Consider the following 55,278-nt stretch of genomic DNA (forward strand, 5'->3'; position numbering starts at 1 on the left):
TCGTGGATGACGGGCCCCTCCAGGGCCACCGCGAGGACGAGGTCCACGACGTCGTCCCGGGCGCTCTGGGTGGCCGCGTGGGCGAGCCCGTCGGGGATCCGGACCGCCTCGAAGCGGACCCCCAGCGGCAGCACGGCGACTCCCCGCTCCCGCCACTCTGCGTGCGCCACCTCCGGATCGGAGAGACACCGCGCGTACCAGTCGGCCGTTTTCCTGCAGGACACGGCGGCTCCCTACCGTCGTCAGCGAGTGGTGGGACGACGGTAGGGGCGGGCGCACGACGGCAGGGGCACGGATTGTGCCCCCTTGTTCTCAGGCCGTCAGCAGGCCTAGACGCTGGGCCAGTTCGGAGGCTCGGCGACGCCGGGCCGGAACCTTCGACTCGGCTTCCTCCAGGACGATCCGCTTCGCGTAGCCGTTGTACTGGACCGTCTCCGGTGCCGTCTCGTGGGCTTGCGCGACCGTCGCGAGGGCGACGTCGGGCTGGCCGTCGAGGTGGTAGCCACGGGCCTGCTCGATCCGATGGCGAGCCCGGCGCGGCCGGGACGGGATCGCCTCGGCCTCCGCGCGGGCCGCCTGCCGCGCGGACTCCCCACCCGCATGGAGCTCCACCGCGACGGTTACCGCGTGCGCGCCGATCACCGCCCGCGAGAAGCTCGTGACGGGGTGGAAGTAGCCGGCGGGCAAGGTCTCGGCCAGCCGGCGGGCCTCGTCCCAGTACCGCCAAGCCGTGCCGGTCTCGGCGCGGCGCGCGGCGGTCAGTCCCGCCTCGACCGTCAGCGCGCCGACCACCGCCCGGACGTCCTCTCCTGCGTCCGGCAGGAGCGGCTCCAGGTAGCGCAGAGCCTCCATCGTGATGGCGTCCGCCGCGTCCAGCCGGGCACTGTCGCGGTGGGCCTGCGTGGTCAGCCACGCGGCCAGCCCGATGGCGTGGGGGTCCTCGGAGTCCTGGGCGGCCATCATGCCGCGCTCGGCGACCCGCCACACGAGCGGGGCGTCCGGCTGGTAGGCGCAGAAGAACTGGGCCAGGAAGTATGTTTCCGCCAGTCGGGCCTGGGCCGCCTTGCGGTCCGCAAGCGTGGCGGCCTGCCGGACGGCGGCCTGAGCGTCCCGGATCAGTTCCGGCAACAGCGCACCCACCACCTCGCGATGGTTGGGGGCCGAATGCCGGGCCGACCAGGCGCGGGCCAGCCTGGCCGACAGGTGCGCGGCAGGCGGTGCGTCGCGGTCGGAGCCGAGGGGGAGCTCGTTGACGGCCTCTCGCACGGCGGCGAACCGCGCATGCCCAGGGCCGGCGAACAGGGCGGTGTGCATGGACTGGTCCCCCGTGAGTTCCGAAAGGTCCCGCACGCGCAGCACCTCGGCGATCCGCAGGATGAGTGACAGGGGAGGAGTCTTCAGCCGGCCCGTTTCGACGGCCTTGACCCACGATCCGGATCGGCCGGTGAGGCCGCCGAGTTGGTCGCGGGTGATGCCTCGGCGGGTGCGGAGGATCTGCATCCTCTGGCCGAAGGCCAGGGAATCTCTGTAGGGGTCCGGGGAAGCGTCAGGTGACATAAGGCCTTGCCCTCCTACCGTACGGCTCGACACCGACAGGGTATGAGGCGCGACCGATTCCATGTCATCGAGAAGGCACATCCCGCCTCCCGGACGGCTCCCGGATGATCTCGTGAGAGCCCAACGGCCCGGCCGCATGATGCGGTCGGGCCGTTGTCATGTGCGCTCTGACCAGCAGCGCAGGAAGATCTCTCGGGCGCCCAAGATCAGGCGGCCTTGGTCTCCCAGAAGATGCGGTCGATCTCGGCGATGAGCTCCAGCGCCTTCGCGCCGGTCGCCGGGTCGTTCGACGCCTTGGCGGCCGAGAGGGCCTTCAGGGTGTCGTTGACCAGGGTGTGGAGCTGGGGGTACTTCTCGAAGTGCGGGGGCTTGAAGTAGTCGCTCCACAGCACCGACACGTGGTGCTTCGCGAGCTCGGCGCGCTGCTCCTTGATGGTGATGGCGCGCGCGCGGAAGTCCGCGTCGTCGTTGGCCTGGTACTTCTCCTGGACGGCCTTGACGGACTCGGCCTCGATACGGGCCTGGGCCGGGTCGTACACGCCGCAGGGCAGGTCGCAGTGGGCGGAGACCTTCACCTTGGGGGCGAAGAAGCGGGAAAGCATTGGAGTGGGTCCTCCTCGTGATCGTCTTCTCAAGAGGGGAGATTACTCGCTGAGAATCCGGAAATCGCGGGCGCCCCCATGCGCTTAGGACAAAAGTCCAGGGTCGGTCGAGGCGTGGTGAGCGAACGTACGGACCCGTACGGCAGCATGCGGGGAGGGACGAGGAGGGCCGACATGGCGGAGAAGACGGCGGACGGCGGGCACCCGAAGGTGCGCATCGGGATCACCGAGGTGACGGGACCGTCGATGGTGCCGACGCTGCTGCACGGGGACCTGCTGCTGGTCCGTTACGGGGCGGTGGTCCGGCCGGGTGACGTGGCCGTGTTCCGGCATCCCTTCCAGCAGGACCTGCTGGTGGTCAAGCGGGCGGTGGAGCGCCGCCCGGGCGGCTGGTGGATGCTCGGCGACAACCCGTTCAACGAGACCGGCGACAGCACCGTCTACGGGGCGGTCCCCGGGGATCTGGTGCTGGCGACGGCCCTGCTGCGGCTGCGGCCGCGGCCGGCCGGTCAGCGCTCGCTGAGGGCGTGGCTGTCCTGGGCGGTGTCGGCGGTGCGGCCGCTGCGGGCGGACTCCTCGGCCTCCAGGCGCTTGCGGGCGCGGTAGGCGGCGACGTTGGCGCGGGTGGCGCAGCGGTCGGAGCAGTAGCGCCGGGAGCGGTTGGTGGAGGTGTCGAGGTAGGCGTTGCGGCAGGGCGGGGCCTGGCAGAGGCCGAGCCGGTCGGGTCCGTGTTCGGTGAGGTGGAAGGCCAGTCCGAAGGAGGCGATGGCCGCGTAGCCGGCGGAGGCGTTGGAGGGGTGGTCGGCGAGGTGGATGTGCCAGTCGGGGCGGCCGTCCTCACCGATCAGTTCGTGTCCGGAGACCTGCGGGCTGACGGGGAACTCCATGAGCAGGGAGTTCAGCAGGTCGACGGCGAGGACGTGGTCGCCGCTGTCGGCGGCCTCGAAGACGGAGCGCAGCCGGCCGCGGACGTTGCGGAAGCGGGTGACGTCGGTGTCGGTGACCCGGCGGGCCAGCTGCACGCTGGCCCCGAAGAGGGCGCGGACGTCGTCCACCGAGGTGAGCGAGTCCTTGCCGCGGGCCGGCTCCTCGGTGTTGACCAGGCGCACGGCATGATCCGAGTAATGGGCCAGTTCCACTTGTAGTCCTTACGGCTGCGGATTATTGTCTGCGGTAGCCGCGGTAACGGCTGATACGTCTTCGAGGGTATTACGTGTGGAGGGGTTCGGGATGACGGATGCGGTGACCGGCTCGATCGGTACGGACTGGCAGGCCTGGCAGGAGAGCTGGGACCGGCAGCAGGAGCTGTACATGCCCGACCGCGAGGAGCGGTTCCGGGTGATGCTGGACATGGTCGAAGCGCTGGTCGGCCCCACCCCCCGGGTGCTGGATCTCGCGTGCGGTACGGGAAGTATCACGGACCGGCTCCTCAAGAGGTTCCCGGAGGCCACCAGTACCGGACTCGACCTCGACCCGGCGCTGCTGACCATCGCCCGGGGCCACTTCGCCGGGGACGGCCGGGTCACCTTCGTCACCGCCGACCTGAAGGACCCCGACTGGCGCGCGGCCCTCCCGTACGACTCCTACGACGCGGTGCTCACCGCGACCGCCCTGCACTGGCTCCACAGCAAGGACCTGGCCGTCCTGTACGGGCAGATCGCGCCCCTGGTCCGCCCGGGCGGGGTGTTCATGAACGCCGACCACATGCCCGACCCCACCACCCCCCGCATCGACGCCGCCGACCGCGCCCAGCGGCACGCCGCCATGGACCGCACCCAGGCCTCCGGGGTGCCGGACTGGCGCCAGTGGTGGGCCCTGGCCGCCGCCGAGCCGGCGCTGGCCGAGCCGACGAAGGCCCGCTTCGAGATCTACGGCGAGCACGCCGACGGCGACACCCCCGACGAGGCCTGGCACGCCCGCACCCTGCGCGAGGCCGGCTTCGGCGAGGCCCGCACGGTCTGGCGCTCCCCCTCGGACGCGCTGGTCCTAGGCCTGAAGTAGGAAATCCGGCCGGACGTGCGGGAGGGGCGGTACGGGAACCCGTACCGCCCCTCCGCGCTCACGCTCCCGGTGCTACAGCACCTTGGACAGGAACGCCTTCGTCCGGTCGTGCTGGGGGTTGCCCAGGACGTCGCGCGGGTTGCCCGACTCGACGACCACACCGCCGTCCATGAAGACGAGGTTGTCGCCGACCTCGCGGGCGAAGCCCATCTCGTGCGTGACGACGATCATCGTCATGCCCGATTCGGCCAGGTCGCGCATGACGTCGAGGACGTCACCGACCAGCTCCGGGTCCAGCGCCGAGGTGGGCTCGTCGAAGAGCATCAGCTTCGGCTCCATGGCCAGCGCGCGGGCGATCGCCACGCGCTGCTGCTGGCCGCCGGAGAGCTGCGAGGGGTAGTTCCCGCCCTTGTCGCCGAGGCCGACGCGGTCGAGCAGCTTGACGGCGCGCGCCCGCGCCACCGCCTTGCTCTCGCCCTTGACCATGACCGGGGCTTCCATGACGTTCTCTATGGCCGTCATGTGCGGGAACAGGTTGAAGCGCTGGAAGACCATGCCGATGTCCCGGCGCTGGGCCGCGACCTCGCTGTCCTTCAGCTCGTAGAGCTTGTCGCCCTTCTGCTTGTAGCCCACCAGCTGGCCGTCGACCGAGAGCCGGCCGGCGTTGATGCGCTCCAGGTGGTTGATGCACCGCAGGAAGGTCGACTTGCCGGAGCCGGACGGGCCGACCAGGCAGAAGACCTCACGGGGGGCGACCTCCAGGTCGATCCCGCGGAGGATGTGGGCGGCGCCGTACGACTTGTGGACGCCTTCTGCCTTGACCATCGGCTGGGCGGTCACTTCGCCACCTCCGTACGGCGGAACATGTTCAGGTTTGCCTTGAGCCGCTCGAAGGGCGTCGGCGGCAGGCTGCGCAGCGAGCCGCGGGCGTAGCGGCGCTCCAGGTAGTACTGGCCGACGCTGAAGATGCTGGTCAGCGTCAGGTACCAGATGGACGCCACGAAGAGCATCTCCATGATGGCCCCGGCCGTGGTGCCGATGTTGGAGCTGGCCCGCAGGAGTTCGGGGTACTGCACCGCCGAGACCAGGGAGGAGGTCTTCAGCATGTTGATGAACTCGTTGCCCGTGGGCGGGATGATCACGCGCATCGCCTGCGGGAGCACCACGCGGCGCATGGTCTGCATCCGGGTCATGCCGAGCGCGTGCGAGGCCTCGCTCTGGCCCTCGTCGACGGACTGGATGCCGGAGCGGACGATCTCCGCCATGTAGGCGCCCTCGTTCAGGCCGAGGCCCAGCAGGGCGACCATGAACGGCGTCAGGACGTCGACGGTCTCGTTCTTGTAGATCGGCCCCAGGTTGATGTACTGGAAGATCAGCGACAGGTTGAACCACACCAGCAGCTGGACGTAGACCGGGGTACCGCGGAAGAACCAGATGTAGAGCCAGGACACGAAGCTCGTGACCGGGTTCTTCGACAGGCGCATCACCGCGAAGAGGATGCCGAGCACGAGGCCCAGCGCCATCGACGAGACGCTGATGATGACGGTGTTGCCGAGGCCGCTGAGGACCGAGGGATCGAACAGCTTGTCGCCGACCGTCGCCCAGATGATCTTGCCCTGGGAGAAGGCGTAGACGAGCCACGCGAGCAGTACGGCGACGACCACAGCGCTGATCCAGCGGCCGTAGTGCCGTACGGGGATTGCCTTGATGGCCTCGTAGGGGTTGGTGCCCGAGGCGCCGGGTCCGGCCGGCGGAGTCGCGGCCGAACCCTTGTCGATCTTGTCAGTCACAATGACTGCCCTTCAGTGGAGCGCTCGGTCTTACTTGCCCGCGTTGACGGTGGCGGACTGCACGGCGCTGTCCTTGACGTTCCACTTCTCCAGGACCTTGGCGTAGGAGCCGTCCTTGATGATGGCGTCGAGCGCTTCCTTCAGGGCGTCGCGCAGCTGGGTGTTCTCCTTGGAGACGGCGATGCCGAAGAGGCCGACGTCGGCCTGCTGGCCGCCGACCTCGAAGTCGTTGCCGCCGCCCGAGGTCTTCGCCGTGTAGGCGGTGACCGGGAAGTCGTTCAGGTCGGCCACGGCGCCGCCGGCCTTGACGCGGGTCTGCGCCTCGGCGTCGGTGTCGAAGGCCTCGATGGTGAGCTTCTTGTCACCGCACTTCTCGGCCTGCGCCTTGAAGGTGTCCTCGTACGTGGTGCCGCGCTGGACGGCGACCGTCTTGCCGCACAGGTCGTCGAGGGACTTGATGTTGTCCGGGTTGCCCTTCTTCACCAGCAGCGAGACGCCGGAGGAGAAGTAGTCGACGAAGTCGACGCCCTTGCCGATCTTGGCGCCCTTGTCGTCCAGGCCTTCCTGGCGCTTCTTGTTGTCGGTGATCGAGGACATCGCGATGTCCTGACGGCCGGTCTCCAGGGAGGTGATGAGGCCGTCGAAGGTGCCGGAGGTGAACTGGAACTTCACACCGAGCTGCTTGCCGAGCGCCTCGGCGATGTCGGGGTCGACACCGACGATCTTGCCGCCGTCGACGAACTCCATCGGCGCGTAGGCCGTGTCGGAGCCGACCTTGACGACCCCGGCGTCCTGGATCTTCTTCGGGAGCTTCGAGAACAGCGGGGCGCTGTTGTCGCTCTTGCCCGAGGGGGTCGAGGAGCCCCCGTCGGTCTGGTCGCCACACGCGGTGAGGATCAGGGCGCCGGCGACCGCGATCGCGCCGACCGCGGCGATCCGGGGCCGGGCGGCGGTCGTACGACGGGTGGTGCTTGCGGTCATGAGCTGGTTCCTCCGACAGGGGTGGAAAAGCATCCGAGAGAGGTCGGGCACGCACCATCGAGTGTCGCGACCTTGTGTGATTACGGCATCTTGCCATTCGGACTGACGCATTCAGGCTGCCCATCAGGTCAAAATCAGATAACGGGCGCCCCCGACTACCCAACAGGACTGCGGGCAAGGCCCCTCGGAGCCGCACAAAAGCCTGTGACCTGCCCTTTTCGGCTCACTATTTGCGGCGCGTCTCGCCAGCTGGACAGAGAGGTTTGGACTTTTAGCCAAAAACGGGACAAGCAGCCTATGGTCGAGCAGGAATCGACTCGTCTGGGTGAGCGTTCTTCCGGTAGAACAGATCCTTACACCCCTCATCCGGGGCTCAGGGCGCGCGTGCGGCGCGCCCGCGCGTACGAACCTCCCCTTCGCGGAGACGGGCCAACCGTCGATGCGGAGTACGGACGCGGTGCCCGCCCACCCCTTAACCAGGAGTGGCCACCCTCAATGAATCAAAGGACCTAAGGGGTCACACAAAGTGGCAGCGGAGATCGTCAACCCTCGCAGTGACAGTGCGACGGACAACAACCCCGATGCGGTGTTCGCGCTGCACCGGGGCGGCAAGATGGCCATCGTGGCCACGGTGCCGGTGAACGACAAGGACGACCTGTCCCTGGCGTACACCCCCGGCGTGGCGAAGGTGTGCACCGCCATCGCCGAGCAGCCCGAGCTCGTGAACGAGTACACCTGGAAGTCGAACGTGGTCGCCGTCGTCACCGACGGTACGGCCGTGCTCGGACTCGGTGACATCGGTCCCGAGGCCTCCCTCCCCGTGATGGAGGGCAAGGCGATTCTTTTCAAGCAGTTCGGCGGCGTGGACGCGGTTCCGATCGCGCTCGCGACCAAGGACACGGACGAGATCATCGAGACGGTGATCCGTCTCGCGCCGTCCTTCGGCGGGGTCAACCTGGAGGACATCTCCGCGCCCCGCTGCTTCGAGATCGAGCGCCGCCTCCAGGAGGCGCTGGACATCCCGATCTTCCACGACGACCAGCACGGCACCGCCATCGTGACGCTGGCCGCCCTGCGCAACGCCGCGAAGCTCACCGGCCGCACCCTGGCCGACCTGCGCGCCGTGATCTCGGGCGCCGGTGCCGCGGGCATCGCCATCGCCAAGATCCTCGTGGACGCGGGCATCGGCGACGTGTGCGTCACCGACCGCAAGGGCGTCGTCTCGGCGGACCGCTCCGACCTGACGGACGTCAAGGCGGAGATCGCGGGCCTGACCAACAAGACGGGCCAGACCGGCACGCTGGAGCAGGCCCTCGTGGGCGCGGACGTCTTCATCGGCGTCTCCGGCGGTACGGTTCCCGAGGCCGCGGTGGCGACGATGGCGAAGGACTGCTTCGTCTTCGCCATGGCCAACCCGAACCCGGAGGTCCACCCGGACGTCGCGCACAAGTACGCGGCGGTCGTGGCCACGGGCCGCTCGGACTTCCCGAACCAGATCAACAACGTGCTGGCGTTCCCGGGCATCTTCGCGGGTGCCCTGAAGGTCCGCGCGACCCGGATCACCGAGGGCATGAAGATCGCCGCCGCCGACGCCATCGCCGGCGTCGTGGGTGACGAGCTCGCCGCCGACTACGTGATCCCGTCGCCGTTCGACGAGCGCGTCGCCACGGCGGTCACCGCCGCGGTCGCCGCGGCCGCGAAGGCCGACGGCGTGGCCCGCCTGGCCTGACGGCTGCGCTGAGCTGTGCGGAGAGTGGCCCGGCAGGAGCAATCCGGCCGGGCCTCTTCGCGTCCGCGCCCCGATTCAGCCTCGCCGGCGATTGAGGCGCGGGGTCTGGGGCAGAGCCCCAGGAGCCCCGCGAGGGCCGGGCCGTTCACCCCCGGCCAGGGGTGGAAACCCTGCCTACCGAGCGGTAGCGTCGCGGCATGTTCGCTGCCTACGCCGCCCGAATCGACCGAGACCAGCCGCTGAACGGCCTAGTGCTGGGCGACCGCCCGGCGCCCGTGGCCCGCCCCGGCTGGGTGACCGTCAACGTCCGAGCCGCCTCCCTCAACCACCACGACCTGTGGTCGCTGCGCGGGGTGGGCCTCGGCGAGGACAAACTCCCCATGATCCTCGGCTGCGACGCCGCCGGGACCGACCAGGACGGCAACGAGGTCGTCCTGCACTCCGTGATCGGCCAGAGCGGCCACGGCGTCGGGCCCGACGAGCCCCGCTCGATCCTGACCGAGCGCTACCAGGGCACCTTCGCCGAGCAGGTGACCGTCCCCGCCTGGAACGTGCTGCGCAAGCCCGCCGAGCTGTCCTTCGAGGAGGCCGCCTGCCTGCCGACGGCCTGGCTCACCGCCTACCGGATGCTGTTCACCAACGCCGGGGTGCGCCCCGGGGACTCGGTGCTCGTACAGGGCGCGGGCGGCGGGGTCGCCACCGCCGCGATCGTCCTGGGCAAGGCGGCGGGCCTGCGGGTCTTCGCCACGAGCCGTGACGAGGCCAAGCGCAAGCGGGCCGTCGAGCTGGGCGCGCTGGAGGCGTACGAGCCGGGCGCGCGGCTGCCGCAGCGGGTGGACGCCGTCATCGAGACGGTGGGCGCGGCCACCTGGTCGCACTCGGTGAAGTCCCTGCGGCCGGGCGGGACCCTGGTCATCTCGGGGGCGACGAGCGGCGACCGGCCGGCGCACGCCGAGCTGACCCGGATCTTCTTCCTGGAGCTGAAGGTGGTCGGCTCCACCATGGGCTCGAAGGACGAGCTGGAGGCCCTCCTCGCCTTCTGCGCGGCCACCGGGGTCCGGCCCGTGATCGACGAGGTGCTGCCGCTGGACCGGGCGCGCGAGGGCTTCGAGAAGCTCCAGTCCGGAGACCTGTTCGGCAAGGTCGTCCTCACCGTCTGAGCACACCCGCTTGTCAATCCGGGTTGACACCCCTCCCGCGTCAACCTAGATTGACACGCATGACCGAAGCCACCGATCTCGCCGCACAGGCCGGAGACCAGGACCCTCGCGTGGGCCTGCGTTCCGTCGCCGCCCTCCGGCGGCTGCTGGAGCAGCTGGAGGCCGTACAGGTACGCAGTGCCCGCGCGCAGGGCTGGTCCTGGCAGGAGATCGCGGCCGAGCTGGGCGTCAGCCGGCAGGCCGTGCACAAGAAGTACGGGAGGCTCTGATGTTCGAACGCTTCACCCGCGAAGCCCGCGCCACGGTGACGGGCGCGGCTGCCGAGGCCCGGCGGACCGGCGCCACCACCGTCGCCGAGGAGCACCTGCTGCTCTCGCTGCTGGCCCTCGACGCCCTGGACCCCCTCGGCGTCGACCGGACGGCGGTGGCCGCGGACCTCGAGGCGACCCGCCGCCGGGGCGGGATGTCCCGGGCCGACGAGGAGGCCCTCGCCGGCCTCGGGATCGACCTCGGCGAGATCGTCGCGCGGGTCGAGGAGACCCACGGCGCGGGCGCCCTGTCCGCCCCGGAGCCCCGGCGCCGGACCCTGGGCGGCTCGCTGCGCTCGGCGCTCGGCCGGCCGGACCCGGACCCGGACCAGCGGCACGTCCCGTTCTCCCCGGGTGCGAAGAAGGTCCTGGAGCAGGCCCTGCGCATCTCGCTCGGCCGCAAGGACCGGAACATCTCCACCCTGCACCTGCTGCTGGCCCTGCTGTCCCGGCCGGGCACGGTCTCCGAGGTCCTCGCGGACCACGGGGTCACGTACGCGACGGCCGAGACGGGCCTCGCGGCCTGAGCTCCCCCGGGCTAGGCCCCCGGCCGCAGTCCCGCCTCGATGCGGGCGGCGGCCGCCGCCAGGTGGGCGCGGGCCTCGGCCAGCTGGGCCGGGGTCACGCCGTGGTCGCGGGCCGCGTCGCGGACGTCGTCCCGGAAGCGGTCGAGCAGCCGGTCCAGGTCCCGCGCCGGGTCGGCGGAGGGCGCCAGGTCCTCGGCCCATGCCGAGCCCGAGGGTCCCGGGGCGCTCGGCGCGTCGGCGGCGCCGGGAGCGGTGGCCGCGCCGCCCCCGCCCAGCCAGGCGCCGGCCAGGCTGCCGAGGACCCCGCCCGACTTGGTGAACTGCTCCTGGAGCTGGGCCGCGATGCGCTGGACCTCCTCGCGGGCCCGTTCCTGGGCCTCCTTGGCCTGGCGGCGGGCCTGCTGGGCCTCCTCGCGGGCCCGGCGGCTCTCGTCCTTCGCCCGGCGCGCCTGTTCCTTCCACTCCTGCCTGGCCTTGCGGAACTCCTCCTTGGTCGCCTTCCAGGCGTCCTCCTCGAAGGGGGTGGCCGTCGCGGAGGCCGCGGCCCGCATCTCGCGGCGCAGGTCCCCGGCCGCGCCCCGGACGTCGTCGCGGATCTCGGCGGCCAGCTCGGAGACCGAATCGCGGATCTCCAGCTCCAGGTCGGCCAGTTCACCGCCGCGGTCGGCCAGTTCGGACCGGCCCGCGTCGGTGATCGAGTACACCTTGCGCCCGCCTTCGGTGGCGTACGTGACGAGCCCCTCGGCCTCCAGCTTGGCGAGCCGGGGGTACACGGTGCCCGCGGAGGGCGCGTAGAGGCCCTGGAAACGCTCCTCCAGGAGGCGGATCACCTCGTAGCCGTGGCGCGGCGCCTCGTCCAGCAGCTTGAGGAGGTAGAGGCGGAGGCGGCCGTGGGCGAAGACGGGCGGCATGTCAGAGCACCTTCTTGTCGAGCTGGAGCGGGGCGGCGGCCGGGGCGTCGGCGTCGGCCTGGGGGCGGCGCAGGAGGGCGATGGCCCCGGAGACCGTGGTGGCCCGCAGGGTGCCGGCGCCGGTGCCGAGGGTGCCGGTGATCCGCTTGGCGCCCAGCTGGCCGGAGACGCGCAGGTCCTCGAAGCCGTTGGAGACGCTGCCGGTGGCGGTGTTGGCCTCGACCTTCGCGTCGGCGGGGTGCGGGAGGCGGATCGCGACCTGCCCGGAGACCGAGTTGAGGACGATGTCCACCGGCGCGGGCGCCTGCGGGTCGGGGGCGAGGTCGATGAGCATGTCCCCGCTGACCGAGTCGGCCCGTACGCTGCCGCCCGAGCCGTCGACGACCGTCAGACCGCCGGAGACGGAGTGGAAACCGAACTCACCGGTGACGGACTGGGCCTCGACGCTGCCGGAGACGGTGTGCGCCTTCGTCCGGCCGGAGAGCCCGACGAGGGTGGCGTCGCCCGAGACGCCGTTGACGTCGGTGCCGCCGGAGATGCCGGAGACGAAGGCGGTGGCGCCGACGGCGGCCAGCTGGACGCGGGTGGCGGCCGGGACGGTGAGGGTGACGCTCGCGCTGCGCTCCCAGGCCTTGCGGCCGCCCTCGGAGGCGCCGGACCAGGCCTTCCAGGGCTTGCCCTCGAACCACTTCTTGAAGCCCTGGGAGCCGTTCCAGGGCAGGTCCTCGTAGGACAGGGTGAGGACGCCGTCCTCCTGGACCACGTGCAGCGGGGGGCCGTCGACCTCGGCGACCTCCAGGCGGGCCGGGCCGTCCTCCGCCGCGACCACGTTGACGGTGCCGCCGACGATGCGGACGCGCAGGTCGGTCACCGGGTGCTCGAAGGTGAGCTTCTGCGGTGCGGCGACGGACCACGTCATCTGCTCTGCCATGGTGCTGCTCCTCCTCGTGGGCTGACGCACGCAACATATCGCGTCTTCTTCAGAACACGATATATCGCGGTCGGAGGAAGTCAAGCAGCTCCGCCGATATCCGAAAATCCTCCTTTTGGGGCGATTCACCTGGGCGCGTGGCTGACCCCGGGCGAGCCGGCCGACCGGCTCCGGGAGGCGGCCCGAGCGGCCCCGCGCGCGGAGACGGTGGAGTGGTCCGGGTGGCGCGACGCGGTACGGGCCGAGCCGGGCGTGGTGGAGGAGGGCCCGTTCGGCCCCTGGGTGCGCGGCCCGAAGGCCCGGCGGCCGGGGCCCTCCTGACGGCCGACGGCGCCCTGCCCCTGGCCTACGACCGGGCCCGCGCCCGGGGCCGGCCCGTCCGGGCCGTCGCGCGGCGGGGCCTCGGGAAGCGCTCTCAGGCCGCCAGGAGCGGGCTCGCGTGGTGGTGGAGCCAGGCCCGGTAGGGCGGGGTGCCCAGGGCGGCTTCGCGGTAGGCCGCGCGGAGGTCCTCGTAGACCTCCGCGTGCGCGCCCGGGCGGGTCGCCAGCAGGAGCCGGACGGCGAGGGGGTCGCCCGACAGCGGCCGGATCGCCATGTCCTCGCGGGGCCCGGAGGTGGGCTGGCAGGGGGCCACCGCCTCGCCGGAGACGATCAGCGAGGTGGCGGTGTGGTAGTCGGCGTGCAGGACGGGCGGGTCGAGTCCGGCGCCGGCGAAGACCCGCCGCAGGCCGTCCCACTCGCCGTCGACCGAGGGGTCCACCGTCCAGCGGTCCCCGGCCAGGTCCTGTAACTCCACGACCGGCGAACGCGCGGCCGGATGGTCGCGCGCCATGGAGACGAACTGCGGTTCGCGCTCCATCAGCACCCGCAGCTGCAGCCCCTCGGGCACCCGCAGCGGGCTGCCCTCCACCTCGTGCACGAAGGCCACGTCGAGCGCTCCGGCGGCCACCATCCGCAGCAGGGCGTTGGCCGACACGTCCACCACCAGCGAGGTCTCCGTCTCCGGGGCCCGCCGGTGCAGCCGCCGCAGCCAGCCCGGCAGGGCCCGGCTGGCGGTGGAGCCGATCCGCAGCCTCGGCCCGCGGGCGGCCGCGCGGGCCTCGGCGACCAGTGCCGCCATCTCGGCGAGCAGCGGCCGGGCCCGGCCGAGCACCGTACGCCCGAAGGGGGTCGGGCGGCAGCCGGTGCGTTCGCGCAGGAACAGCTCACCGTCCAGGGCCCGTTCGATGCGGCGCAGCTGGGTCGTCAGGGAGGGCTGGCTCACGCCGAGTTGCCGCGCCGCCTTGTGCAGGCTGCCGGCGTCGGCGATGGCGCACAGCGCGCGCAGGTGCCTCACCTCGAGCTCCATGCCCTGAGGGTAGGTCGGTTGCGGTGGACCGCACCAGTCGCCGATAGCCCCCCGAATCCCGCCATTCTCACGCTAGTTGACCAAGGTAAATCTCTCCGAAACCCACCGATAGGGCGGTGTTATCGGGCTCTGACATCATCCCCGCGGCCCGTCGGCTCCCGCAGACTCCGGTACCGGACGACCCATCCACCCCCCACCGCACCGGATGAGTAGGAGCCCCCCACATGAGCCCCTCCCGTAAGCCCGTACTCGCTGCCCTCGTCGGCCTGGGCATCGCCGCCGCCCTCGGCGGCGTGGTCCCCACGGCGAGCGCCGCCACCGCCCCGGCCTCCGGCCCGGCGAGCTACGCCGCGTACGAGGGTTCCCAGGAGAACCAGGCCGCCAACAAGGCCTTCTTCGAGGCCGTTCAGCGTTCGGTCGCCGAGCAGCGCGCGGCGAACCCCGCGATCCAGGTGGTCACCGTCACCTACAACACCCGCAACGCGCCCAGTTTCCGCAGCCAGATAGCCAGTTCCACGCAGATCTGGAACAGCTCGGTCTCCAACGTGAAGCTCCAGGAGGTGTCCTCCGGCGGGAACTTCTCCTACCGCGAGGGCAACGACTCGCGCGGCTCGTACGCGAGCACGGACGGCCACGGCCGGGGCTACATCTTCCTGGACTACCGGCAGAACCAGCAGTACAACTCCACCCGCGTGACGGCCCACGAGACGGGGCACGTGCTGGGTCTGCCGGACCACTACTCGGGCCCGTGCAGCGAGCTGATGTCGGGCGGCGGTCCGGGCACCTCGTGCACCAACGCCTACCCGAACAGCACCGAGCGTTCGCGCGTGAACCAGCTGTGGGCCAACGGGCTGGTCGCCTCCGGCCTCGGTTCCAAGAGCTAGCCTCCGTCACCCTTCGCCGGAGTCACCCTCCGGGGGATCCGTACCGCGGGCATTCCGGGTTCCGGCAGGGACCCGGATGCCACTCCGGGACGAAGATCCCGAGGGACTTGCGCCTGCGGAGGACTGTCTCCACGGGGCTCCCGCAGGCTGGGCACGTCCGCTGCTCGTGCCCGGCCTGCGGAGCTACCGTCTCGTGCGCGTGCTGTTCACCGGCCATACCTCCACGGTAGGCCGGTTTCGCGCATGTGGCGGGTCAGCGCGGGCCGGCGGTCAGCGCTTGACGTCGTAGGACGTGAATACCTGGCCGCCGCCGAGGACGGTGCAGCCCGTCAGCTCCAGCGGGCGCACCCCGAAGCCGGCGCGGGACATCGGCATGCCGGTCCCGACGACCACCGGGTAGGTCTTGACGATGTACTCGTCGATCTCGTCCACCAGCTGGGCCGCGAGGTCGGCGCCGCCGCAGAGCCAGATGCCGAGCCCCTCGCGCGCCTTGAGCGCCCGCACCTCGGCCGCGACGTCCCCGGAGATCAGCCGGACCTGGGGGTCGGGCGATTCGGCGAGGGAGCGCGAGACGACGTACTGCTCGCGCATGTGGCCGTAGGGGCTGGTCAGGCCCGCCTTGAGGCCGGGCTCGTAGGTGCCGCGGCCCATGAGGACCGTGTCGAAGCGCCGGGGCGGCGCGTCCTCGATGCCGAAGTGGGTGCGGCCCGGGCCGGACATCGTCTCCGGGTACTCGGCCTTCAGGTGCTCGATGAACTCGGCGTCGAGGTACTGGTAGATGAAGTCCGCGTCTCCGTCGGGGGCTCCGATGAACCCGTCGACGGTGGTCGCGATGAAGTACGTGAGCTTGCGCAAGCGAGTCTCTTCCGTCAGGCAGTGCCGCCGCTCCGGGGCACGTCGATGAAAGTACTTCACCTGAAGTACTTTGCCAAGCCCCTTCCGGCGATTTCCCCGGTCTTTCCCCTCAGCCGCGCGGCTTGCGCCACATCGGCCACATCAGGGGCCCGTCCGGCAGCCGCACCGGCACCCCGGTGAAGGCGAAGCCGAGGCGCTCGTAGAGCCGCTTGCTGCGCTCGCTGCTCGCCTCCAGGTACGCCGGTACGCCGTCCCGGTCGCAGCGCTCCAGCACCGGCCGGATCAGCTCCGTCCCCAGCCCCCGGCCCTGACTGCCCGGGGCGACGGCGATCATCAGCAGGTACTCGTGCTCCTCGGCCGTCGGGTGCAGCTCCCCGGTGAGCCGGCCGACCAGCTCGCACCGCTCGTTGTCCGGATCGGCCTCCGCGCGCATCCGCGCCGGGACCTCGTCCTCCCCCTCGGGCTCGCCGGCCGGGATCCGCAGCCACAGCGCGGCGGCCGAGCCGTCCGCCGTACGGTCGATCCGGCCCTCGGCCAGTGCCACGTCCACGAACACCCCGAGGAACCTGCCGTGCACGGCGGCGCGGTGCTCCGGATCGGGGAAGACCCAGCCGCTCACGGGGTCGTCGTGGAAGGCCTCGTCCAGCAGCTCCGCGACCTCGTCCCGCTCGGACCGCTCCGCCCGGCGTATCTCCAGCACCACGGGTCACACCCTTCACTCGGTCTCAACAGCCCGAAGTGATCCTAGAGTTGAGTGCTCCGCGCGGACAGCAGGTGTTGCGCCGACGGCGAAGGCCTGTTCCCGCACCTCCCGGTGCCGGAACAGGCCTTCGCCGCGTGACCGCCCTACGCGCTCACTTCGTGCGGCGGGTGACGAACTCCGCCAGGGCCAGCAGACCTCCCGCCGCCGCGAGGTCGGGGACGGCCCTGGACAGCTCCTGCACCGCCCGGCCCATCCGGTCGGCCGCGTGGGCCTGGGCCCAGTCGCGGCCGCCGGCCCGTTCCACCGCCCGGGCGGCCGCCGTCACGTCCTCCCCGGTCATGGGGCCCGCGTACAGGGCCGCCAGCTCCTCCCCCGCCCCGGTGCCCGAGGTGAGGGCGGCCACGACCGGGAGGGACTTCTTGCGGGCGATCAGGTCGGCCCCGGCGGGCTTGCCGGTGTGCCCCGGGTCCCCCCAGATGCCGATCAGGTCGTCGATCAGCTGGAAGGCCAGCCCGGCCTCCCGCCCGAAGGCGTCCATCGCGTCGACCTCCTCGGGTCCGGCGCCCGCGTACAGCGCGCCCAGGGCGCAGGCGCAGCCCAGGAGCGCGCCCGTCTTGGCCGTGGCCATGGTCAGGCACTCGTCCAGCGAGACCTGGGGCCGGTCCTCGAAGGCGCAGTCGGCCTGCTGTCCCGCGCACAGCTCGATCACGCAGGCCGCGAGCCGGGCGGAGGCGGCCGCCGAGGCCGGGTGCGGGTCCTCGGCGAGCAGCCGCAGCGCGAGCGCCATCATGGCGTCGCCCGTGATGACCGCGTCCGGTATCCCGAAGACGGTCCAGGCGGTGGGGCGGCCGCGCCGCCGGACGTCCTTGTCGATGACGTCGTCGTGCAGCAGCGTGAAGTTGTGCGCCAGCTCCACGGCCGCCGCCGCCCGCACGGCCTCCCGTACCGCTCCGTCGTTCCCGTGGCCCCCGGGGCCGCTCAGGGCCTGCGCCGAGGCGAGGACGAGCGCCGGCCGGATGGCCTTGCCCGCGCCGGCCCCGGCCGGGGTGCCGTCCTCGTGCTCCCAGCCGAAGTGGTACATCGCGACCCGGCGCATCCCGCCGGGCAGGCTCCCGACGGTCCGGCGCAGTTCCGGGTCGACCGTTTCCCTCGTCCGCTCCAGCAGGGCCGCCGCTTCCTGCCCCTCGCCCGTGGCGACGGCGTCGACCGCCATCAGCGCCAGCGGCCGATCTCGACGTTCTCCAGGACGCCGAGCGCGTCCGGCACCAGCACGGCGGCGGAGAAGTAGGCGGTGACCAGGTAGGAGATGATCGCCTGCTCGCTGATGCCCATGAAGCGCACCGACATGCTCGGCTCGATCTCGTCGGGGATCCCGGGCTGGTGGAGGCCGATGACGCCCTGCTCCTCCTCGCCCGTGCGCATGCACAGGATGGAGGTCGTCCGGGCGTCGCTGATCGGGATCTTGTTGGACGGGAAGATCGGCACCCCGCGCCAGGCCGGCACCCGGTGGCCGCCGATGTCGACCGACTCGGGGTACAGGCCGCGCTTGTTGCACTCGCGGCCGAAGGCGGCGATGGCCTTGGGGTGGGCGAGGAACAGCCGGGAGCCGCGCCGCATCGAGAGGAGGGCGTCGAAGTCGTCGGGGGTGGGCGCTCCGTCGTGGGGCTGGATGCGCTGGTCGTAGTCGGCGTTGTGGAGGAGGCCGAAGTCGCGGTTGTTGAGCATCTCGTGCTCCTGGCGCTCGCGCAGCGCCTCGACCGTGAGCCGCAACTGCTGCTCGGTCTGGTTCATCGGCTGGTTGTACAGGTCGGCGACGCGGGTGTGGACGCGCAGGACCGTTTGTGCAATGGAGAGTTCGTACTCGCGGGGGCTGGCCTCGTAGTCGACGAAGGTGCCGGGGAGGACGGCCTCGCCCCGGTGGCCGGCGGAGAGGTCGATGGCGGCCTCGCCGTAGGGGTTGGTGCGGTGTGCGGGCGCGGTCCGTACGTGGTCCACGTGCGCGCGCAGGGAGTCGGCCCGGTCGGCGAGGAGCTGGAAGTCCTGGCGGGACAGGACGAGGGCGGTGCCGGAGGTGGCGGCGCGGGCGGTGTACTCCCAGATGGCCTCCTCGTCGGTGAGCGAGTCCTCGCCGAAGAAGGCACCGTCGGCGACGGTGCGCAGGACCGCGTCGTCGCCGTAGGGGCCGGGTCCGATCTGGTCGATGCGGCCGTGGGCGAGCAGGAAGACCTGGTCGGAGGGGCTGCCGAAGGAGGTGAGCTCCTGGCCCGCCTCGAAGTCGACCTGCCGGCAGCGCGCGGCGAGTTCGGTGAGGACCTCCTCGTCCTCGTAGTCGCGCAGCAGGGGGAGCTCGCCGAGCTCCGCCGGGATGACCTGGACCTGGGTGCCGGTCTTGACGAACTCGACGATCCCGTTGCCGACGGAGTAGCTCAGACGCCGGTTGACGCGGTACGTGCCGCCCTGCACGGAGACCCACGGGAGCGTCTTCAGCAGCCAGCGGGAGGTGATCTCCTGCATCTGCGGCGCGGACTTGGTCGTGGTTGCCAAGTTCCGTGCGGCCGAAGTGCCGAGACTGCGCTGCGGTGCCTGGGCTTCGGATTCGGAACCTGCCTGGACCGACATGTCTTTCCCTTTCGATCACTCCATGGATCTGAGGGACGGAACACTTCCAGCACGCAACGTGGCGAAACCATTACTCAAAAGGGTGGGACTACTCCGCCGGGGCGCGGGCATCATCAATGGTTCAACTTCTTCACACGACCTCCCTCGGACCCCACCGGTTCCAGCCATCTCGCACGCCCCCTTTCGTTAACTTGCATCCTGCATGCCAGTTTTCTACGCTCAGGCCATGAGGCTGACCCGATTCACCGACCTGGCGCTGCGCGTACTGATGCGCCTGGCCGTGGAGGAGACGGAGCTCCCGACCACGCGCGACGTGGCCGCGAGCATGGAGGTTCCGTACACCCACACGGCCAAGGTGGTCGCCAGGCTGCAGCACCTCGGTCTGATCGAGGCCCGGCGCGGCCGCGGCGGGGGGCTCGCGCTCACCGCCGCCGGACGGGCCGCCTCGGTGGGCGGGGTGGTGCGCGAGCTGGAGGGCGCGGGTGATGTCGTGGACTGCGACGGGACCGTCCCGTGCCCGCTGCGGGGGGCGTGCGTGCTGCGCGGCGCGCTGCGCCGGGCGCAGGAGGCGTTCTTCGCCGCGCTGGACCCGCTCACGGTGAACGAGCTGGTGGCGGCCCCGACGGGCCCGCTACTGCTGGCCCTGTCGGACACCAGGGCGGCCCGGCCGGGACCGGACCCCCGGATGGCCGATTAGACCCGCCCCCGGGGTCGGCGCCGAGGGGCGCTCGAACAAACATCCACGCGCCCTTTAATGCGCATATGAAATTCCACTTACAGGAGGAGCTCCGCATGCTTTCCGAGAAGTCGACCGCGACCGTACGCGCCACCCTGCCCGCCGTCGGAGCCGCCGTCGGAGACATCGCGGAACTCTTCTACCAGAAGCTCTTCGCCGCCCACCCGGCCCTGCTCCGGGACCTGTTCAACCGCGGCAACCAGAGCTCCGGACTCCAGAAGCAGGCCCTCGCCGGCTCCATAGCGGCCTTCGCCACCCACCTCGTCCAGCACCCGGACACCCGCCCCGACGTGATGCTGAACCGCATCGCCCACAAACACGCCTCCCTCGGCGTCACCCGCGAGCAGTACCCGGTCGTCCACCAGCACCTCTTCGAGGCCATCGCCGAGGTCCTCGGCGACGCCGTCACCCCCGAGGTCGCCCAGGCCTGGGACGAGGTCTACTGGCTGATGGCGAACGCCCTCATCGCCATCGAGGAACGCCTCCACGCCGAACAGCGGGTCCTGGCCGGCGAGGTCTGGCGGGAGTGGACGGTAGCGGCCCGCACCGAGGAGACGGCGGACTGCGCCACCTTCCACCTCACCCCGGCCGACGGCCGCCGCGCCCCCGGCTTCAAGCCCGGCCAGTACGTCTCCGTCCAGGTCGAACTCCCCGACGGCGCCCGCCAGATCCGCCAGTACAGCCTCTCCACCTCCCCCGGCTCCCCGGTCCGCGCGATCACCGTCAAGCGGGTGCACGGCCCGGCCGCGGGCGGCCCCGACGGGGAGGTCTCCCACCACCTGCACACCCGGGTCCACCCCGGCGACACCCTGCGGGTCTCCGCCCCGTACGGGGACCTCACCCTCAAGGACTCCACCGCGCCCGTCCTGCTCGCCTCGGCCGGCATCGGCTGCACCCCGATGCTGTCGATGCTGGAACACCTGGCCGACACCGCGCACACCGCCCCGGTCACCGTCCTGCACGCCGACCGCACCCCCGCCGACCACCCCCTGCGCTCCGACCACCGCGCGCTGACCCACAAGCTGCCCGCCGCCACGGCCCGCTTCTGGTACGAGGAGTCCGCCGAACCGGGCGACGCCGCCGGCCGCATGGACCTGACGGACGTCCCCGTCGCCCCCGGGACCCGCGCCTACCTCTGCGGGCCGCTGCCCTTCATGCGGTCGGTGCGCGAACAGCTCCTCGGCAAGGGCGTGGCGGCGGCCGACATCCACTACGAGGTCTTCGGACCCGACATGTGGCTGGCTTCCGCCTGAGACCTGTCCGGAACCCGCCCTAGCGGCGGAAGGGTCACCTCCACTACACCGGAAAGTGACGGGACGCACACACAGGGTGTCCGTCACGCACCACAAGGAGGTGGCATGTCCTCACCCATGTCCGCGGACCGGTTCCTGACGGCCCTGCACGGCGCCGGCCTCACCGTCGTCGAGGTCGGCGCCTGGCGCACCCGCAACCGCAACCACAAGGGCCCCTGGGGCCCGGTGCACGGGGTGATGATCCACCACACCGTCACGCACGGAGCCGCGTACACCGTCGAACTCTGCCGCACCGGCGACAGCGCCCTGCCCGGCCCGCTCTGCCACGGGGTCATCACCAAGGACGGCCACGTCCACCTCGTCGGCTACGGCCGCACCAACCACGCGGGCGCCGGCGACTCCGACGTCCTCGCGGCGGTCATCGCCGAGAAGCGGCTCCCCCCGGACCACCACGCGAACGTGGACGGCAACCGCCACTTCTACGGCTTCGAGTGCGAGAACCTCGGCGACGGCGAGGACCCCTGGCCCGCCGTCCAGCTCGACGCCATCGCCCGCGCGGCCGCCGCCGTCTGCAAGGTCCACGGCTGGGGCGCCCGCTCCGTCCTCGGCCACCTCGAATGGCAACCCGGCAAGATCGACCCCAAGGGCTTCACAATGGACTCCCTACGGGAACGCGTAGCCGAACGGCTCAAGTAGCGCGCGGACCGACAATGGACGGGTGACCCACCCCGAGCTGCTCCCCCGCCCGCCGTCCCCCCTCGTCGAGGCACCCGACGAACGCTTCGCCGCGCACGGGGTACGGCTGCTCCTCAAGCGGGACGACCTCGTCCACCCGGAGCTGCCCGGCAACAAGTGGCGCAAGCTCGCCCCCAACCTCCGGGCCGCCCTGGACGCGGGCCACGACCGGCTCGTCACCTTCGGCGGGGCCTACTCCAACCACCTCCGGGCCACCGCCGCGGCCGGCCGGCTGCTCGGACTGCGCACCGTCGGCATCGTCCGCGGCGACGAACTCGCCGGCCGGCCCCTCAACGACTCCCTCGCCCGCTGCGCCGCCGACGGCATGCGGCTGCACTTCACGACCCGCGCGGAGTACCGCCGCAAGACCGAACCCGAAACCCTCGCCCGGCTCCTCGCGGCGGCCGACGCCACCGGCTCGTACGTCGTCCCCGAGGGCGGCAGCAACACCCTCGCCCTGCAGGGCTGCGCGGAACTGGGCCGCGAGCTGCGTGGCGCGGGGGACGTGGTCGCGGTGGCCTGCGGCACCGGCGGCACCCTCGCTGGCCTCGCGGCGGGCCTGGCCCCGGGGCAGCGGGCGCTGGGCGTCCCCGTCCTCGCGGGCGGCTTCCTGTCCTCGGAGATACGTTCCCTCCAGTCCCGGGCCTTCGGCGGGCCGGCGGGCGACTGGACCCTGGCCGAGGGCTTCGACCACGGGGGCTACGCGCGGGTGCCCGGGCCGCTGGACGACTTCGCCGCGGACTTCGAGTCCCGCCACGGATTCCCCGTGGAGCGGATCTACGTGGCGAAGCTCCTCTGGGCCCTGACCGCCCTGACGACGTCCGGCACCTTCCCCGAGGGCACCACCCTCACGGCCGTCATCACCGCCCACCCCTGACCTGGCCGGTCGGTACCGGACATCCCCGCTGCGCGGAGCCCTTGCCCTGGCCGGGCGGTACCGGTCCGTCCCGCTGCGCGGAGCTGTCCCCTACCCACCCTTCCACCGTTCCCTGGGGCTCCGCCCCAGACCCCGCGCCTCAAACGCCGGCGAGGCTGAATTCGACCCGAGGGGTCGGGGACGGGGTGGGGTGTCGTCCGGGATGTAAAACGTGATTTGTTGGCGCGCGGTACCACCACACCAACGCAGCTGCGGAACGGGCGCCATAAATCATGCCCATCCCGGACGGCACCCCACCCCGTCCCCGACCCCGCCCTACGGCAACCCCGTCCACGCCGGATGCCCCGCATCGTCCGCCCGGCCCGGCCCGGCCAGGGCAACCGCCATCCCCGACCCCCGCCCGGCCAGGGCAAGGGCAACGGCCTACCCCGCCTCCTCCCGATACGCCGCCGCCTCCTCCAGGTCCAGGCGGCGCAGCAACCCCCGCAGCATCTCGTCATCGATCCGGCGCCGGTCGCGCAGGGCGACGAAGACCTCCCGTTCGGCCTCGATCATCTCCCGCGCCAGCCGCCGGTAGACCTCGTCCGCCGACTCCCCCGTCAGCGGGTTGACCTCCCCCAGCCGCTCCCACACCGCGTTGCGCCTCCGCTCCAGCACCGTCCGCAGCCGGTCCACGAGCGGCCCCGGCAGGGAGCTGTTCGCCGGGTCCTCCAGCAGCTCCGCCAGCCGGTCCTCCGCCGCCCGCGAGGCCTCGCTCTGCGCCTGCGCCTCCGCGAGGGTCTCGGCCTGCAGGTCCCGCGGCGGCAGCTTCAGCGCCCTGATCAGCGGCGGCAACGTCAACCCCTGCACGACCAGCGTCCCGATGACGGTCGTGAACGTCAGAAAAAGGATCAGGTTCCGGTGCGGCACGCTCATCGGCACGGAGAACGCGATCGCCAGCGACACCACCCCCCGCATCCCGGCCCACCCCACGATCACCGGCGCCTTCCAGTCGGTGTCCGGCTCCCGCTCCCGGATCCGCTCCGACACCCACCTCGGCACGAAGGTCGCCGGGAACACCCACAGGTACCGCGCCACCACCACCGCGAGGAACACCGCGACCGCGTACCAGGCCGCGGCCATGCCCTCGTACTCCCCCAGCCCCGTGAGGACCACCGGCAGCTGGAGCCCGATCAGCGCGAAGACCACCGACTCCAGCACGAAGGCGACGACCTTCCACACCGCCTCCTCCTGGAGCCGGGTCGCGAAGTCGACCTGCCAGTTCCGGTGCCCCAGGTACAGCGCGACCACCACCACCGCCAGCACGCCCGACGCGTGCACCCGTTCGGCCGCCGCGTAGGCCACGAACGGGATCAGCAGCGACAGCGTGTTCTGCAGCAGCGGCTCCTTCATCCGTTTGCGCAGCTGGTGGATCGGCACCATCAGCAGCAGCCCCACGCCGACCCCGCCCACCGACGCCAGCAGGAACTCCGCGACCCCGCCCGCCCATCCGGCGCTCACCCCGACGGCCGCCGCGAGGGCGACGTTGTACGCGGTGATGGCGGTGGCGTCGTTCACCAACGACTCCCCCTGGAGGATCGTCGTGATCCGGTTCGGCAGCCCCAGTTTGCGGGCGATCGCGGTGGCCGCGACCGCGTCCGGCGGGGCGATCACCGCGCCCAGCACCAGCGCGACCGGCAGCGACAGCCCCGGCACCACCAGGTACGCCGCGTACCCGACGGCGAGCGTCGCGAAGAGCACGTACCCGACCGACAGCAGCGCGACGGGCCGCGCGTTGGCCCGCAGGTCCAGGTACGAACTGTCGACCGCGGCGGTGTGCAGCAGCGGCGGGAGCAGCAGCGGCAGCACGATGTGCGGGTCGAGCGTGTACGGCGGCACGCCCGGCACGTACGCCGCGATCAGGCCGGCGGCGACCAGCAGCAGCGGCGCGGGCACCGGCGTCCGCCGGGCCAGCCCCGCCACGGCGGCGCTCCCCGCCACCAGTGCCACCAGCGGCAATACCTCCATCGAAGATCCACCCTCAGTCGTAGGCCGGCCGTACGGGACCATCTTGGCCGCCTCCGCGCTCCCCGGCGGTCAGGACGTAATCTGTCGGTCCGCGCACGAGGGGAATCCGATGAGCGAGTGCAGTCACGTGGCCGACCTGCCGTACCCCGAGCCCGCCCCCCAGGCGCCGACCTGCCCGGAGTGCGAGGCCCTCGGGAGCCACCCGGTGCAGCTGCGGATGTGCCTGGGCTGCGGGTACGTGGCCTGCTGCGACTCCTCCCCCTTCCGGCACGCCACCGCGCACCACCAGGGGACCGGTCATCCGGTGATGCGGAGCTTCGAACCGGGCGAGAGCTGGCGGTGGTGTTTTGTCGACGGTTCGATCGTCTGAAGCGGGGTAGGTCAACCCTCCGCCGGTTCCCCCGAATTGGGCCCGCAGACCCCTAGCCACTGTGTGTACCCATGGGCTTACCATCAGTCACTGGACGCAGGTGCAGCCGGCCTGGGGTGCTCCGAAGCGGGTGCCATGAGGGGTGCCGCGACACGATCGCCCGGATCGCGATAGCGTCACCGGCGAACAGAGCTCGTACCACCTTGGAGGTGAGGGTGTCCCAGATCGCAGGCGAGCCCGGGACCCAGGACTTCGTGGAAGTCCGGCTGCCGGCTGCGGGTGCCTACCTGTCTGTGCTGCGAACGGCCACGGCCGGTCTCGCGGCACGTTTGGACTTCACCCTCGACGAGATCGAGGACCTCCGCATCGCGGTGGACGAGGCCTGCGCGATCCTGCTCCAGCAGGCCGTGCCGGGCTCCGTCCTCAGCTGCGTCTTCCGATTGGTGGACGATTCGCTGGAGGTGACCGTCTCCGCGCCGACCACCGACGGACGCGCGCCGGAGCGTGACACGTTCGCGTGGACGGTCCTGTCGGCGCTGGCCGGCAAGGTCGAGGCGACGGTCGAGGAGAACAAGACAGTGAGCATCAGCCTCTACAAACAGCGCGGCGCGGGGCCAGGCCCGGCGTGAGCGGCGGGGAGATCCCGGTGCGGGGCGGGGATCGGCCCCGGGTACGGCACGAGGTCGACGGCGGCATCCCTGAACAGCAGCACGCCCGGCCGCACCCGGCTGAAGCGGATGCGGAAGACGGCTTTTTGGACTCGGCGGAGCGACGGGCGGGCCCTATGAGCGAGAACGAGCACGACCAGACACTGCCACCGGAGGCCGCTGCCACGGCCCCGGAGGCACCGGCACCGCCGCCTGCGCTGCCGGATCCGCGGGACCGCAGCGGCGCGCGGGCCCTGTTCTTCGAGCTGCGCGAGCTGCCCGAGGGGTCACCGGAACGGGCGGAACTGCGCAACCGGCTGGTCCGGATGCACCTGCCGCTGGTCGAGCACCTGGCGCGGCGGTTCCGCAACCGCGGCGAGCCGCTGGACGACCTGACCCAGGTCGCCACCATCGGCCTGATCAAGTCGGTCGACCGGTTCGACCCGGACCGCGGGGTCGAGTTCTCGACGTACGCCACGCCCACCGTGGTCGGCGAGATCAAACGGCACTTCCGCGACAAGGGCTGGGCGGTTCGCGTCCCCCGGCGCCTCCAGGAGCTGCGGCTCTCGCTGACCACGGCCACGGCGGAGCTGTCCCAGCAGCACGGCCGTTCGCCGACGGTGCACGAGCTGGCGGAGCGGCTGGGGATCTCCGAGGAGGAGGTGTTGGAGGGGCTGGAGTCGGCGAACGCCTACAGCACGCTCTCCCTGGACGTCCCGGACACCGACGACGAGTCGCCGGCGGTCGCGGACACCCTGGGCTCCGAGGACGAGGCGCTGGAGGGGGTCGAGTACCGCGAGTCCCTCAAGCCGCTGCTGGAGGGGCTGCCGCCGCGGGAGAAGCGGATCCTGCTGCTGCGCTTCTTCGGCAACATGACCCAGTCGCAGATCGCGCAGGAGGTCGGCATCTCCCAGATGCACGTCTCCCGTCTGCTGGCCCGCACCCTGGCCCAGCTCCGGGAGAAGCTCCTCGTCGAGGAGTGACCGGGGGAAGCCCTCCCGGTCGAGGACGTACGGGTCGGACGTAAGGGTCGGACGTACGGGTTATCGGGTCTGGTCGTCCCCAGGCCCGATTCCCAGCGCCTCGGTCGCCGTCGGGTTCACCAGCAGCACCACGACCGCCACGGCGGCCAGCGCCAGCGCCACGGCGGCTACGGTCATCGCGCCGCCGGTGGTCCACAGGGTCCAGGCGACGGGCATCGCCATCAGCTGGGTGATCAGCGCCGGGCCGCGGCTCCAGCGGCGGCCCAGGCGCAGCCCGCGCGCCGCGATCAGCGGGAGCGCGGCGAGCGCGAGCAGGGTCAGGCCGCCGGTCTCGGCCTGCTGCGGGGAGTCGGGGTCCCCGGCGATGCCGACGAACAGCATGTAGACGCCGAGCCCGGCCAGGGCCAGGCCCTCCAGCGCGGTGAGCGCGGCGGCTGCGGTCAGCCGGCCGGGCAGCACTGCGGGCTCCGCGGTCGCGGCGGCGGGGGCGGGGGAGGTCGGCTTTTTGCTCACCCCAGCAGGGTAGCCGCGCCCCTTCCGGCCCGGAGAGGACCGGTCGGTATGGGTCGCATATGCGGGGGTGGGTAGTCTGGCGCTCATGCGTGCACTTCTCGTGGCCAACCCAGCAGCGACGACCACCAGTGCGCGCACGCGCGATGTCCTGACCCACGCCCTGGCCAGCGAGATGAAGCTGGAGGCGGTGACCACCGAGTACCGGGGCCACGCCCGGGACCTGGGGCGCAAGGCCGCGCACGAGGGACTCGACCTGGTGGTGGCGCTGGGCGGGGACGGCACCGTCAACGAGGTCGTGAACGGTCTGCTGCACGACGGCCCCGATCCGGAGCGGCTGCCGAGGCTCGCGGTGGTCCCGGGCGGTTCCACGAACGTCTTCGCCCGCGCCCTCGGACTGCCGAACGATTCGGTCGAGGCGACCGGAGCCCTGCTGGACGCGCTGCGGGAGCAGCGCGAGCGGACGGTTGGCCTGGGGCTGGCGGCCGGTACCCCGGGGACCGAGGACGAGTCGGTTCCGGCCCGCTGGTTCACCTTCTGTGCGGGCTTCGGCTTCGACGCGGGTGTGGTGGGCCGGGTGGAGCAGCAGCGGGAACGCGGCAAGCGTTCGACTCACGCTCTGTATGTACGACAGCTCATGCGCCAGTTCTGGGAGGAGCCGAACCGCCGGCGCGGCACGATCACGCTGGAGCAGCCCGGCGCGGATCCGGTGACGGATCTGGTGCTGTCGATAGTCTGCAACACCTCGCCCTGGACGTATCTGGGCAATCGTCCGCTTTACGCCTCTCCGGAGGCGTCGTTCGATACTGCGCTTGACGTATTGGCCCTCGACCGTTTGTCAACTCCGGCGGTCGCCAGGTACGCCACGCAGCTCCTGACCTCGACTCCTGAGCGCGGTCCGCACGGCAAGCATGCGGTGTCTCTGCACGATCTGACCGACTTCACCTTGCATTCGAAGGTTCCCCTCCCCTTCCAGATGGACGGGGACCACCTCGGGCTGCGCACCAGCGTTCGGTTCACAGGCGTACGCCGTGCACTGCGTGTGATTGTGTGAGTGGAAGGGCCAAAAGTCCTTCCACTCGAACGTTTACACGCCGGTCCACCCCTAGGAACTAGGGCTGTGACCTAGTAGACACCGACGAATCCAAAAAAACTTTCCGGAAGGGGTTGTATCCCCGTCCGAGGTTTGCGAATCTCTACATGGCGATCGGGACAGCCCGCAGCACCCGGCACCCACACAGAGCGCCAGAACCCCTCCACGAATCTTCGGACCCCACCAGGCAACTGGGGGTCGGCCCTTCCCTCACGGGGGGATTCGTGAAAGCGTTCACATTCACAAGCAACCTGCCCGCAATACAAGGAGATGGAGCAGCCATGGACTGGCGTCACAACGCCGTTTGCCGCGAGGAAGACCCGGAACTCTTCTTCCCCATCGGCAACACCGGTCCTGCGCTGCTGCAGATCGAGGAAGCCAAGGCCGTCTGCCGCCGCTGCCCCGTCATGGAGCAGTGCCTGCAGTGGGCGCTCGAGTCCGGTCAGGACTCCGGCGTCTGGGGCGGTCTCAGCGAGGACGAGCGCCGCGCGATGAAGCGCCGCGCCGCTCGCAATCGGGCGCGCAACGCCACCGCCTGACATCGACTTTCGAGCCTCGAGCCGCAGCGCGTAGTAACCGTATAAGCGCTCAGCAACGTGCTCTTGAGCCCCGGACCGAGAACCTTCGGTCCGGGGCTCAGTGCTGTCCGGGGCAGGTCCGGGGCATGACCCCGTCACCGTGAGTGACGGGTCCGGGGGTTACTTCTGCGGGCTGGCCGGTACGTCGAGGACGACCTTGGTGCCGCGCGGCTCGGCGCGGACCATGTCGAAGGTGCCGCCGAGCTCCCCCTCCACGAGGGTCCGTACGATCTGGAGCCCGAGGTTGCCGGCCCGCTGCGGGTCGAAGCCCTCGGGCAGTCCGCAGCCGTCGTCCAGCACCGTGATCAGCAGCCGGGCGTCGGTACGGCCGGTGCCGGAGCGGGCCGCGGACACCTCGACGGTGCCGCCCTCCCCCTGGGTGAAGGCGTGCTCCAGGGCGTTCTGGAGGACCTCGGTGAGCACCATCGACAGCGGAGTGGCGACCTCCGCGTCCAGGATCCCGAAGCGGCCGGTGCGGCGGCACTCCACCTTGCCGGGCGAGATCTCGGAGACCATCGCGATCACCCGGTCGGCGATCTCGTCGAACTCGACCCGCTCGTCGAGGTTCTGAGAGAGCGTCTCGTGCACGATCGCGATCGAACCGACGCGCCGGACGGCCTCGTTCAGCGCCTCGCGGCCGCCCTCCGAATCCATGCGTCGGGCCTGGAGCCGCAAGAGCGCCGCCACGGTCTGGAGGTTGTTCTTCACCCGGTGGTGGATCTCCCGGATGGTGGCGTCCTTGGTGATCAGTTCGCGTTCGCGACGGCGCAGTTCGGTGACGTCGCGGCAGAGCACGAGCGAGCCGATCCGGGTCCCCTTGGGCTTCAGCGGGATGGCGCGCAGCTGGATGACCCCGCCGTTGCCCTCGACCTCGGTCTCCCGGGGGGCCCAGCCGCTGGCCAGTTTGACGATGGCCTCGTCCACCGGGCCCCGGGAGGGGGCGAGTTCGGCGGTGGTGGTGCCCAGGTGCTGGCCGACCAGGTCGGCGGCGAGGCCGAGGCGGTGGTAGGCGGAGAGCGCGTTCGGGGACGCGTACGTCACCACGCCCTCGGCGTCGAGGCGGATCAGGCCGTCCCCGACGCGCGGGGAGGCGTCCATGTCGACCTGCTGGCCGGGGTAGGGGAAGGAGCCCGCGGCGATCATCTGAGCGAGGTCGGAGGCGGACTGGAGGTAGGTCAGCTCCAGCCGGCTCGGTGTACGCACAGTGAGCAGGTTGGTGTTGCGGGCGATCACTCCCAGGACCCGGCCCTCGCGGCGGACGGGGATCGACTCGACGCGGACCGGCACCTCCTCGCGCCACTCCGGGTCACCCTCGCGCACGATGCGGCCCTCGTCGAGGGCGGCGTCCAGGAGCGGGCGGCGCCCGCGCGGCACCAGGTGGCCGACCATGTCGTCCTGGTAGGAGGTGGGGCCGGTGTTGGGGCGCATCTGCGCGACCGACACGTACCGCGTGCCGTCGAGGGTGGGAACCCAGAGCACGAGGTCGGCGAAGGAGAGGTCGGAGAGCAGCTGCCACTCCGAGACCAGCAGGTGGAGCCACTCCAGGTCGGTTTCACTGAGAGCGGTGTGCTGGCGTACGAGGTCGTTCATGGAGGGCACGTGGCGAGCGTACCCCGGGTACGGGGATGACTTTCCCCACCACTAATACTCAGGAGTATCCAGGAAGGGCCCACTCCGCGTACTGTTGGAGGAAGTGACGGGATCCCAGGGTCCGTCATTGGATGGACAGAACAGATTGGTCTAGTCCACAATTGAGCCAGATTTCCGCCCTCCCCGCACAGGAGGACGGATCGAGGTAACCGCGCGCTCTGCCCTGACCGCGCAGGCACCTCCCACCGGCCTACGGGAACCGCACACCCGTTGGCCGTAAGTACTCCGGGCTACGGTGCCGGGCGGGCTGAGGGTCCCGTCCTGCACCGTGGCCCAGAGGAATTTCAGGGGCCTTTCCGCCGCCCATTTCCCGGGCCCGCGAATGACGATCACCCCGCGCGGTCATCCCCCGCTCCCCCGTCGCCGAATTCGGCTACCGCGGCCAGGCCAGCATCGCCCGTTCCGCGACCGCCTCCAGCTCCTCCCGGCTCGCGCCGTCGCGCGACTGCTGGGACATCCCCTGCAGCACGGCCCCCGCGTAGCGGGCCAGGGCCCGCGCGTCCGTGCCGGCGGGCAGCACGCCGGCGGCCACGTCCGCGCGGATGCGGCTCTCGAACAGCACCAGGTTGGCGTTGCGGCGCTCCTTCAGCGCCTCGGCCACGTCCTCCGAGGTGGTGTTGATCGCGGCGCTGATCACCATGCAGCCCGGCGGGTGGGCGGGGTCGGTGTAGATCTCCGCGGCCTCGTGCAGGATCCGGCCGATGGCCGCACCGGCGGTGGGCTCCTCGGCGAGGGCCACGCCCGCGAAGTCCCCGTAGCGGCCGCCGTAGACCACCACGACCTCGTCGAAGAGCTTGCGCTTGTCCCCGAAGGCCGCGTAGAGGCTGGGCGCGCCGATGCCCAGGCTCCTGGTGAGGTCGGCGATGGACGTGGCCTCGTAGCCGCGCTCCCAGAAGGCGAGCATCGCCTTGTCGAGGGCGGCGTCACGGTCGAAGGAGCGGGGCCTGCCGCGCTGTCCGGTCACCATGGAACCGATTCTATAGCGGGCGCTAGGAAATCTGGTACGGTCCGTTCTGTAGCGACCACTAGAGATTGTGGAAGGGGGGCGCGTTCCATGGGCGTGCTCAAGGGGAAGACGGCACTGGTCACGGGCGGCAGCCGGGGCATCGGGCGGGCCGTGTCCGAGCGGCTGGCGCGGGACGGGGCGCTCGTCGCGGTGCACTACGGGCACGACGCGGCGGCCGCGCGGGAGACCGTCGCGGGCATCGAGGCGGCCGGGGGCCGGGCCTTCGCCATCGGGGCGGAGCTCGGGGTGCCGGGGGACGCGCAGGCGCTCTGGGCGGCGTACGCGGCCCATCCGGCGGCCACCGAGGGCGTGGACGTCCTGGTGAACAACGCGGGCGGGGCCACCTTCGCGGGCATCGCGGAGACGGACGAGGAGACGTACCAGCGGGTGCACGCGCTGAACGCGCAGGCGCCGTTCTTCGTGATCAAGCACGGGCTGGACCGGCTGCGGGACGGGGGCCGGATCGTGAACGTGACCGGCACCCCCGACATCGCCCTGCCGGCGATCCTGGCCACGGTCATGGCGAAGGGCGCGGTGAACGCGCTGACCGTCTCGCTGGCCGCCGCGCTCGCGCCGCGCGGGATCACCGTGAACTCGGTCGGGCCGGGGATCACCGAGACCGACCTGAACGCGGCGTGGCTGGCCGATCCCGCGGCGCGGGCGCACGCGGCGTCCCGGTCGGTCTTCGACCGCGTCGGCACGGTGGACGAGGTCGCGGACGTGGTGGCCTTCCTCGCCTCGGCGGACTCCCGCTGGATCACGGGCCAGCACCTCTCCGCGACGGGCGGCCTCCAGCTGGCGCTCCTCTAGGTCGCCGGAGCGCCGACGCCGCTGGTTGATCCAGCCCCGCCGGCGCTTGGGGCGCGGGGTCCGGGGCGGAGCCCCGGGAGTGCGGGCGCAGCTCGCTCCAGGACCGCCGGAGGCCGGTGGCGGGGGGTGGGTGACGGGATCACCATGGGTGGGGTGGAGGGCCGCCACGGGAGGCCCGGCTCTGCTAGATTGGTCTATACCACAATCGTCGGACCCCTCTCAGATCGGCAGGCCCCGCGTGGAAGTTGTCATCGTCCCGGACGCCAAGGCAGGCGGCGAGCTCATCGCGGAGGCCATGGCCGCCCTGGTCCGCCGCAAGCCCGACGCCCTGCTCGGCGTGGCGACCGGCTCTACCCCGCTGCCCATCTACGAGGCCCTCGCCGCCAAGGTCCGGGCCGGGCAGGTCGACGCCTCCGGGGCCCGGATCTGCCAGCTCGACGAGTACGTCGGCCTGCCCGCCGGGCACCCCGAGTCCTACCGGGCCGTCGTCCTGCGCGAGGTCGTCGAGCCCCTGGGCCTGTCCGAGGCCTCCTTCATGGGCCCCGACGGCTCCGCCGAGGACATCGTCGGCGCCTGCGAGGCCTACGACCGGGCGCTGGCCGCCGCCGGCGGGGTGGACCTCCAGCTCCTCGGCATCGGCACGGACGGGCACATCGGCTTCAACGAGCCCTGCTCCTCCCTCGCCTCCCGCACCCGCATCAAGACGCTGACGGAGCAGACCCGCGTCGACAACGCGCGCTTCTTCGACAACGACATAGACCAGGTGCCCCACCACGTCATCACCCAGGGCATCGGCACCATCCTCGACGCCCGCCACCTGGTCCTGCTGGCCACCGGCGAGGGCAAGGCCGAGGCCGTCGCGCAGACCGTGGAGGGCCCGCTGTCCGCGCTGGTCCCGGCCTCCGCGCTGCAGCTGCACCGGCACGCGACCGTCGTCGTGGACGAGGCGGCCGCCTCGAAGCTGAAGCTGGCCGACTACTTCCGCCACACCTACGCGAACAAGCCCGCCTGGCAGGGCCTGTAACCGCGAACGGCAACGCCTGAAGGCCGGGCCCCCCTCCACGGGGGCCCGGCCTTCAGGCGTACTCGGGGCGCCTGCGCGCCTGCGCGCCTACACGCCGGCGATGACCTCGGCGGCGGCCCGCCCGCACACGCGGGAGGCCCCGTGCGTGGCGACGTACAGCGCCCCGCGCGGCTCGGCGCGCGGCAGGCCCATCTCGACGACGACCGTGTCCGGGCGGGCCTCGACCAGCGCGTCCAGCACCTCGGTCATCCACGGGTGGCGGTGCGCGTCGCGGACCACGGCGACGACGGTGCGCCCGCCCGCCGCCGCGAGGACGTCCGCGGCGGCGGAGCCCTGCGGGTAGACGCCCGCCCCGGTGCCCGGCACCAGCGCGGCCAGCTCGGCGGCCACGCCCCACGGGGTCTCGTCGCCGACCGCGATGTTCGCGACGGGGGCGAGCGTGGCCACGTACGGGGCGGTGACCGGCTTCGCCTCCCCCGAGACGACCACGGCCCGGCGGGCCGCCGTCAGGCCGATGCCGGACGCGCCGCTCCCCTCCGGCAGCGCGTCCGGCCGGGCCCGGCGGGTCCACTCGGCGAGAGCGCGCACCCGGGCGGCGGCGTCGGCGAGCCGCTCCTCCGGGAGCGCGCCCTCGCGCACGGCGGCCACGAGGGCGTCGCGCAGGCGGAGCACGGTGGCCTCGTCGGCCAGTCCCCCGCCGACGCAGATGGCGTCGGCGCCGGCCGCGATGGCCAGGACCGAGCCGCGCTCGATGCCGTACGTCCCGGCGATGGCGTTCATCTCCATGCCGTCGGTGACGATGAGGCCCTCGTAGCCGAGCTCCTTGCGCAGCAGACCGGTCAGGATCTGCGGGCTGAGGGTGGCCGGCCGGGTCGGGTCGAGGGAGGGCACCAGGATGTGGGCGCTCATGACGGCCTTGGTGCCGGCCTCGATGGCCGCCTTGAACGGGACCAGCTCGCGGGCCTGGAGGGTGTCCAGGTCCACGTCGATGCGGGGCAGCGCGTGGTGCGAGTCGACGTTGGTGTCGCCGTGGCCCGGGAAGTGCTTGGTGCAGGCGGCCACGCCGGCGGCCTGGAGGCCCTCGACGTAGGCGGCGGTGTGCCGGGCGGCGAGCGCGGTGTCGGCGCCGAAGGAGCGCACCCCGATGACCGGGTTGTCCGGGTTGGAGTTGACGTCCGCGGACGGCGCCCAGTTGAGGTTGACCCCGCACTCGGCGAGGCGGCGGCCCAGCTCGCGGGCGACGTCCCGGGTCAGCGCGGTGTCGTCGACGGCGCCGAGCGCGAGGTTGCCGGGGAAGGAGGATCCGCCCCGGACCTCCAGGCGGGTGACGTCGCCGCCCTCCTCGTCGATGGCGACGAGTACGTCGTCCCGTACGGCCCTCAGCTGCGCGGTGAGCGCGGCGAGCTGCTCCGGGGCGGCGATGTTGCGGCCGAAGAGGCCGACGGCGGTGAGGCCTTCGCCGACCTGGCGCAGCAGCCAGGCGGGGGCGGTGGTGCCCTCGAAGCCGGGCTGGAGGACGGCGAGGGCGTCGCGCGTCAGGGTGTCCGTCCGGTGCGCAAGGACAGTCATGGGCCGTTATCCCTTCACGGCGCCGGCGGTCATGCCGCCGACGGCCTTGCGCTGGAGGAAGATGAAGATGAGCAGGACCGGGATCGCGAAGAGCGAGGACGCGGCCATGGTGGCGCCCCAGTCGTTGCCGAAGGCGGTCTTGAACTGGGTCAGCCACAGCGGCAGGGTCTGCGCGGACTTGTCCTTGTTGAGGATCAGGACCATCGCGAACTCGTTCCAGGCGGTGATGAAGCCGAAGAGCGAGGTGGACATCAGACCGGGGGCCAGCAGGGGGAAGATCACCTTGCGGAAGGCCTGGCCGCGGGTGCAGCCGTCGATCTGGGCGGCCTCCTCCAGGGTCACCGGGACGGCGGCGATGAAGCCGCGCAGGGTCCAGATGGTGAAGGGGAGGACCATCACGAAGTAGATCGCGGTGAGCAGCGGGAGGCTGTTCAGCATCTCGCTGTCGCGGGCGATCATGTACATCGCGATGACCATGACCTCCCAGGGGGCCATCTGGGCCATCATCACGCCGAGGACGAGGCCCTTGCGGCCCTTGAACTTCATCCGGGCGATGGCGAAGCTCGCGGCGAGGGCGACGAGCAGGGCCAGCAGGACGGCTCCGACGGTGACGACGATGCTGTTCGTGACGTACGTCCAGAACAGGTCGACGCCGGTGGCCTTGGTGAAGTTGTCCAGCGTCGGGGTGAAGACGAAGACGGGGTCCTTGGTGAGGATCTCGCTGTTCGGCTTGAGGGCCGAGGAGAACATCCAGTAGACCGGGAAGACGAAGACGACGGCCAGCAGGAGGGCGCCGGCGTTCTTGGCGACGGTGCCCGGGCGCAGTGGCATGCGGGTGCGCAGCTGCTGTGCGGGCTTCGCGGACGGCGCGGACGGCGCGGGCTTCGGGGCGGTGCTCGTGCTCACTGCTCCTCCTCCTGCTTCAGGATCAGGCGGAAGTAGAAGGACATGACGACGATGAGGATCAGGATCGTCAGGACGGAGATCGCGGCGGCGAGGCCGTAGTGGGCCTGGCTCTGGCCTTCGACGTAGGCGAAGACGGGCAGGATCTCGGAGGCGCGGTCGGGGCCGCCCTTGTTCATCGCGTAGACCTGGGTGAAGGCCTTGAAGACCCAGATCACCTCGAGGAAGGTGGTGACGAGGAAGAAGGACTTCAGCTGGGGGAAGACGACCTTCCAGAAGGTCTGCCAGCCGTTGGCCCCGTCCATGCGGGCGGCCTCGTACAGTTCCGCGCCGACGGTGGTGAGGCCGGCGTACATGTTGAGGGCGACGAAGGGGATCGAGCCCCAGACCACCAGGATCGTGACGATCACCAGGGTGGAGAGGCCGGTCTCGAACCAGTTGTGCTGGTCGTAGCCGGCGAAGCCGGCGGAGCGCATCACCCAGTTCATGACGCCGAACTGCTCGTCGAACAGCCACTGGAAGACCTGGACGGACGCGACGATCGGCATGGCCCAGGCCATGACCAGCGCCATCGACAGGACCAGGCGCATCCACTTGCCGAGGCGGTTGAGCAGGATGCCGATGAGGCTGCCGATCAGCATGATCAGCGCGACGTTGGCGAGGGTGAAGCCGAAGCTGCGCAGGACGACGGTCCAGAAGTTGGAGTCGCCGAGCAGCTGGGTGTAGTTGTCGATGCCCGCGAACGGGTACTTCCGCTGGATGAACTCGATCTTGTTGATGTCCTGGAAGGACAGGATCACGTTCTTGATCAGCGGGTAGAGCAGGAGGGTCGCGAGGCTGAGCACCGCGGGCCCGATCAGCAGATAGGGCAGCCACCCCGAGGGGAGCGACTTTCTGCCCCCGCGAGGAGACGTATGGCTGGGGCCGGACGGGGTGGTGGCCACCTGCGGCCGTCCGGCGGACTTCAGTGGTGCGTCCTGTGGAGCGCTGGTCTTCGCTCCCTGGGAGTGCACGGTCATGGCTCGGCTTCCTCGCGGTTGACTGTGGAGTCAAATGCGCGACCGGGGGCACGGCAGGCGTCCGGGCGCCTGCCGCACCCCCCGGTGCGTTCACACTGCTGGGTTGTGCGGGTACTGCGGTGCTGCGGGTACCGCGGGGTGACTACTTGTTGATGCGGTTCGCGATTTCCTTGTCCGCGTCCGCGCCCGCCTTGGCGGCGTCCTCACCCTTCAGGACCTTGGTCATGAACTCCTTGATCGGGTTGGGCTCGGTCTCGACGTTCGCCCAGCCCGGGGTGACCGGGGTGATCTTGCCGTTGGTGCCGGCCTTGGCCATGGCCTCGGCGAAGGAGCCGGCCGGGGCGGCGAAGTTCGCGGCGGCCTGGTTCGGGAGCAGCGCACCCTTCGTGGCGGCGGCGTACTTGGTCATCTGGTCCTTGCCGGCGGCGAGGGCCAGCCACTCCTTGGCGAGCTCCTTGTTCTTGGAGCGCTCGGCCACGGCGAGGTTCGAGCCGCCGAGGAAGACGGTGCCGGACTTGTCGGCGGTCTTGCCCGGGATCGGGAAGTAGCCGAAGTCGGCTTCCTTGCCCGCGTCCTTCAGGGCCTTCTCCGCACCGCCGGCCTCCCAGCCGAGACCGATCCAGGAGGAGACGCCGCCCTTGGGGACGATGTCGGTGGACTGCTGCGGGGTGGCCTCGTCCTTGTCCTTGGGGGCCGTGGAGAAGGACTGGAGCTTCTTGTAGAAGTCCATGGCGGAGGCGGCCTGCGGGGTGGCCAGCTGGCCCTTCCACTTGCCGCCGTCCTTGACGGCGAGGTCGCCGCCCTCGTCCCAGACGAAGCCGGCGAGGACGTACCAGCTCTGGCCGGGGAGGTAGATCGGCTGCGAGGCCGGGTCGGCCGCCTTCAGCTTCTCGAGGCCGGCGACCCACTCGTCGCGGGTCTTCGGCGGGGTGACGCCCGCCTTCTCGTAGGCCTTCTTGTCGTAGATGACGACGCGGTTGGCGGCGTACCAGGGGGCGGAGTAGAGCTTGCCGTCGACCTGGGCCGAGGCGAGCATGCTCTTCTGCCAGGCGTCGGCGCCGAGCTTGGCCTTGTCGCCGGACAGGTCGGCGAGGCCGCCGGTGACCGCGTAGCCGGCGGTCTGGGTGTTGCCGAGCTCAAGGACGTCCGGCGGGGTGTTCTCGGAGAGGGCCGTGGTGACCTTCTCCTGGATGCCGGTCCACTTCTGCTCCTCGACCTTGACCGTCACACCGGGGTGCTTGGCCGAGAACTCCTTGTTGACCTCGTCGATCCAGGCCTTGGGTGCGGAGCCGTCCATCACCCAGACGGTGATCTCCTTGGCCGCGCCACCCGACGCGTCGGCCTTCGGCTTGTCGTCGCCGCCGTTGCCGCATGCCGCGACACCGACCATCATGCCCACGACACCGACCGCCGCAATGAGCTTGCGCTTCACGCCACCCTCCTCAGGGATGCTGCCTGCAACTTCCCTCGCCCGCCGCGGTGACGTACCAAGTACTGCCCGTGGGGCCGGGATCTGATCCAGATTGGTTTAGACCAGTACCCGGAGCTTGGCCTAGACCTTTAGGGGTGTCAAGGGTCTAATGAGCGGGTGCTCGGTCCGTTATCGGACCGACACCTGGGGGAGGGAGGAGGCCTGTCCTCCCGCCCGTGTCACGATGTGACCGCACATATCGGAGGAGCCGGTGACGGCAGCGAAACTGGAGTCGGGAAGGCGGGCGGCGATGGCCACCGAAGGGGCGACCACGGAGCCGGAAGGCGGGGCAGCCACTCGCACGGCGCGTGTGCCCAAGTACTACCGACTCAAGCGGCACTTGCTCGACATGACCGAAACGCTCCCCCCCGGCACCCCCGTGCCGCCGGAGCGCACGCTCGCGGCCGAGTTCGACACCTCCCGGACCACGGTCCGCCAGGCCCTCCAGGAACTCGTCGTAGAGGGCCGGCTCGAACGCATCCAGGGCAAGGGCACCTTCGTCGCCAAGCCCAAGGTCTCCCAGCCGCTCCAACTGTCCTCGTACACCGAGGACATGCGCGCCCAGGGCCTGGAGCCGACCTCCCAGCTCCTCGACATCGGGTACGTGACCGCCGACGACACCCTCGCCGGACTCCTCAAGATCGCCACCGGCGGGCGGGTCCTGCGCATCGAGCGGCTGCGCCTGGCCAGCGGCGAGCCGATGGCCATCGAGACCACCCACCTGTCGGCCAAGCGCTTCCCCGCGCTGCGCCGTTCGCTGGTCAAGTACACCTCCCTCTACACCGCGCTCGCCGAGGTGTACGACGTACGGCTCGCCGAGGCCGAGGAGACCATCGAGACCTCGCTGGCCACCCCGCGCGAAGCCGGACTGCTGGGCACCGACGTCGGCCTGCCGATGCTGATGCTCTCGCGCCACTCGCTGGACGCCGACGGAGAACCGGTCGAATGGGTGCGATCGGTGTATCGCGGCGACCGTTACAAATTCGTGGCCCGCCTCCAGCGACCCGCTTTGTGACCACCGGTTGACTCCTCTTCGACCGCCGGTGGACTCTCGTACCGCTATGCGGACGGGGGCTTACATCCAGCGGTCGAGCCCCCGTAGATTCCCTGCGCTTACGCAGATGATCAACGAGGGGACGAGGATCATGCCGGAACCGGAAGCAACAGGGACAGATCGGGCTCCAACAGGAGGAGCGGCGAGTCCAGGCAGCACGCCGGACTCGCCTTCCCCGTCGGGGCGGCTCACCCCGCAGTCGATCGCCGTCTGGGCGCTGGTGGCCCTCGTCGGTGCCATCGGCTGGGGCGTACTGGCGCTGTCGCGGGGCGAGGAGATCTCGGCCGCCTGGCTGCTCGCCGCCGCGCTGGGCTCGTACGCCATCGGCTACCGCTTCTACGCGCGCTTCATCGCGCACCGCGTCCTGAAGGTCGACAAGACCCGGGCCACCCCCGCCGAACGCCTTGACAACGGTGTCGACTTCCACCCGACCGACCGTCGGGTGCTCTTCGGCCACCACTTCGCCGCCGTCGCCGGCGCGGGCCCGCTGGTCGGTCCCGTCCTCGCCGCGCAGATGGGCTACCTGCCGGGCACCATCTGGATCGTCGCGGGCGTCATCTTCGCCGGCGCCGTACAGGACATGGTGACGCTGTTCTTCTCCACCCGGCGCGACGGACGCTCGCTGGGCCAGATGGCCCGGGACGAGATCGGGCCCGTCGGCGGGGCCGCCGCCCTGGTCGCCGTGTTCGCCATCATGATCATCCTGCTGGCGGTGCTCGCGCTGGTCATCGTCAACGCCCTGGCGCACTCCCCCTGGGGCGTGTTCTCCATCGGCATGACCATCCCGATCGCCCTCTTCATGGGCGTGTACCTGCGCGTCCTGCGGCCGGGCCGGGTCACCGAGGTCTCCGTCATCGGCGTCGCGCTGCTGCTGCTCGCGATCGTCGCGGGCGGCTGGGTCGCGGAGTCCTCCTGGGCGGGCACCTTCACCCTGGAGAAGGAGACGCTGGTCGTCTGGATGATCGTGTACGGGTTCATCGCCTCGGTGCTGCCGGTGTGGCTGCTGCTCGCGCCGCGCGACTACCTGTCCACCTTCATGAAGGTGGGCACGATCGCGCTGATGGCGGTGGGCGTGGTCATCGCGATGCCGACGCTGAAGATGCCGGCGGTCACCGACTTCGCGACGCGCGGGGACGGACCGGTCTTCGCCGGCTCGATGTTCCCCTTCGTCTTCATCACCATCGCGTGCGGGGCCCTGTCCGGCTTCCACTCCCTGGTCTCCTCGGGCACCACCCCGAAGATGATCCAGAAGGAGACCCAGGTCCGGGTCATCGGCTACGGCGCCATGCTCACCGAGTCCTTCGTCGCCGTCATGGCCGTGATCGCGGCGAGCATCATCGAGCCCGGCCTCTTCTTCGCGGTCAACTCCCCCGGCGGGGTCATCGGCGCCACCGTCCAGACCGCCTCGACGGCGGTGACGAACTTCGGCTTCGCCATCACCCCGGACGCCCTCGCGCAGGCCGCGAAGGACGTGGAGGAAGCCAGCCTGCTGTCCCGTACGGGCGGCGCGCCGACCTTCGCACTCGGGATGTCGGAGATCTTCTCCTCCGTCATCGGCGGGGCCGGCATGAAGGCGTTCTGGTACCACTTCGCCATCATGTTCGAGGCGCTCTTCATCCTGACGACGGTCGACGCGGGCACCCGCGTCGGGCGGTTCATGCTCCAGGACACCCTCGGCAACGTGCACAAGTCCTTCAAGGACGTCAGCTGGAAGCCCGGCGTGTGGCTGGCCAGCGCGATCGTCGTCGGCGGCTGGGGCTACTTCCTGTGGGTCGGCGTGAAGGACCCGCTGGGCGGCATCAACCAGCTCTTCCCGCTGTTCGGCATCGCGAACCAGCTGCTGGCCGCGGTGGCCCTGGCCGTCTGCACCACGCTGCTGATCAAGTCCGGCCGGCTCAAGTGGGCCTGGGTCACGGGCGTCCCGCTGGCGTGGGACGTAGCCGTCACCCTCACCGCGAGCTACCAGAAGATCTTCTCCGACGACGTGAAGGTCGGCTTCTTCGCGCAGCGCGACAAGTACCAGAGCGGCATCGACGCCGGGAAGGTCCTGCCGCCCGCCAAGAACATGGACGACATGCACACCGTGGTCACCAACGCCACGGTCGACGGGGTCCTGTCGGTGCTGTTCGCCGTGCTGATCGTCATCGTGCTGCTGGACGCGGCCCGGACCTGCTTCAAGGCCATCAGCAGCCCCGAGTCGGTCCGCCTCTCCGAGGTCCCCTGGACCGAGTCGAAGATCGTCGCCCCGGCCGGGCTGATCGCCACCGCCGAGGAGAAGGCCGAGCTCGCCGCGGCCGGCCTCGACGGGGGCGGCGGCCGGGTGAAGGAGCCGGTCGGATGATCGCCGTGAGCGGGGTGCGTGGTGCGCTGGCGAAGGCCCGGTTCTACGTACGGGAGTTCTCGGGCGAGGCCGCGTACGACCGCTACGTCGCGCACGCCCGTGCGCACGACCCGGACGCCGAGGTCATGACCCGGCGCGCCTTCGAGCGGGCCCGCACCGACGCCCGCGAGGCGGACCCCCGCGAGGGCTTCCGCTGCTGCTGAACGGCACCCGAAGGGCCCCGCCGGACTTCCCGGCGGGGCCCTTCGGCATTGCTCGGCGGACGACGGCGGCGCCGGGCGCCCACAGCCGTCCGGCACACTCGGCGGCATGGACATCGTGATCAGGGCGGCGCTGCCCGCCGAGTACGAAGAGCTGGGCGAGATCACCGCGCGGGCCTACGTGGGCGACGGACTGCTCGAATCCGAGACGTCCTTCTACGCGGACGTCCTGCGCGACGTGGCCGGCCGGGCCGCCGACGGCGAGGTACTGGTGGCCGTCGCCGAGGGCGCCCTGCTGGGCGGTGTGACCTTCGCCCCACCCGGCAGCCCGCTCGCCGACATCGCCGGCCCCACGGAGGCCGAGTTCCGCATGCTGGCCGTCGCCCGGGAGGCCCGCGAACGCGGCGCCGGCGAGGCCCTGGTGCACGCCTGCGTGGCCCGCGCCCGGGAGCTGGAGGGGGTCACGCACCTGGTGCTCTCCACCCAGCGGGAGATGACCGGAGCCCAGCGGATCTACGAAAGGCTCGGCTTCACCCGCACACCGGAGCGGGACTGGGCCCCCGTTCCGGGGCTGACCCTGCTCACGTACCGCATGGAGCTGTAGCCGCGCCGACACAACATGTGGGGGGTCACGCATCAACGCGCCCCCACATGTATGCTCATGGCTGCTGTCGCCGCAGGGGAATCCGGTGCGAATCCGGAACTGTCCCGCAACGGTATGAAGTACACCCATCGGTGTACCGCCAAGTCCGAGGACCTGCCGACAGCGCGCCCGGCTCGACCGAACCGGGTGCCGACCACGTCCGGGCCTCGCGGTTGGGCCGGTGGACGCCGTGCGGTGTTTCGCGTTCCGTCGCGCCCGCACGCGCCCGCTGCTGCCCCGCCCCGCCGATGACCGGGCCGAGCGAGGGAGAGCTCCCCCCGTGACCATCGCGCCCGCCGCACCGCGCGCCGAGTCCGACCAGCCCGCAGCCGCTTCGGAGGCCGGGGGCCCCGGAGCCGCGCTGCTGCGCACCCTCACCGAGCTGACGGCCGACCTCCCCGACACCGACCCGGGCCGGGTCGCCGCCGCCGCCCTGCGCGGCCGCAGCTCCGTCGCGGACGAGGCCGAGCTCCGGGGGCTGGCCACCGAGGCCGCCGCCGGCCTGATCTCCGAGGACCCGGCGTACTCCCGCCTCGCCGCCCGCCTGCTGACGCTGGCCGTGGCGGACGAGGCCGCGGGCCAGGGTTCGTCCTCCTTCGCCGAGTCCGTCGCCGTCGGGCACCGCGAGGGCCTGATCGCGGACCGCACCGCCGAGTTCGTGGCTCTGCACGCCGCCCGCCTGAACTCCCTGGTCGAGCACGCGCTCGCCGAGGGCGCGGACGACCGCTTCGGGTTCTTCGGCCTGCGCACCCTGCACAGCCGCTACCTGCTGCGCCACCCCATCACCCGCCAGGTGATCGAGACCCCGCAGTACTTCATGCTGCGCGTGGCCTGCGGCCTCGCCGAGAACGAGAGCGTCCAGGCCGTCGAGGAAGTCGCCTCCCTCTACCGGCTGATGAGCCGCCTGGACTACCTGCCGTCCTCGCCCACGCTCTTCAACTCCGGCACCCGCCACCCGCAGATGTCCTCCTGCTACCTGCTGGACTCCCCGCTGGACGAGCTGGACTCGATCTACGACCGCTACCACCAGGTCGCGCGCCTGTCGAAGCACGCCGGCGGCATCGGTCTGTCGTACTCCCGCATCCGCGCCCGCGGTTCGCTGATCCGCGGTACCAACGGCCACTCCAACGGCATCGTGCCGTTCCTGAAGACCCTCGACGCCTCCGTCGCCGCCGTGAACCAGGGCGGCCGCCGCAAGGGCGCCGCCGCCGTCTACCTGGAGACCTGGCACGCGGACATCGAGGAGTTCCTCGAGCTCCGCGACAACACCGGTGAGGACCAGCGCCGCACCCACAACCTGAACCTGGCGCACTGGGTGCCGGACGAGTTCATGCGCCGCGTGAACGCCGACGCCGACTGGTCGCTGTTCTCCCCGGCCGACGTCCCCGAGCTGGTCGACCTGTGGGGCGACGCGTTCGACGCCGCCTACCGCAAGGCCGAGGCCGACGGCCTGGCCCGCAAGACCATGCCCGCCCGCGACCTGTACGGCCGGATGATGCGCACCCTCGCGCAGACCGGCCAGGGCTGGATGACCTTCAAGGACGCCTCCAACCGCACGGCGAACCAGACCGCCGAACCGGGCAGCGTCGTCCACTCCTCCAACCTGTGCACCGAGATCATCGAGGTCACCAACGACGGCGAGACGGCCGTCTGCAACCTCGGCTCGGTCAACATGGGCGCCTTCGTGGTGGACGGGGAGATCGACTGGGAGCGCCTGGACGAGACCGTCCGTACGGCCGTGACCTTCCTCGACCGCGTGGTGGACATCAACTTCTACCCGACCGAGCAGGCGGGCCGCTCCAACTCCCGCTGGCGTCCGGTCGGTCTGGGCGCGATGGGCCTCCAGGACGTCTTCTTCAAGATGAAGATGCCCTTCGACTCCCCCGAGGCGAAGGCCCTGTCCACCAAGCTCTCCGAGCGCATCATGCTGGCCGCGTACGAGGCCTCCTGCGACCTCGCCGAGCGCAGCGGCCCCCTCCCGGCCTGGGAGCAGACCCGCACCGCCCGCGGCGTGCTGCACCCGGACCACTACGACGTCGAGCTGAACTGGCCGGAGCGCTGGGACGCCCTGCGCGCCCGCATCGCGAAGACCGGCATGCGCAACTCGCTGCTGCTGGCCATCGCCCCGACGGCGACGATCGCCTCCATCGCGGGCGTGTACGAGTGCATCGAGCCGCAGGTCTCCAACCTCTTCAAGCGCGAGACCCTGTCGGGTGAGTTCCTCCAGGTCAACGCCTACCTGGTGGAGGAGCTGAAGAAGCTCGGCGTGTGGGACGCGCAGACCCGCGAGGCGCTGCGCGAGTCCAGCGGCTCCGTGCAGGGCTTCGGCTGGATCCCGGCGGAGGTGCGCGAGCTGTACCGCACGGCGTGGGAGATCCCGCAGCGCGGCCTGATCGACATGGCGGCGGCCCGTACGCCGTTCCTGGACCAGGCGCAGTCGCTGAACCTGTTCCTGGAGACGCCCACCATCGGCAAGCTGAGCTCGATGTACGCGTACGCCTGGAAGCAGGGTCTGAAGACCACGTACTACCTGCGTTCGCGCCCGGCGACGAAGATCGCCCGCGCCGCTTCCGGCAGCGCCGTCCCCGCGGCCGCCACCCCCCTCCCGCAGGCCGTCGACGCCGACGCGCTGGCCTGCTCCCTGGAAAACCCCGAGTCCTGCGAGGCCTGCCAGTAATGAGCTCCACCGAAAAGAAGAACCTGCTGGACCCGGGCTTCGAACTGACCCTGCGCCCGATGCGGTACCCGGACTTCTACGAGCGCTACCGGGACGCGATCAAGAACACGTGGACGGTGGAGGAGGTCGACCTCCACTCGGACGTCGCGGACCTCGCGAAGCTGACGCCGGCCGAGCAGCACATGATCGGCCGTCTGGTCGCGTTCTTCGCGACGGGTGACTCGATCGTCTCGAACAACCTGGTGCTGACGCTCTACAAGCACATCAACTCCCCGGAGGCGCGCCTGTACCTGTCGCGCCAGCTGTTCGAGGAGGCCGTGCACGTCCAGTTCTACCTGACGCTGCTCGACACCTACCTGCCCGACCCGGACGACCGGGCGGCCGCCTTCGACGCGGTCGAGGAGATCCCGTCGATCCGCGAGAAGGCGCAGTTCTGCTTCAAGTGGATCAACGAGGTCGAGAAGCTGGACCGGCTGGAGACGAAGGCCGACCGCCGTCGCTTCCTGCTGAACCTGATCTGCTTCGCGGCGTGCATCGAGGGCCTGTTCTTCTACGGTGCCTTCGCGTACGTGTACTGGTTCCGCTCGCGCGGTCTGCTGCACGGTCTGGCCACCGGCACCAACTGGGTGTTCCGTGACGAGACCATGCACATGAACTTCGCGTTCGAGGTCGTGGACACCGTCCGCAAGGAGGAGCCCGAGCTCTTCGACGACGAGCTCCAGCAGCAGGTCACCGACATGCTGAAGGAGGCCGTGGAGGCGGAGCTGCAGTTCGGCCGCGACCTGTGCGGTGACGGCCTGCCGGGCATGAACACCGAGTCGATGCGCGAGTACCTGGAGTGCGTCGCGGACCAGCGTCTGGTGCGCCTGGGCTTCGCCCCGGTGTACGGCTCGCAGAACCCGTTCTCCTTCATGGAGCTGCAGGGTGTCCAGGAGCTGACGAACTTCTTCGAGCGCCGTCCGTCGGCGTACCAGGTCGCGGTCGAGGGAACGGTCGACCTCGACGAGGACTTCTAGCTCCGGCTACGGTCCCGCCCATGGGGAGTTCCACATGGGCGGGGAGCGCGCGGCTGCGTCCGGGCGGGCTGGTCTACGGCGGCGCCGTCGGGCCGGCCACCGCGCACGCGCACCACAGCGTCCAGGTCATCGCGGCCCTGGACGGGGACCGGGACGGGCTGCTGCTCGAAGGCCCGGCGGGCGAGACCTTCGCCTGCCGGGCCTTCGTCGTGCCCGCCGGGATGCGGCACGCGGTGCTGCGCGGGGCGGAGCGCGCGCTGGTGCTGCACTACGACCCGGCCTCGGCGGCGGGGCGCCGGCTGGCGGAGCGGGCCGGGGTCGCGGAGGGGCTGCTGCCGGCCGGGCTGCCGGCCGATCCCTTCGAGGCGGCGTGCGCGCTGGACTCCGTACTGCTGGACGCGCGGCTGCCCGCGGCGGCCCGGCATCCCGGGCTAGCGCGGGTCCTGGCCTGGCTGCCGGGGCGGGGTCCGGTGCGGCTGGCGGAGGCGGCGGCGGTGGCCGGGCTGTCCGAGAGCCGGCTCTCGCACCTGTTCCAGGCGGAGCTGGGGCTGCCGTTCCGGCCGTACGTGCTGTGGCTGCGGCTGATGCGGGCGGGCGAACTCGTCTCGCGGGGGCGGACGCTGACGGAGGCCGCGCACGGGGCGGGTTTCTCCGACAGCGCGCACTTCAGCCGGGTGTGCCGGCGGATGTTCGGGATCACGCCCTCGGAGTTCTCCCGCGGGATCCGCTGGCGGTAGCAGGTTCGTTCAAGCCGTCCGCGCGGCCCGGCGGCATCGTGGGGGCCATGAGAAGCAAGCCCATGTCACCCGTCGTACGCGCCGCCTTCGAGGCCGAGCTGGCCCGCGCGTCCGCCGCCTCGCCCGACACCGCGGCCATGTGGACCGCCCTGGAGCGGGCGCACATCATTTCGCAGTCCTGGCCCTGGCCGCACACCCGGGCGCACTGGCACATGTTCCGGCTCGCGGTGCGCTGCCGGGACCGGTCCGAGGCGGTGGGGCAGGTGGTGCGGCTGCTGGTCGCGGGGGTCGGGTCAGCGACCGGGCGCGTGCCGCACGGCAACACGGGCCGTACGCGGGCGGGCCTGTTCGCGCCGATGCCGGTCCCGGACGACATCCGGGCCCTGCTGAGCGGCGGCGCGTAGCTGCCGGTCGGTGCGGCGTTCCCGGAGGGCTCCGTGGAGGGCGGGGGCGAGGAGGAGGACGGCGACGGCGAGGACGGTGAGGTAGTCGAGGAAGGTGCTCATGACTCCACTGTCGGCGGGGCGGCGAAAACCGGACAGTGGCAGGACTGTCATGAAAGGGCGAATTACTGCCACCCTTGGTGGCACACTGGAGCCATGCTGAGGAACGTGGCGGTGGCGGTCGTCGACCAGGTGACGCCCTTCGAGTTCGGGACGTTCTGCGAGGTCTTCGGGATCGACCGGAGCGAGCAGGGCCTGCCGGTGTACGACTTCGCCGTGTGCGCGGCCGAGGAGGGGCCGCTGACCCTGGCGGACACCGGCCTGGCCGTCACGCCCGCGCACGGCCTGGAGCGGCTGGCGCAGGCTGACCTGATCTGTGTGCCCGCCGACCGGCGGGCCTCCGTACGCGACTACCCGGAGCCCTACCTCGACGCCCTGCGCCGGGCCGTGGACCGGGGGGCGCGGGTGCTCAGTGTGTGCAGCGGGGCCTTCGTCCTGGGCGCCGCCGGGCTGCTGGACGGGCGGCGCTGCACCACCCACTGGATGCACGCCGCCACGCTCGCGCGCCACTTCCCGAGGGCCCTGGTGGACCCGGACGTGCTCTACGTCGACGCGGGGCCGGTGATCACCGGCGCCGGCACCGCCTCCGGCATCGACGCCTGCCTGCACGTGGTCCGCCAGGAGCAGGGGGCCGAGGTCGCCAACGCCATCGCCCGGCGGATGGTCGTACCGCCCCACCGCGACGGCGGCCAGGCCCAGTTCATCCAGCGGCCGCTGCCCCGCACCGCCTGCGACACCGTCGGCGAGGTGATCGGCTGGATGGCCCGGCACCTGGCGGAGGAGATCACCGTCGAGCAGCTCGCGGAGCGGGCCCACATGTCCCCGCGCACCTTCGCCCGCCGCTTCCAGCAGGAGACCGGCACCACCCCCTACCAGTGGGTGCTGCGCCAGCGCGTGCTGCTCGCCCAGGAGCTGCTGGAGTCCACCGACGACACCGTCGACGCGGTGGCGGGGCGCAGCGGCTTCGGCAACGCCGCCGCCCTGCGCCACCACTTCCTGCGCACCCTGGGCACCACCCCGAACGCCTTCCGCCGCGCGTTCAGGGGCCCTCGGGCCGCGTGAGCCGGATCCCGGATCAGTCGTTCGGGACGGTCTCGTAGCGCGGGGTGTTCTCCTCCATCTGCCGAAGGGCGTCCTTGCGGTCGCGCTTGGAGAGGCGGTCGATGTACAGGTAGCCGTACAGGTGGTCCGTCTCGTGCTGGAGGCAGCGGGCGAAGTAGCCCGTGCCGCGCACCTTGATCGGGTTGCCCCGGGCGTCCTGGCCGGTCACCTCGGCGTAGTCCGGGCGGGCCAGCGCGGCGTACGCGGTCGGGACGGAGAGGCATCCCTCGTTCGAGTCGTCCAGCACGCGGCCCGCGGCCGGCAGCTCGACGAGCTTGGGGTTGACGACGACACCGGTGTGCCGCTTGCCGTCGTCGTCGGGGCAGTCGTAGACGAAGACCTTCGCGTCCACGCCGATCTGGTTCGCGGCCAGGCCCACGCCCTCGGCGGTCTTCTGGCTGGCGAACATGTCGTCGATCAGCTGCGCCAGCTCGTCGCCGAACTCGGTGACGTCCTTGCACTCCCGGTGCAGCACCGGGTTGCCGACCACCGTGATCGGGCGGGAGGTGCCGCGCTCGCGGTGGGCGAGCTCGCGCGCCTCGCAGTCCACGGTGTCCACGACGTAGCCCTCGTCATCGACCGGGACGATCTGGTTCTCCTGCTGCGCCATGTCCGCCGTACGCCTTCCGTAGATTCGCCGAGCCACCGATGTGACCGGTACAGCCTACGGCCCTGCCTCAGCAGACTTCTTCGAGATCCCGCCACTCGCGGCTGTCGGGGCTGTCCGCGACCCATCCGTCGAGCAGTCCGCGCACCAGACCGGCCGGCGCCGCGATGCCGCATTCGCGCTCGGGCACCCACAGGGGTCCGGATCCGGCCGTACGGTGCCCGAGCGGGCCCGGGTGGCCCGGTTCGCTGTGGTCGTGCGGGTCGAGCTGGTCGCCCTCGCCCTCACCGCTGGGCATCGCGCTCTCCGAACAGGTCCGGCACAGCAGCCGCACCGAGGAGGACCAGTCCTCCGCGGCGAAGCCCGCGTCCGAGGCGAGCTGTTCCAGGGCGTCGCGGTCGGCCTCGGTGGCCGCCTCCAGCAGCACCACCCAGGTCGGCACCGGCGAGGGCGCCCACAGCTCGATCTCGTCGAAGACCGGGTAGGAGGGGCCGGCCGCGGTGACCCGCTCGCCGTGCGGGACCCCGTCGTGCAGGACGACCTCGCCCCAGCGCCGCCCCGAGGAGGGCAGCGGGATGGACAGGACCTCCATGCGGGCTGGATCGAGCCTGCGGCCCCACACGACCTCGGCCTCGCCCTCGGGCGACAGCCGTACGGCGGCGCTGCCCAGCTCCATGCCCACCGGCTCGCCGCTGTGCCTGCCGTTGTGGGATGCCGGGCCGTGCGGGTCCCCGGGCACCTTCAGCCCGTACGCCTGCCATGCCCGGCGGGCCAGCGGCCAGTCCTGGAGGGCGGTCGCGGCGATGCCCACGTTCCACCAGTCGGGGGCGCCGGTCTCGCGGTCGAGGAGGGCCACGGCGCGCAGTCCGGCGGCCCGTGCCTGCTCCCAGTCGTGCCGGAACTTGTGCAGCAGGGCCAGGTTGAACCAGGACTCGGACAGCCAGGGCTCCAGATCCGCCGCTCTGGTCAGCAGCGCGCCCGCGTCCTCGTACCGACCGTCGCCGATCAGCGTGAACGCGCGGTCGGTGGCCTGCCGCCACGAGGCGGAGGGCCGATGCCGTACCTTCCCGAAGATCCTCACGATTCCCGCCTGCCGGTCCAACGGTGCACCCTTGCGGACACCCTCACGGACACTCCTACTGCATCCAACCATGCCCGCTCGGACGGCCGCTCATTACCCATGGGTTACCCCGGTGGGACAGGAACAACTCTGACACGTCCACCCCTGGCCAGAACCCTCGCCAGGGACTCCACGACCTCCGGCTGGTAGTCGTGCCCGGTGCCCAGGCGCAGCCGCTCCAGGGCGGCCAGTGAGCCGCCCGGGTGACGGCCCGCGCCCGCGAGGTCGTCGTACGCGTTGACCGCGCGCACGATGCGGGCGGCGACGGGCTGCTCCCGGTACGGGTCCGCCTGCCGTTCCACGATCACCGCGACCTCCGGCGGGACCCCGGTCTGGCGGGCCACCTCGCCGCCGAGCTCGGCGATCCGGCGGGCCTCGGCGGCGGGCAGCTCGGCGGTGGCCCCGGCCGGCACGGGGTCGATGAGCGAGAGCTGGCCGATGTCGTGCATCAGGGCGGCGTACTCCAGCACCGTGAGCTCCCGCTCCGAGAGCCCCAGGTCCCGGCCGACCGCGCAGCTCAGGGCGGCGACCCGGCGGGAGTGCCCCGGTGGGGTGTACCCGGCGATCTCGGTGGCCCGGGCCAGGGAGGTGATGGTCTGGCGGTAGGTGGTGCGGATGGCGGTGATCCGGTGGAAGGACATCTGGGTGAGCAGCAGCGGCACGCTGAACACGGGCAGGGCCCACAGGCCCGCCACGGCCACGCCGAGCGCCATCACCACCCCGGTGGCACAGATCGCCGCGCCGATGCCGAGCTGCGCGCGCAGCTCGTCGCGCAGCAGCGGCCCGTACGGCCAGCCGGTGCGGGCCCCGGCGAGCGCGGCGGCGAGGACGGCGTCGCACAGGGCGGTGAGGCCGAGCAGGAGCAGCAGGAAGAGGACGAGGTACGGGCCCTGCCCGACCCAGTGGCCCAGCTGCCCGGAGTTGTAGAGCGGCTGGAAGCAGACGGCGGCGAAGGCGACGGTGAGGACCCGGCGGGCCACGTGGTCCAGGGCGGGGCCGCGGCCCCGGGCGACGTGCGGGACGATCCCGACGAGCGCGGCCGCCACGACGACGGCGACGATCTGCAGGACGCCGTGGTGGGTGGGGTGCCCGGCGTTCTGGCCGAGCAGGGCGTAGGCGAGGGCTCCGGCGGAGCCGAGCGGTGCGGGCTGGCGGTCCTCGGCGGGCAGGTGCCCGGCCGCGTCCCGGTGGTCGCGGCGGGCCAGTTCCCCGACGGTGATCAGGGCGCCGAAGGCGAGGGCGATCGCGGGCTCGGTGATCCCGCTCCACAGGGTGTGCCCCAGCCCGGCCGCGGTGAGCACGGCGGCGGCCCCGCGCACGCTCCACACGGCCCACGCCCTCACCGGACCCCCCGCGCCTCGGCGCCGTCCGGTGCGGGCGCGGGCCGCGGTGCCTGCGCCGGGAGCGCGCCCAGCCCCGGGGCGGGGGCGTCCGCGGGGGCGGCGGAGCCGCTGATCACTTGGAGGTCGTCGTCCGAGGTGACCACGGGGTGCCAGCCGTGCCGCCCGATCGCTGCGACCAGCGCCCGCACCATCGCCGGGTCGAACTGGGACCCGGCGCAGCGCCGCAGCTCGGCCAGCGCGGTCTCCACCGGCCGGGCCCGGCTGTAGGAGCGGGTGGAGGTCATGGCGTCGAAGGAGTCGGCCACCGCCACCACCCGGGCCAGCACCGGGATCTGCTCGCCGGTCAGTCCGTAGGGGTAGCCGGAGCCGTCGACCCGCTCGTGGTGGTGCAGGATCGCGGAGCGGGCCTCCCCGAGGAATCCGATGCCGCGCACCATCTCGTGTCCGTACTCGGGGTGCAGTTCGATGACGCGGCGCTCCTCGGGCGTCAGCGGCCCGTCCTTGCGCAGCAGCCGGGTCGGTACGCCGAGCTTGCCGACGTCGTGCAGGATCCCGGCGATCCGGACGACCTCCATCCGGCCGTCGGCCATGCCGAGCTCGCGGGCGATCATCGCGGAGGCCTGGCCGACGCGCTCGCTGTGGCCGCGCGTGTAGCGGTCCTTGATGTCGACGGCCTGGACGAGGGCGCGGATCGTGGCCCGGTGGGCGGCGCGCTCGCGGTGGTACTGGGCGAAGACCCAGCAGGAGATGTACATCGGCAGCAGGACGAGCAGTGCGGCCGGGAGCCCGTAGGGGCTGCGCCACATCACGGCCATCATCAGCCCGGCGAGGCCGTGGACGCAGTGGGGGACGAGGGAGCGGGGCAGCAGCCCGTTCCAGGCGGTGCGGGCCGGCCGGCGTTCGGCGGCGGCCAGGATGGCCCCGTCGAGGGCGGTGAGCACCAGGCAGAAGGCGACGGCCGCGACGGCCGCCGGGAGCATCACGTACGGGAAGTCGGCCACCCAGGCGGTCGGATCGGCCCCCTGCGCGGCGCGGCCGGGTGGTCCGCTGCCCCCGCCTCCCGAGCCCGCCGCCCCGGCGAGTGCCTCCCGGCCGCCGAGGAGGGCGTAGGCCTGTCCGGCCGCCCAGGCCGCTATCGCCTGCTGGGCGGCGTGCCAGACCCGGCGCACCCGGGCGGGCCGTTGGACGACGGTCTGGGCGAGTCCGCCGGGCAGCGCCACGAGCGCGGCGGCCGCGGGCGGCAGCAGGAAGACGGCGGCGAGGACCACGGGGAAGAAGGAGCCGATGCCCTCGGGGACCCGGCTGCCCAGGACCGGGAAGACCTTCACCAGCTCGCAGCCGAGGTAGAGCACGGCCAGCAGGGCGACGGCCGCCCAGGGCGTGGAGGAATCCGCCAGGGCCGGGGCGGCACACGCCGCGGCCGCGAGCACGGCACCCAGGACGTATGCGCGCGCCGTCGGCGGAAGTACCCGCATGGCGCTCTCCTCCCCCTGTGCCGTGCAAGCCGGGTACGGAATCAAACCAGTACCGAGAGGGGAGAATAAGTGGGCCCCCGTCAAAAGCGGGGCACATTTTCGCATTGCGCCGTACGGACGCCCCCGGATTAGCACCTTCGGGTGAACGAAGTAGCCCTCCGGGGGCGGATGTTCGGCGGTTGTCTCAGCCGGTCGCGGGCCCGGCGGTGACGTCGTGGTCGGGCACGGCCTGGCCCGAACGGATCAGCTCGATCCGGCCCATGACCTTCGAGCGCAGGTCGGTCGGCACGTCGTCCGATCCGCAGCAGCGCTTGACCAGCTTCTTCACGGCCTGTTCCAGGCCGTACTTCTCCAGACAGGGATTGCACTCGCCGAAGTGCGTCTCGAACTTCGTGCAGTCACTGTCGGGCATCTCGTGGTCCAGGAACTCGTAAAGATGATCCAGGACCTCGGCGCACTCCGTCTCGTGCGGCTCTCCGCAGCTCATGAGCCTGAGCCTTTCAGGTCGTTCGACTCTCCCGCGCCGGCGGGGACCAGCCCGCGCTCACGGGCATAGTCCTCCAGCATTCCGCGGAGTTGACGGCGGCCACGGTGCAGCCGGGACATGACCGTACCGATGGGTGTACCCATGATGTCCGCGATCTCCTTGTACGCAAAGCCCTCTACGTCGGCAAGATAGACCGCGATGCGGAACTCCTCCGGAATGGCCTGCAGCGCTTCCTTCACATCCGAATCGGGCAGGTGGTCGAGCGCCTGCGATTCGGCCGAACGCAAACCGGTCGACATGTGCGACTCGGCGCGCGCGAGCTGCCAGTCCTCGATCTCCTCCGCGGCGCTGCGCTGCGGCTCGCGCTGCTTCTTGCGGTAGGAGTTGATGAACGTGTTGGTCAGAATGCGGTACATCCACGCCTTGAGGTTGGTGCCCTCGCGGAACTGGTGGAAGGAGGCGTACGCCTTCGCGTAGGTCTCCTGGACCAGGTCCTCGGCGTCGGCCGGGTTGCGCGTCATGCGCAGCGCGGCGGAGTACATCTGGTCGAGGTAGCCGAGGGCGTCCCGCTCGAAACGCGCGTTGCGCTCCGCGGTCGTCTCCTGCGCCTGGCCTTCGTCGGTCCCAGCGACAGGACCCACCTCCTCCGACAGCGTGGCGGCTCCGAAAGCGGATCCGCTCGAATCGGAGAATAGTCGACCATCCCGGCCTTCCGCCGCCCGGAGCGAGCCGCGCTTGGGACCCGGGAGAACCGTCCAGTCCAGGTCAGCGGCCTGCGGACGATTCTGACTGATGACCTGGGTCATGCGCTCCCTCTCCCTCGGCGGATTACCGTGCGTTCCGACACTCGGCACAACAGGCGGGTGGGGCGGCGCATTCCCGGGCGCGGCAAGGGCTTTCGGGATCCGTCAGGTCGGGTGAGGGGGATCACCCGGGAATATGTCAGGTCCGCGGCCGGACACGGGCTCGGCCGATGAGCCGGTCGAGCCAGGGGGCCACCGCCGCGGTGATCACCGCGAGGGTCTCGTCCTGGGTGGTGCCGGCCTTCTTCGGCACGGCGAAGCCGTGGTCGGCCCAGGGCACCTCGACGAGCTCGTACGGGGCCTCCGGGCCCGGCTCGGGGAATTCCTCCGGGCGTCCGAAGGGGTCCCGGCCGCCCTGCACCACCAGGGTGGGCCGGCCGGCGCCGAGCAGCTCCCCGGCCCGGGACTTCTCGGGCCTGCCGGGCGGGTGCAGCGGGAAGGACAGGGCGAGGACCCCGGCCGCGCCCAGCTCGGCGGCGGTCCGGCAGGCCACCCGGGCCCCGGCGCTGCGTCCGCCCGCCACCACGGGCAGGCCGGGGCGCGCCAGTGCCGGCCACAGCGCCCGCCAGCCCTCGTCCAGGACCTTGGGCGCGGCGGCGACCTTCTTCCCGGCGACCCGCCAGGGCTGCTCGACCAGGGCCACGGTGACGCCCCGCGCGGGCAGCGCGGCGGCGAGGGCGACCAGGTCCCGGGCCTCGATGCCGCCCCCGGCGCCGTGGCTGACGGCGAGGACCAGCCGGGCCGCCGGGGCGGTGTGCCAGGTGATCCGGGCCGGTCCGGCGGGGGTGTCGACGCTCTCGGTACGGGGGCTCGTACGGCTGCTCATGCCCCCATCCTGCCCGGGTCAGAAGAGGGTGCCCTCCTCCGGCGCGGCCAGCTCGCCGAGCAGCTCGGGCCCGTTGTTGCGGACGTTGCTGACGGCGGTGGACACGGGGTAGGCGCGCATCAGGCCGCCCGGGGGCGGTGCGAGCAGGTCCCGGAGCTCGTTCTCGTCGGTGCGGGCCGGGTCCAGCCAGGCGTCCCA

57 protein-coding genes and 1 riboswitch (2 of these 58 only partly in view) are annotated in these 55,278 nt (G+C 71.5%); of the genes, 27 read left to right on the plus strand and 30 right to left on the minus strand.

Features of this window, described 5'->3' with window-relative positions; all coding sequences use genetic code 11:
• From OOK31_RS11105 to sodN, 3 genes are all read right to left on the minus strand, one after another.
• On the minus strand, window positions 1–224 hold the start of the coding sequence (locus tag OOK31_RS11105) for a hypothetical protein (protein ID WP_267012271.1). The gene continues 262 nt to the left of window position 1, outside the view; only the first 224 of its 486 coding nucleotides appear in the window; the start codon lies at window positions 222–224; the stop codon falls past the left edge of the window.
• Window positions 225–312: 88 nt separating this feature from the next.
• A complete protein-coding gene (locus OOK31_RS11110) occupies window positions 313–1,557 on the minus strand; it encodes a helix-turn-helix domain-containing protein (protein WP_267012272.1) in 1,245 nt (414 codons plus the stop codon).
• A gap of 206 nt (window positions 1,558–1,763) precedes the next feature.
• Window positions 1,764–2,159, minus strand: coding sequence for a superoxide dismutase, Ni (sodN, locus tag OOK31_RS11115; protein ID WP_267012273.1), 396 nt, complete (start codon window positions 2,157–2,159; stop codon window positions 1,764–1,766).
• A gap of 174 nt (window positions 2,160–2,333) precedes the next feature.
• Between sodN and sodX the strand changes: the two genes are divergently transcribed.
• Window positions 2,334–2,765: a nickel-type superoxide dismutase maturation protease gene (gene sodX / locus OOK31_RS11120; RefSeq protein WP_267012274.1), complete on the plus strand. Its 432-nt coding sequence runs from the start codon at window positions 2,334–2,336 to the stop codon at window positions 2,763–2,765.
• On the opposite strand, the gene OOK31_RS11125 is transcribed toward sodX, so the two are convergent.
• Window positions 2,669–3,298 (minus strand): CGNR zinc finger domain-containing protein, encoded by a 630-nt coding sequence (locus tag OOK31_RS11125; RefSeq protein ID WP_267012275.1) that lies wholly within the window; start codon window positions 3,296–3,298, stop codon window positions 2,669–2,671. The two genes, sodX and OOK31_RS11125, sit on opposite strands and share 97 nt — an antisense overlap.
• A 91-nt stretch (window positions 3,299–3,389) precedes the next feature.
• On the opposite strand from OOK31_RS11125, the gene OOK31_RS11130 reads away from it, so the two are divergent.
• Entirely contained in the window at window positions 3,390–4,160 is a 771-nt protein-coding gene (locus tag OOK31_RS11130; protein WP_267012276.1) for a trans-aconitate 2-methyltransferase, read from the plus strand.
• A gap of 72 nt (window positions 4,161–4,232) precedes the next feature.
• Here OOK31_RS11130 and OOK31_RS11135 read toward each other — a convergent pair whose 3' ends face one another.
• The 3 genes from OOK31_RS11135 to OOK31_RS11145 are packed head-to-tail and all read right to left on the minus strand — an operon-like array spanning window position 4,233 to window position 6,931.
• On the minus strand, window positions 4,233–4,985 hold the full coding sequence (locus OOK31_RS11135) for an amino acid ABC transporter ATP-binding protein (protein WP_267012846.1): 753 nt from the start codon (window positions 4,983–4,985) through the stop codon (window positions 4,233–4,235).
• A gap of 11 nt (window positions 4,986–4,996) precedes the next feature.
• A complete protein-coding gene (locus tag OOK31_RS11140; RefSeq protein WP_267012277.1) occupies window positions 4,997–5,950 on the minus strand; it encodes an amino acid ABC transporter permease in 954 nt (317 codons plus the stop codon).
• 30 nt (window positions 5,951–5,980) lie between these two features.
• Complete coding sequence (locus OOK31_RS11145) at window positions 5,981–6,931, minus strand: ABC transporter substrate-binding protein (protein WP_267012278.1); 951 nt, start codon at window positions 6,929–6,931, stop codon at window positions 5,981–5,983.
• Window positions 6,932–7,457: 526 nt separating this feature from the next.
• Here OOK31_RS11145 and OOK31_RS11150 point away from each other — a divergent pair.
• From OOK31_RS11150 to OOK31_RS11165, 4 genes are all read left to right on the plus strand, one after another.
• Window positions 7,458–8,660, plus strand: coding sequence for an NADP-dependent malic enzyme (locus OOK31_RS11150; RefSeq protein ID WP_267012279.1), 1,203 nt, complete (start codon window positions 7,458–7,460; stop codon window positions 8,658–8,660).
• A gap of 197 nt (window positions 8,661–8,857) precedes the next feature.
• A complete protein-coding gene (locus OOK31_RS11155) occupies window positions 8,858–9,820 on the plus strand; it encodes a zinc-binding dehydrogenase (protein ID WP_267012280.1) in 963 nt (320 codons plus the stop codon).
• 59 nt (window positions 9,821–9,879) lie between these two features.
• On the plus strand, window positions 9,880–10,089 hold the full coding sequence (locus OOK31_RS11160; protein WP_267012281.1) for a helix-turn-helix domain-containing protein: 210 nt from the start codon (window positions 9,880–9,882) through the stop codon (window positions 10,087–10,089).
• Window positions 10,089–10,655, plus strand: a complete 567-nt coding sequence (locus OOK31_RS11165; protein ID WP_267012282.1) for a Clp protease N-terminal domain-containing protein — start codon at window positions 10,089–10,091, stop codon at window positions 10,653–10,655. Before OOK31_RS11160 ends, OOK31_RS11165 begins: the two co-directional genes overlap by 1 nt.
• Before the next feature lie 11 nt (window positions 10,656–10,666).
• Here the strand turns inward: OOK31_RS11165 and OOK31_RS11170 are convergent, their stop codons facing one another.
• The 3 genes from OOK31_RS11170 to OOK31_RS11185 all read right to left on the minus strand — a co-directional run bounded on the left by OOK31_RS11170 (window position 10,667) and on the right by OOK31_RS11185 (window position 13,845).
• The gene (locus tag OOK31_RS11170) at window positions 10,667–11,566 is read right to left on the minus strand and encodes a helix-turn-helix transcriptional regulator (protein ID WP_267012283.1); all 900 of its coding nucleotides are present in this window, start codon (window positions 11,564–11,566) and stop codon (window positions 10,667–10,669) included.
• Between the two features lies 1 nt (window position 11,567).
• Window positions 11,568–12,497, minus strand: a complete 930-nt coding sequence (locus OOK31_RS11175; protein ID WP_267012284.1) for a DUF4097 family beta strand repeat-containing protein — start codon at window positions 12,495–12,497, stop codon at window positions 11,568–11,570.
• 415 nt (window positions 12,498–12,912) lie between these two features.
• Entirely contained in the window at window positions 12,913–13,845 is a 933-nt protein-coding gene (locus tag OOK31_RS11185) for a LysR family transcriptional regulator (protein ID WP_267012285.1), read from the minus strand.
• Window positions 13,846–14,069: 224 nt separating this feature from the next.
• Here OOK31_RS11185 and snpA point away from each other — a divergent pair, with 224 nt between their 5' ends.
• Window positions 14,070–14,729 (plus strand): snapalysin, encoded by a 660-nt coding sequence (snpA, locus tag OOK31_RS11190; protein ID WP_267012286.1) that lies wholly within the window; start codon window positions 14,070–14,072, stop codon window positions 14,727–14,729.
• A 270-nt stretch (window positions 14,730–14,999) separates the two neighbouring features.
• Here the strand turns inward: snpA and OOK31_RS11195 are convergent, their stop codons facing one another.
• The 4 genes from OOK31_RS11195 to OOK31_RS11210 form a co-directional block, all read right to left on the minus strand.
• Window positions 15,000–15,584: a dihydrofolate reductase family protein gene (locus OOK31_RS11195; RefSeq protein WP_267012287.1), complete on the minus strand. Its 585-nt coding sequence runs from the start codon at window positions 15,582–15,584 to the stop codon at window positions 15,000–15,002.
• A gap of 109 nt (window positions 15,585–15,693) precedes the next feature.
• Window positions 15,694–16,287 carry a GNAT family N-acetyltransferase gene (locus OOK31_RS11200; RefSeq protein ID WP_267012288.1) on the minus strand — a complete coding sequence of 198 codons (594 nt, stop codon included), beginning with the start codon at window positions 16,285–16,287 and terminating at the stop codon, window positions 15,694–15,696.
• 151 nt (window positions 16,288–16,438) lie between these two features.
• Complete coding sequence (locus OOK31_RS11205) at window positions 16,439–17,500, minus strand: family 2 encapsulin nanocompartment cargo protein polyprenyl transferase (RefSeq protein WP_267012289.1); 1,062 nt, start codon at window positions 17,498–17,500, stop codon at window positions 16,439–16,441.
• Window positions 17,500–18,906 (minus strand): family 2B encapsulin nanocompartment shell protein, encoded by a 1,407-nt coding sequence (locus tag OOK31_RS11210; protein ID WP_267012290.1) that lies wholly within the window; start codon window positions 18,904–18,906, stop codon window positions 17,500–17,502. The genes OOK31_RS11205 and OOK31_RS11210 overlap by 1 nt, the downstream gene beginning before the upstream one ends.
• 226 nt (window positions 18,907–19,132) lie before the next feature.
• On the opposite strand from OOK31_RS11210, the gene OOK31_RS11215 reads away from it, so the two are divergent.
• From OOK31_RS11215 to OOK31_RS11230, 4 genes are all read left to right on the plus strand, one after another.
• On the plus strand, window positions 19,133–19,603 hold the full coding sequence (locus tag OOK31_RS11215) for an Rrf2 family transcriptional regulator (protein WP_267012291.1): 471 nt from the start codon (window positions 19,133–19,135) through the stop codon (window positions 19,601–19,603).
• A 95-nt stretch (window positions 19,604–19,698) separates the two neighbouring features.
• Window positions 19,699–20,895 carry a globin domain-containing protein gene (locus OOK31_RS11220; RefSeq protein WP_267012292.1) on the plus strand — a complete coding sequence of 399 codons (1,197 nt, stop codon included), beginning with the start codon at window positions 19,699–19,701 and terminating at the stop codon, window positions 20,893–20,895.
• A gap of 105 nt (window positions 20,896–21,000) precedes the next feature.
• Window positions 21,001–21,591: an N-acetylmuramoyl-L-alanine amidase gene (locus OOK31_RS11225; RefSeq protein WP_267012293.1), complete on the plus strand. Its 591-nt coding sequence runs from the start codon at window positions 21,001–21,003 to the stop codon at window positions 21,589–21,591.
• Window positions 21,592–21,613: 22 nt separating this feature from the next.
• Window positions 21,614–22,507 (plus strand): 1-aminocyclopropane-1-carboxylate deaminase/D-cysteine desulfhydrase, encoded by an 894-nt coding sequence (locus OOK31_RS11230; RefSeq protein WP_267012294.1) that lies wholly within the window; start codon window positions 21,614–21,616, stop codon window positions 22,505–22,507.
• A gap of 423 nt (window positions 22,508–22,930) precedes the next feature.
• On the opposite strand, the gene OOK31_RS11235 is transcribed toward OOK31_RS11230, so the two are convergent.
• Window positions 22,931–24,514 carry a Na+/H+ antiporter gene (locus OOK31_RS11235; RefSeq protein WP_267012295.1) on the minus strand — a complete coding sequence of 528 codons (1,584 nt, stop codon included), beginning with the start codon at window positions 24,512–24,514 and terminating at the stop codon, window positions 22,931–22,933.
• 109 nt (window positions 24,515–24,623) lie between these two features.
• Between OOK31_RS11235 and OOK31_RS11240 the strand changes: the two genes are divergently transcribed.
• The 3 genes from OOK31_RS11240 to OOK31_RS11250 all read left to right on the plus strand — a co-directional run bounded on the left by OOK31_RS11240 (window position 24,624) and on the right by OOK31_RS11250 (window position 26,514).
• The gene (locus tag OOK31_RS11240; RefSeq protein ID WP_267012296.1) at window positions 24,624–24,884 is read left to right on the plus strand and encodes a UBP-type zinc finger domain-containing protein; all 261 of its coding nucleotides are present in this window, start codon (window positions 24,624–24,626) and stop codon (window positions 24,882–24,884) included.
• Window positions 24,885–25,099: 215 nt separating this feature from the next.
• Window positions 25,100–25,513 (plus strand): anti-sigma regulatory factor, encoded by a 414-nt coding sequence (locus OOK31_RS11245; protein WP_214949331.1) that lies wholly within the window; start codon window positions 25,100–25,102, stop codon window positions 25,511–25,513.
• A 17-nt stretch (window positions 25,514–25,530) separates the two neighbouring features.
• Window positions 25,531–26,514 (plus strand): RNA polymerase sigma factor SigF, encoded by a 984-nt coding sequence (locus tag OOK31_RS11250; RefSeq protein ID WP_267012297.1) that lies wholly within the window; start codon window positions 25,531–25,533, stop codon window positions 26,512–26,514.
• 60 nt (window positions 26,515–26,574) lie between these two features.
• Here OOK31_RS11250 and OOK31_RS11255 read toward each other — a convergent pair whose 3' ends face one another.
• Window positions 26,575–27,027: a hypothetical protein gene (locus tag OOK31_RS11255; protein ID WP_267012298.1), complete on the minus strand. Its 453-nt coding sequence runs from the start codon at window positions 27,025–27,027 to the stop codon at window positions 26,575–26,577.
• An 85-nt stretch (window positions 27,028–27,112) separates the two neighbouring features.
• Here OOK31_RS11255 and OOK31_RS11260 point away from each other — a divergent pair, with 85 nt between their 5' ends.
• Window positions 27,113–28,078, plus strand: a complete 966-nt coding sequence (locus OOK31_RS11260; RefSeq protein WP_267012299.1) for a diacylglycerol kinase family protein — start codon at window positions 27,113–27,115, stop codon at window positions 28,076–28,078.
• A 320-nt stretch (window positions 28,079–28,398) separates the two neighbouring features.
• Window positions 28,399–28,656 (plus strand): WhiB family transcriptional regulator, encoded by a 258-nt coding sequence (locus tag OOK31_RS11265; protein WP_004937597.1) that lies wholly within the window; start codon window positions 28,399–28,401, stop codon window positions 28,654–28,656.
• A gap of 159 nt (window positions 28,657–28,815) precedes the next feature.
• Here OOK31_RS11265 and OOK31_RS11270 read toward each other — a convergent pair whose 3' ends face one another.
• Both OOK31_RS11270 and OOK31_RS11275 read right to left on the minus strand, forming a co-directional pair.
• Complete coding sequence (locus OOK31_RS11270) at window positions 28,816–30,285, minus strand: sensor histidine kinase (protein WP_267012847.1); 1,470 nt, start codon at window positions 30,283–30,285, stop codon at window positions 28,816–28,818.
• 433 nt (window positions 30,286–30,718) lie between these two features.
• Window positions 30,719–31,312 (minus strand): TetR/AcrR family transcriptional regulator, encoded by a 594-nt coding sequence (locus tag OOK31_RS11275; protein ID WP_267012300.1) that lies wholly within the window; start codon window positions 31,310–31,312, stop codon window positions 30,719–30,721.
• Window positions 31,313–31,399: 87 nt separating this feature from the next.
• Here OOK31_RS11275 and OOK31_RS11280 point away from each other — a divergent pair, with 87 nt between their 5' ends.
• On the plus strand, window positions 31,400–32,161 hold the full coding sequence (locus tag OOK31_RS11280) for an SDR family oxidoreductase (RefSeq protein WP_267012301.1): 762 nt from the start codon (window positions 31,400–31,402) through the stop codon (window positions 32,159–32,161).
• 238 nt (window positions 32,162–32,399) lie between these two features.
• Window positions 32,400–33,185: a glucosamine-6-phosphate deaminase gene (nagB, locus tag OOK31_RS11285; protein ID WP_267012302.1), complete on the plus strand. Its 786-nt coding sequence runs from the start codon at window positions 32,400–32,402 to the stop codon at window positions 33,183–33,185.
• Window positions 33,186–33,272: 87 nt separating this feature from the next.
• Here the strand turns inward: nagB and OOK31_RS11290 are convergent, their stop codons facing one another.
• From OOK31_RS11290 to OOK31_RS11305, 4 genes are all read right to left on the minus strand, one after another.
• Entirely contained in the window at window positions 33,273–34,754 is a 1,482-nt protein-coding gene (locus tag OOK31_RS11290) for a glycoside hydrolase family 3 protein (RefSeq protein ID WP_267012303.1), read from the minus strand.
• Between the two features lie 6 nt (window positions 34,755–34,760).
• On the minus strand, window positions 34,761–35,585 hold the full coding sequence (locus tag OOK31_RS11295) for a carbohydrate ABC transporter permease (RefSeq protein WP_267012848.1): 825 nt from the start codon (window positions 35,583–35,585) through the stop codon (window positions 34,761–34,763).
• A 71-nt stretch (window positions 35,586–35,656) separates the two neighbouring features.
• The gene (locus OOK31_RS11300) at window positions 35,657–36,676 is read right to left on the minus strand and encodes a carbohydrate ABC transporter permease (RefSeq protein WP_267012304.1); all 1,020 of its coding nucleotides are present in this window, start codon (window positions 36,674–36,676) and stop codon (window positions 35,657–35,659) included.
• Between the two features lie 142 nt (window positions 36,677–36,818).
• Complete coding sequence (locus OOK31_RS11305; RefSeq protein ID WP_267012305.1) at window positions 36,819–38,108, minus strand: extracellular solute-binding protein; 1,290 nt, start codon at window positions 38,106–38,108, stop codon at window positions 36,819–36,821.
• A 289-nt stretch (window positions 38,109–38,397) separates the two neighbouring features.
• Between OOK31_RS11305 and OOK31_RS11310 the strand changes: the two genes are divergently transcribed.
• The 9 genes from OOK31_RS11310 to OOK31_RS11350 all read left to right on the plus strand — a co-directional run bounded on the left by OOK31_RS11310 (window position 38,398) and on the right by OOK31_RS11350 (window position 48,380).
• Window positions 38,398–39,162, plus strand: coding sequence for a GntR family transcriptional regulator (locus OOK31_RS11310; RefSeq protein WP_266576350.1), 765 nt, complete (start codon window positions 38,398–38,400; stop codon window positions 39,160–39,162).
• A 130-nt stretch (window positions 39,163–39,292) separates the two neighbouring features.
• Complete coding sequence (locus OOK31_RS11315; protein WP_267012306.1) at window positions 39,293–41,542, plus strand: carbon starvation CstA family protein; 2,250 nt, start codon at window positions 39,293–39,295, stop codon at window positions 41,540–41,542.
• A complete protein-coding gene (locus tag OOK31_RS11320; RefSeq protein WP_267012307.1) occupies window positions 41,539–41,745 on the plus strand; it encodes a YbdD/YjiX family protein in 207 nt (68 codons plus the stop codon). The genes OOK31_RS11315 and OOK31_RS11320 overlap by 4 nt, the downstream gene beginning before the upstream one ends.
• Window positions 41,746–41,851: 106 nt before the next feature.
• Window positions 41,852–42,346 (plus strand): GNAT family N-acetyltransferase, encoded by a 495-nt coding sequence (locus OOK31_RS11325; RefSeq protein ID WP_267012308.1) that lies wholly within the window; start codon window positions 41,852–41,854, stop codon window positions 42,344–42,346.
• A gap of 41 nt (window positions 42,347–42,387) precedes the next feature.
• Window positions 42,388–42,522: riboswitch (cobalamin riboswitch) on the plus strand.
• A gap of 143 nt (window positions 42,523–42,665) precedes the next feature.
• Complete coding sequence (locus OOK31_RS11330) at window positions 42,666–45,062, plus strand: ribonucleoside-diphosphate reductase subunit alpha (protein WP_267012309.1); 2,397 nt, start codon at window positions 42,666–42,668, stop codon at window positions 45,060–45,062.
• Window positions 45,062–46,078: a ribonucleotide-diphosphate reductase subunit beta gene (locus tag OOK31_RS11335; protein WP_267012310.1), complete on the plus strand. Its 1,017-nt coding sequence runs from the start codon at window positions 45,062–45,064 to the stop codon at window positions 46,076–46,078. Before OOK31_RS11330 ends, OOK31_RS11335 begins: the two co-directional genes overlap by 1 nt.
• Window positions 46,079–46,098: 20 nt before the next feature.
• On the plus strand, window positions 46,099–46,815 hold the full coding sequence (locus OOK31_RS11340) for an AraC family transcriptional regulator (protein ID WP_267012311.1): 717 nt from the start codon (window positions 46,099–46,101) through the stop codon (window positions 46,813–46,815).
• Between the two features lie 47 nt (window positions 46,816–46,862).
• Complete coding sequence (locus OOK31_RS11345) at window positions 46,863–47,219, plus strand: DUF3703 domain-containing protein (protein WP_267012312.1); 357 nt, start codon at window positions 46,863–46,865, stop codon at window positions 47,217–47,219.
• A 195-nt stretch (window positions 47,220–47,414) separates the two neighbouring features.
• The gene (locus OOK31_RS11350; RefSeq protein WP_267012313.1) at window positions 47,415–48,380 is read left to right on the plus strand and encodes a helix-turn-helix domain-containing protein; all 966 of its coding nucleotides are present in this window, start codon (window positions 47,415–47,417) and stop codon (window positions 48,378–48,380) included.
• 13 nt (window positions 48,381–48,393) lie between these two features.
• On the opposite strand, the gene def is transcribed toward OOK31_RS11350, so the two are convergent.
• From def to OOK31_RS11390, 8 genes are all read right to left on the minus strand, one after another.
• Window positions 48,394–49,029 (minus strand): peptide deformylase, encoded by a 636-nt coding sequence (gene def, locus OOK31_RS11355; protein ID WP_267012314.1) that lies wholly within the window; start codon window positions 49,027–49,029, stop codon window positions 48,394–48,396.
• A 67-nt stretch (window positions 49,030–49,096) separates the two neighbouring features.
• Window positions 49,097–50,107 carry a hypothetical protein gene (locus OOK31_RS11360; protein ID WP_267012315.1) on the minus strand — a complete coding sequence of 337 codons (1,011 nt, stop codon included), beginning with the start codon at window positions 50,105–50,107 and terminating at the stop codon, window positions 49,097–49,099.
• Window positions 50,108–50,211: 104 nt separating this feature from the next.
• Window positions 50,212–51,474 carry an HD domain-containing protein gene (locus OOK31_RS11365; protein WP_323188203.1) on the minus strand — a complete coding sequence of 421 codons (1,263 nt, stop codon included), beginning with the start codon at window positions 51,472–51,474 and terminating at the stop codon, window positions 50,212–50,214.
• Window positions 51,475–51,485: 11 nt separating this feature from the next.
• Window positions 51,486–52,964, minus strand: a complete 1,479-nt coding sequence (locus OOK31_RS11370; RefSeq protein ID WP_267012316.1) for an HD-GYP domain-containing protein — start codon at window positions 52,962–52,964, stop codon at window positions 51,486–51,488.
• 184 nt (window positions 52,965–53,148) lie between these two features.
• Window positions 53,149–53,451: a mycothiol system anti-sigma-R factor gene (gene rsrA / locus OOK31_RS11375; protein ID WP_267012317.1), complete on the minus strand. Its 303-nt coding sequence runs from the start codon at window positions 53,449–53,451 to the stop codon at window positions 53,149–53,151.
• Window positions 53,448–54,092, minus strand: a complete 645-nt coding sequence (locus tag OOK31_RS11380; RefSeq protein ID WP_267012850.1) for a sigma-70 family RNA polymerase sigma factor — start codon at window positions 54,090–54,092, stop codon at window positions 53,448–53,450. The genes rsrA and OOK31_RS11380 overlap by 4 nt, the downstream gene beginning before the upstream one ends.
• A 301-nt stretch (window positions 54,093–54,393) precedes the next feature.
• Window positions 54,394–55,080 carry an alpha/beta family hydrolase gene (locus OOK31_RS11385; protein ID WP_267012318.1) on the minus strand — a complete coding sequence of 229 codons (687 nt, stop codon included), beginning with the start codon at window positions 55,078–55,080 and terminating at the stop codon, window positions 54,394–54,396.
• 18 nt (window positions 55,081–55,098) lie between these two features.
• Window positions 55,099–55,278 carry the end of an SOS response-associated peptidase gene (locus OOK31_RS11390; RefSeq protein WP_267012319.1) on the minus strand. Its footprint extends 636 nt past the window's final position, so only the last 180 of its 816 coding nucleotides appear in the window; its start codon lies beyond the right edge, outside the window — the gene reads right to left on this strand; it ends in the stop codon at window positions 55,099–55,101.

The sequence above is a fragment of the Streptomyces sp. NBC_00249 genome, from assembly GCF_026342355.1.
Classification (GTDB): domain Bacteria; phylum Actinomycetota; class Actinomycetes; order Streptomycetales; family Streptomycetaceae; genus Streptomyces.

Coding starts and splice junctions, on each gene's coding strand:
- OOK31_RS11110 (WP_267012272.1), bottom strand. CDS start 1,557: ATGTCACCTGACGCTTCCCCGGACCCCTACAGAGATTCCCTGGCCTTC.
- sodN (WP_267012273.1), bottom strand. CDS start 2,159: ATGCTTTCCCGCTTCTTCGCCCCCAAGGTGAAGGTCTCCGCCCACTGC.
- sodX (WP_267012274.1), top strand. CDS start 2,334: ATGGCGGAGAAGACGGCGGACGGCGGGCACCCGAAGGTGCGCATCGGG.
- OOK31_RS11130 (WP_267012276.1), top strand. CDS start 3,390: ATGACGGATGCGGTGACCGGCTCGATCGGTACGGACTGGCAGGCCTGG.
- OOK31_RS11135 (WP_267012846.1), bottom strand. CDS start 4,985: ATGGTCAAGGCAGAAGGCGTCCACAAGTCGTACGGCGCCGCCCACATC.
- OOK31_RS11145 (WP_267012278.1), bottom strand. CDS start 6,931: ATGACCGCAAGCACCACCCGTCGTACGACCGCCGCCCGGCCCCGGATC.
- OOK31_RS11155 (WP_267012280.1), top strand. CDS start 8,858: ATGTTCGCTGCCTACGCCGCCCGAATCGACCGAGACCAGCCGCTGAAC.
- OOK31_RS11160 (WP_267012281.1), top strand. CDS start 9,880: ATGACCGAAGCCACCGATCTCGCCGCACAGGCCGGAGACCAGGACCCT.
- OOK31_RS11165 (WP_267012282.1), top strand. CDS start 10,089: ATGTTCGAACGCTTCACCCGCGAAGCCCGCGCCACGGTGACGGGCGCG.
- OOK31_RS11170 (WP_267012283.1), bottom strand. CDS start 11,566: ATGCCGCCCGTCTTCGCCCACGGCCGCCTCCGCCTCTACCTCCTCAAG.
- OOK31_RS11175 (WP_267012284.1), bottom strand. CDS start 12,497: ATGGCAGAGCAGATGACGTGGTCCGTCGCCGCACCGCAGAAGCTCACC.
- OOK31_RS11185 (WP_267012285.1), bottom strand. CDS start 13,845: ATGGAGCTCGAGGTGAGGCACCTGCGCGCGCTGTGCGCCATCGCCGAC.
- snpA (WP_267012286.1), top strand. CDS start 14,070: ATGAGCCCCTCCCGTAAGCCCGTACTCGCTGCCCTCGTCGGCCTGGGC.
- OOK31_RS11205 (WP_267012289.1), bottom strand. CDS start 17,500: ATGGCGGTCGACGCCGTCGCCACGGGCGAGGGGCAGGAAGCGGCGGCC.
- OOK31_RS11210 (WP_267012290.1), bottom strand. CDS start 18,906: ATGTCGGTCCAGGCAGGTTCCGAATCCGAAGCCCAGGCACCGCAGCGC.
- OOK31_RS11215 (WP_267012291.1), top strand. CDS start 19,133: ATGAGGCTGACCCGATTCACCGACCTGGCGCTGCGCGTACTGATGCGC.
- OOK31_RS11220 (WP_267012292.1), top strand. CDS start 19,699: ATGCTTTCCGAGAAGTCGACCGCGACCGTACGCGCCACCCTGCCCGCC.
- OOK31_RS11225 (WP_267012293.1), top strand. CDS start 21,001: ATGTCCTCACCCATGTCCGCGGACCGGTTCCTGACGGCCCTGCACGGC.
- OOK31_RS11235 (WP_267012295.1), bottom strand. CDS start 24,514: ATGGAGGTATTGCCGCTGGTGGCACTGGTGGCGGGGAGCGCCGCCGTG.
- OOK31_RS11240 (WP_267012296.1), top strand. CDS start 24,624: ATGAGCGAGTGCAGTCACGTGGCCGACCTGCCGTACCCCGAGCCCGCC.
- OOK31_RS11260 (WP_267012299.1), top strand. CDS start 27,113: ATGCGTGCACTTCTCGTGGCCAACCCAGCAGCGACGACCACCAGTGCG.
- OOK31_RS11265 (WP_004937597.1), top strand. CDS start 28,399: ATGGACTGGCGTCACAACGCCGTTTGCCGCGAGGAAGACCCGGAACTC.
- OOK31_RS11270 (WP_267012847.1), bottom strand. CDS start 30,285: ATGAACGACCTCGTACGCCAGCACACCGCTCTCAGTGAAACCGACCTG.
- OOK31_RS11275 (WP_267012300.1), bottom strand. CDS start 31,312: ATGGTGACCGGACAGCGCGGCAGGCCCCGCTCCTTCGACCGTGACGCC.
- OOK31_RS11280 (WP_267012301.1), top strand. CDS start 31,400: ATGGGCGTGCTCAAGGGGAAGACGGCACTGGTCACGGGCGGCAGCCGG.
- OOK31_RS11290 (WP_267012303.1), bottom strand. CDS start 34,754: ATGACTGTCCTTGCGCACCGGACGGACACCCTGACGCGCGACGCCCTC.
- OOK31_RS11295 (WP_267012848.1), bottom strand. CDS start 35,585: ATGCCACTGCGCCCGGGCACCGTCGCCAAGAACGCCGGCGCCCTCCTG.
- OOK31_RS11300 (WP_267012304.1), bottom strand. CDS start 36,676: ATGACCGTGCACTCCCAGGGAGCGAAGACCAGCGCTCCACAGGACGCA.
- OOK31_RS11310 (WP_266576350.1), top strand. CDS start 38,398: ATGGCCACCGAAGGGGCGACCACGGAGCCGGAAGGCGGGGCAGCCACT.
- OOK31_RS11315 (WP_267012306.1), top strand. CDS start 39,293: ATGCCGGAACCGGAAGCAACAGGGACAGATCGGGCTCCAACAGGAGGA.
- OOK31_RS11320 (WP_267012307.1), top strand. CDS start 41,539: ATGATCGCCGTGAGCGGGGTGCGTGGTGCGCTGGCGAAGGCCCGGTTC.
- OOK31_RS11325 (WP_267012308.1), top strand. CDS start 41,852: ATGGACATCGTGATCAGGGCGGCGCTGCCCGCCGAGTACGAAGAGCTG.
- OOK31_RS11335 (WP_267012310.1), top strand. CDS start 45,062: ATGAGCTCCACCGAAAAGAAGAACCTGCTGGACCCGGGCTTCGAACTG.
- OOK31_RS11340 (WP_267012311.1), top strand. CDS start 46,099: ATGGGGAGTTCCACATGGGCGGGGAGCGCGCGGCTGCGTCCGGGCGGG.
- OOK31_RS11345 (WP_267012312.1), top strand. CDS start 46,863: ATGAGAAGCAAGCCCATGTCACCCGTCGTACGCGCCGCCTTCGAGGCC.
- OOK31_RS11350 (WP_267012313.1), top strand. CDS start 47,415: ATGCTGAGGAACGTGGCGGTGGCGGTCGTCGACCAGGTGACGCCCTTC.
- def (WP_267012314.1), bottom strand. CDS start 49,029: ATGGCGCAGCAGGAGAACCAGATCGTCCCGGTCGATGACGAGGGCTAC.
- OOK31_RS11370 (WP_267012316.1), bottom strand. CDS start 52,964: ATGCGGGTACTTCCGCCGACGGCGCGCGCATACGTCCTGGGTGCCGTG.
- rsrA (WP_267012317.1), bottom strand. CDS start 53,451: ATGAGCTGCGGAGAGCCGCACGAGACGGAGTGCGCCGAGGTCCTGGAT.
- OOK31_RS11385 (WP_267012318.1), bottom strand. CDS start 55,080: ATGAGCAGCCGTACGAGCCCCCGTACCGAGAGCGTCGACACCCCCGCC.